The sequence below is a fragment of the Pseudomonas sp. ENNP23 genome, from assembly GCF_001728945.1.
Lineage (GTDB): Bacteria > Pseudomonadota > Gammaproteobacteria > Pseudomonadales > Pseudomonadaceae > Metapseudomonas > Metapseudomonas otitidis.
Window position 1 is genome coordinate 1 of the sequence record NZ_LYSP01000033.1, and the last position, 57671, is coordinate 57671.

The window sequence follows — 57671 nt, forward strand, 5'->3', positions numbered from 1 at the left end:
CACCCCCTTTCAGCAATCAACCTGACCAGCAGATCAAACGCCGCGAATCCGCAACCACTCCGGAACCGCACCCCATTTCAAACACTTAACTCATTGATTTTCAAGGAGTTTTCGTTGTCCGCCGTGGGAGTGGTGCGCATTATAGAGACCTCAGCCACGGCGTCAACACCTATTTTCAATCTGCAGTTGAACCATGCTTTTGAGACGGGTTCCGCGTTCCCGAAACTCCACGCCTCACCGGTTGAACCTGGGGCTCTGCGGGGAATCAGATTCTGCTCAAGCCCGTGGCAGACAACCCCGCCACCCGCTGTCCAATTACAAGAGGAAGAGCCGTGCAGGAACTGAACATCAAGGTTGGTGACCATCTCGACCTGGGCGAAGGTGTCGTAGTCCGTGTTGTCGCAGCACAGGGATCGCAGATCAAACTGGGCATCGTCGCGCCCAAGCATGTAGCCGTCCACCGTGAAGAGATCTACAAGCGCATCAACCCGGACCACCGGGTAGCACGCGCCTGCTGAAGCATTACCCCCTCAGCCGCAGCGGATCGACCATCCCTGCGGCGATCGCCATCCCAACCAGGTCCGGCAGGCACTCTGCCCGCATCCGCTTCATCACCCTGGCGCGATAGAGATCGACAGTCTTCACACTAATAGAGAGCTGCTCGGCCACCTCCCGATTGGTGTAGCCCTTCACCAACGGCAGGAACACATCCCGCTCCCGAGGCGTCAGGCTGTCCAAGCGCTCCTGCAGATCCCCCTGACCAAGATTGCGAGCCCGCGCCGAGCGATTCAACGCCTCCTGCACGCTGTCCAGCAGCAACTGCTCGTTGTAGGGCTTCTCGATGAAGTCCTGCGCCCCCGCCTTGAAAGCCCGCACCAAAATCGGCACATCCGCGTGACCACTGACAAAAATCACCGGCAGATCGATCCCCCGCGCCAGCAACTCCTCCTGCACGTTCAGCCCGCCCATCCCTGGCATGCGCACGTCCAGCAACACACAGGCATCCGCCGTTGGGTCGCACGCCTCCAGGAAGGCCTTGCCACTGGTGAACGGCAGCGCCGCCAACCCCACCGACTCCAGCAGCCAGACCGTGGAATCGAGCATCCCCTGGTCGTCATCCACTACATAGACCACCTGGCGGGCGCTTGTCGTCATCCTTACTACTCCATTCTTGTGATTGTCAGTGCAGCGGCAGGCGGCAACGCATGCGCAACCCGCCCTCCTCCATCGGCTCGCCTTCCAGCGAGCCCCCGAACCCCTCGATGATGCTGCGACTCATCGACAGCCCCAGCCCCAGCCCTTCCGGCTGGCTGGTATAGAAAGGCGTGAAGATGCGCTCCAGCGCCACGGCATCGAGCCCCGGCCCCTCGTCGAGCACCTCCACATCAATACCGGCGCCCGGCATCAACCGAGCGCTGATCACCACCCATGAAGCCGCCTGAGGATTCGCCTCATGATTGGCCTCGATGGCATTGCGCAACAGGTTCAACAGCACCTGCTCCAGCAGCACCCGATCCGCGAAGACTGATGGCAGCCCCACGGGCAATCGCTCCTCGATCACCACCTGCGCCGCCCCCGCCTCCCAGGCGCAGAGCCGGACTGCCTCTCGCGCCACCTCCGCCACATCCAGCGCCTGCATGCGACGCTGCCCCTTGCGCAAGAATGCACGCAGCCGCTTGATCACCTCCGACGCGTGCTCCGCATGCTCGGCAATGCGCTCCAGTCCCTGGGCCACCCGCTCAGCCGCCTGGGGGTTGCTGCCCAGGCTTTGCAGATAGCGCTGGCTGGCGCCCACGTAATTCATCACTGCCGCCAACGGCTGGTTGATCTCATGGGCGATACCCGAGGCCAACTCGCCCAGGGTCACCAGGCGTGCCGTATGGGCCAGCTCATCCTGATGGCGACGCTGCTGGGCTTCGCGCAGCTCCCGCTCGCTCATGTCCCGCGCCACCAGCGAGTAATAACGCTCGCCCCCGGCCGCCCGATGCGCCAACAGCACCAGCGAGACCGGCAACGACCCACTGCCATCCAGCGCACAAAGACGCGCCTCTGCGCTCCACACCCCCACGCGCTCGGCCTGTGCCTGCCCCGCCTGCAACCGCGCCAGATCGTCAGTCGAGAACAACGCCGCCAGCGACGGCAACCCCAGCCCTTCCCCCAACCCCAGCGCACGACAGGCAGCCGGATTGAGGTCCGTGACCTGCCCCAACGCATCGAAGAACAGCACCGGATCGGTATTGGCCTCCACCACCTCGGCCAGGCGGCGCTTGTGCTCCTCGGCCTGTACCCGCGCCGTGATATCCCTGGACACGCTCACCACCTCCACCACCGCCCCCGTATAGGTCTCACGGATCGCCCGGCACGCCGTCTCGAACCACAGGTAATGCCCTGCGCGGTGACGGATTCGGTAGGTCATGGTGTGGTAGCCATCGGTCTCCAATGCATCCCGCGCACGCTGGATCAACGGCATCAGGTCCTGCGCATGGAACAGCCCCTGCGCCAACACCCCGCGCAACTCCTCCGGCCAGAAACCCAACAGCGTCCAGGATGCCGGCGATGCATCAAGGAAGCGCCCTTCCGGCGTGTGCCGGGAAATCAGATCCGTGGTGTTCTCCGTGATCAGCCGATACAGACGCCGCGCCTGCGCCGCCTCGCGCTCGGCCAGCAGCGGCCGGGTCGCATCGCGACAGCGCCCCAGCACCCGCTGGTTCTCGGGGTCGGGCACGAAGGTCCAGAGCAGGATGCGCCCATCACACTGCGCCTCCACCTCCTCAATGGCCCTGCACTGCGCCAGGCACGCCCGCACCAGCGCCACATGATTGACCGGCAGGAAGCGCAGCACCGCACCCGGCGGCTGCTCCGCCAGCACGGCCAACAGCGCCGCGTTCAGTTCCAGCGGAACCCCCTCCGCGTCCAGCAGCAGGCTCGGCTGAGGATCGTGGCCCAGCAATGGCGAAGCCCGCATCAGGCCTGCCGACTGCGCCAGCACCGTCGACAGCAGCTCCTCCACCGTCCCCAGCCACTCCAGCCCCACCCCCGGATGTACCTCCACCAGCAGCAGGCCCGGCTGATCGGCCTCCAGCGCCACGTCGAACACCTGGCCATGGCTGCCCCCCGCACGTCGCAGGCGCCCCGCCAACCAGCAGTCCACGCTGCGCACCGCCGACAGGCTCAGGCGCCCCAGCGCCTTCACTCGCTCGAACAGACGGGCATCGCTTGCCCCCAGCGGGTCCCCCTGCCCTGGCGGCAAGTGCTGCCCGCTCCCCTCGTGGGTGTAGATCCCGGCACCCGCCTGCCACACCAGGTAATAGGCCTGGCGCACCTCCGGGTAACCACGTAGCGCCCGGCATAACGCATCCGCCCGCGCAGACACCGCCACACCCTCGCGTTGCAGGCGCAGCCAAGTGTGCAGACGGACAGGGTTGCGGCTCATGGGACGACAGGCTCCAGGGCAAAAACGGCGACAGCCTAGCAGCGCTCGAAGCCTTGGCCTCTACGCCTTAGGTATAAAACGAAACAATATAGTAGATACACGATACTACTCAGGTATTAATTCCATACCCAATAGGAAACGATATATAAATGACCCCGAACGATCCCGGACCCAGGTCAAAAACGACACGCCCGGGGCACAAGAGCTAACAATCAGCCACCGGGTAATCCGCATGTCGATCTATGAACAGGGCCTCGCCCCTGCTGCCGTGAACCATATCGCCCTCAGCCCGCTGAGCTTCATCGAGCGGACTGCCAGCATCTACCCCCACTACCCCGCCGTCGTCCATGGCGCCATCCGCCGCAACTGGGCAGAGACCTACGCTCGCTGCCGCCGACTGGCCTCGGCGCTGGCCGGGCGCGGCATCGGCAAGGGCGACACCGTCGCCGTGATGCTGCCCAACATCCCGCAGATGCTCGAAGCGCATTTCGGCGTTCCCATGATCGGCGCCGTCCTCAACACCCTCAACGTGCGCCTCGACGCCGAAGCCATCGCCTTCATGCTGCAGCACGGTGAAGCCAAGGTCCTGATCACCGACCGCGAATTCTTCGACGTCATCCACGCCGCCGTCGGCATGCTCGACCACCCGCCTCTGCTGGTGGACGTCAACGACCCCGAATACGGCGAAGGCCAGGCCATCAGCGAACTGGACTACGAAGCACTGCTGGCCGAAGGCGACCCCGAGTTCGCCTGGCAATGGCCGGAAGGTGAATGGCAAGCCATCTCCCTCAACTACACCTCCGGCACCACCGGCAACCCCAAGGGCGTCGTCTACCACCACCGCGGCGCGTTCCTCAACGCCCTCGGCAACCAGATGACCTGGGGCCTCGGCCACCACCCCGTCTACCTCTGGACCCTGCCGATGTTCCACTGCAACGGCTGGTGCTACCCCTGGACCATCACCGCCCTCGCCGGCGTCCACGTCTTCCTGCGTCGGGTCGACCCGCAACGCATCCTCACCCTCATCCGCGACGAGCAGGTCACCCACCTGTGCGGCGCCCCCATCGTCCTCAACGCCCTGGTGAACATGCCGCCGGAAGCCAAGGCCGCCATCGACCACCCGGTGCACGCCATGGTCGCCGGCGCCGCCCCGCCGGCCAAGGTCATCGGCGCCGTCGAGGAGATGGGCATCCGCGTCACCCATGTCTATGGCCTTACCGAGGTCTATGGCCCGGTCACCGTCTGTGCCTGGCACGGCGAATGGGACGAACTGCCCCTGGAGGAACGTGCCCGCATCAAGGCCCGCCAGGGCGTGCGCTACCCCACCCTCGAAGGCGTCATGGTCGCCGACCCCAAGACCCTCGAACCGACCCCGCGCGACGGCGAAACCATTGGCGAGATCTTCCTGCGCGGCAACACCGTCATGAAGGGCTACCTGAAGAACCCCACCGCCACCACCGAAGCCTTCAGCGGCGGCTGGTTCCACACCGGCGACCTCGGCGTCTGGCACCCCGACGGCTACGTCGAGATCAAGGACCGCCTCAAGGACATCATCATCTCCGGCGGCGAGAACATCTCCACCATCGAACTGGAAGGCGTCCTCTACCGCCACCCCGCCGTACTGGAAGCCGCCGTGGTCGCCCGCCCGGACGAGAAGTGGGGCGAAACCCCCTGTGCCTTCGTCACCCTCAAGGCCGACCACCAGTCCGTCCGCGAGAGCGACATCATCGCCTTCTGCCGCGACCACCTCGCCGGCTTCAAGGTCCCGCGCACCGTGGTCTTCACCACCCTGCCGAAAACCTCCACCGGCAAGATCCAGAAGTACGTCCTGCGCGACATGGCCAAGGCCCTCTGAGCCAAACCCCGCGCCCCCCCCGAGAAAGGCCGCCCACCCGGGCGGCCCCGTCACGCCGAGAGAACACCGATGCCCGAGTACAACGCCCCCCTGCGCGACCTGCGCTTCGTCCTGCATGAACTGTTCGAAGCGCCGCGCCTCTGGGCCCGCCTGCCGGCCCTGGCCGAAACCGTGGATAGCGATACCGCCGACGCCATCCTCGAAGAGGCCACCAAAGTCACCGGCGGCCTGATCGCACCGCTCAACCGCAGCGGCGACGAAGAAGGCGCACAGTGGATCGACGGCCAGGTCATCACCCCAGCCGGTTTCAAGGCCGCCTACGCCACCTATATAGAAGGAGGCTGGGTCGGCCTCTCCGGCAACCCGCAATACGGCGGCATGGGCATGCCCAAGATGCTCGCCGTGCAGTTCGAGGAAATGCTCTACGCCGCCAACTCCAGCTTCGCCCTCTACTCCGCCCTCAGCGCCGGCGCCTGCCTCGCCATCGACGCCCACGCCAGCACCGAACTCAAGCAGGCCTACCTGCCCAACCTGTACGCCGGCACCTGGGCCGGCTCCATGTGCCTCACCGAGCCACACGCCGGCACCGACCTCGGCATCATCCGCACCAAGGCCGAACCCCAGGCGGACGGCAGCTACCGCATCACCGGCACCAAGATCTTCATCACTGGCGGCGAGCAGGACCTCACCGAGAACATCATCCACCTCGTCCTCGCCAAACTCCCCGACGCCCCCGCCGGCCCCAAGGGCATCTCCCTGTTCCTCGTGCCCAAGGTCCTGGTGAACGCAGACGGCAGCCTCGTCCAGCCCAACGCACTCTCCTGCGGCTCCATCGAACACAAGATGGGCATCAAGGCCTCCGCCACCTGCGTGATGAACTTCGACGGCGCCACCGGCTACCTCATCGGCGACGCCAACAAAGGCCTCGCTGCCATGTTCACGATGATGAACTACGAGCGCCTCTCCATCGGCATCCAGGGCATCGGCTGCGCCGACGCCTCCTACCAGAGCGCCGTCGCCTACGCCCGCGAACGCCTGCAGAGCCGCGCCCCCACCGGCCCCCAGGCCCAGCACAAGGTGGCCGACCCGATCCTCGTCCACCCCGACGTGCGCCGCATGCTGCTCACCATGAAAGCCCTCACCGAAGGCGGCCGCGCCTTCGCCTGCTACGTCGGCCAGCAACTCGACCTCGCCAAGTTCAGTGACGACGCCGACGAACGCCAAGCAGCCGAAGCCCTGGTCGCCCTGCTCACCCCTGTCGCCAAGGCCTTCTTCACCGACACCGGCCTGGAAAGCACCGTCCACGGCCAGCAGATATTCGGCGGCCACGGCTACATCCGCGAATGGGGCCAGGAGCAACGGGTACGCGACGTCCGCATCGCCCAGATCTACGAAGGCACCAACGGCATCCAGGCCCTCGACCTGCTCGGCCGCAAGGTCGTCGCCAATGGCGGCACCAGCCTGCGCCGCTTCACTGCCGAGATCCGCCGCTACGCCGCGGAAGACGTCCCCCACCGCGCCGCCCTGCTCGACGCCGTCGACCGCCTGGAGCGCACCACCACCCGCGTGCTGGAACAGGCCGCCAGCGACCCCAACGCCATCGGCGCCGCCTCCGTCGACTACCTGCACCTGTTCGGCTACGTCGCCTATGCCTGGCTCTGGTCCCGCATGGCCCGCATCGCCAGCGAGCGCCAACCCCAGGACCCGGCCTTCTACAGCGCCAAGCAGGCCACCGCCACCTTCTACTTCGAACGCCTGCTGCCCCGCACCCTCAGCCTCGAAGCCAGCATCCTCGCCGGCAGCCGCACCCTCTACGGCATCACCGCCGAGCAGTTCTGACCCCTTAGCGTGACGCGGCCCCGTCCTGGGTGTCCGCGTTTTTTATTCAGGCCAGACGCCACCATCGGACTGGTCAGCTGAAAATGGAAACGGGCCCCAAGGGCCCGTCTCCCATTACTCGTTACACGCCGCTTCAGTCTCGAGTGGCACCTCTGAGGTCTTCCAGCACCTCCCTGCTGGATATCGGGATACCTCTCACCGGCAGAGGCTCTTGAAAACGAGCCGATCGCCAGATGCGTCGCTCTCCGCTCCAGGTATGAAGGACCTCGCCACTGTCCCAGTACAGGCGCTCCAGCAACGCCTCAAACTCCTGCAACCATTCCGGATCGTAGATGTAGAACTCCTTGTAGAAAGCTGCGAAATGGATCAGATGTCCGTAATAGCAATGACCGCGGGAGTTCGGCAGAAAACTGAACATGGAGCGGATCAGATAAGCGCCACATTCCGGCAACTGTGAAAGCACTTCACGATTGTGTTGAACCGCTTCGAGCTCACGCGCGAAGCAATGGATGTAGCCCGAAAGAATGCTCGACATACCTTCCCCCCAGATGCTTGAGCGGGAAAAGATACCAACACCCCCTCCGAATAGTCAGCGCGCGTTGAACTGGATTCCCTGGTAGCAACCCGCGCCAAACGAGCAACACCTTTCCCCTCCCCGTGCATGGTTTGGCCATTTCACGACTTCAAACCGAACAAGCTGACGTGCGGCACCCGGCGCAATGGCAGCCGATGGCAAGAATCCGAGGCGCCAGATCACAAGACGCGGACGTATCCAGCAGCCACCCTCCACACCAGGCTTACCTCATAACAACAACGGAGCGGTCATGACTGACACTAGCACTTCCCCGGGCCAATTGCGCCCAAACGCCGTGGGCATCTGGAGCATCGTTTTCTTCGTCATCGCCACCAACGGGCCACTGACAGGCCTGGTCGGCGTGGTGCCCACAGCAATTCTCATGGGCAATGGCATCGGGTTGCCAAATGCCTTTCTTCTCGCAGGGCTGGTCTACCTGCTGTTCAGCGTGGGGTTCGTGGCCATGGGGCGCTACGTAAGGAATGCCGGGGCCTTCTATGCCTATGTTTCCCACGGGCTCGGGCGCCCGGTGGGCTGTGCAGCTGCCTTCCTGGCACTCGCGGGTTACACCGGCCTGCAAATCGCCTGCTACGGGCTGATCGGGTTCTTCGCTGCTGAATCGCTCAATGCCCTTCAAGTGATCACGGTGCAATGGTGGCAGGTTGCGTTGGGTGTCACCCTGCTCGCCCATGTTGCCGGCCAGCGCAACATCGCCTTCAACGGCAAGTTGCTGGGCGGCCTCATGCTCGCCGAGATGGCCGTCATCGCCCTCCTGGACATGGCCATCGTGCTCATGGCGGACAAACCCGAGGGCTTCACGATGGCGCCCTTCACGCCTGAGCAGGTCTTTACCCCGGGCCTGGGGGCAGCATTCGTATTCGTCGCCGGCGCCTTCATGGGCTTCGAGACCACGGCGATCTACGCCGAGGAGGCACGCAACCCGCAGCGCTCCGTGCCCATAGCCACCTACGTTTCCGTCTCGCTGATCATGCTGTTCTTCGTGGTCTCCAGCTGGCTGCTGATCGTCACGAACGGGCCGGAAAGGACATTGCAGTTGCTTGCGCAGAACCCTGGCGGAATCTGGCTAGACCTGGCCGACCAATTGGTCGGCGCCTGGCTGAGCCACCTCATCACCCTGCTGCTGATCACCAGTCTGTTCGCCGTCATCCTCAGCTTCCACAACACGCTATCCCGCTACCTGTTCGCTCTCGGCAGGGAGGGCGTCCTCTGGCGTGCATTCGCCAAGACCCACCCTCATCAGGACACGCCCTACGTCGCCAGCACCGTGCAGACCGGCTCCGCCATCGCCATCCTGCTGCTCTGCGCGCTCGCCGATGCAGATCCGATGACACAGGTGCTGCCACTGGGCAGCGCACCAGCCTCCATTGGCGTGCTGGCCTTACAGGTACTGACCTGCGTTGCCGTGGTCGCCTTCTTCGCGCGAGCCAAGCGCCATACCTCGCCCTGGCAGCGCCTTGTCGCTCCATTGGCATCTATTGCCGGCCTGCTCACCGGACTGGTGGTGATCATCCAGCACATGGAGATGCTTACCGGCAGTTCGTCACCAGCCCTCAACGCCGCTATTCCCTGTGGGATGCTGCTGGTCGGTCTGGCCGGGCTGGCCGTGGCCTATCGCCTGCGCTGGCGATTCCCTGAGCGCTACGCCAATCTCACCCGGCTACTGGACGAAGCCTGAGCCTCCAGCCCCTCCCGAGGAGCTTGCCTCGATGACAAACTCACCCGACCGCGCCTGGGAGCAGGCGCTCCAGGATTCCTGCGGCCCCTTCCAGGTGGCCTGGCGTAGGCCGTATGCCCGAGGCATCGGGTACATACGCGGGCGTGCTACCCAGGGCATCGGCGTTCATGACATCCACACCGACGCCGGCTCCATTCACAAGCAGCGGCAGTCAGTGGACTGGGCCGACGACCCGCACTGCTTCCTCGTGCTGCAGCAACGCGGCGGCTGCCACATGAACCTCCAGGCCCAACGGCTGGAGCTCCAGCCCGGCAGCCTGGTGCTGATGGACCCAGCCGGTGACTGCAGCATCGAACCTGCTGGGCTCATCCAGCACCTGTCCACAACCCTGGATCGCCAGTTGGTCACCCAAGCATTGCGACACACACGGCATTACTCCGGCCGCCTCTACACCGAAAGCACCACAGGCCGGGCACTACTGAGATGGATACAACTGCTCGCCACCCCAGAGCACAACGGGTTCGGACAGGAAGAAGGCCTTGCTATCCAGGAGTCGCTCATCGCCCTTCTGACCCCGTGCCTGAAGGGCGATACGACGGATACGAAGGGCGCCGTGCTGCTGGCTGAACCCACACTCCGACTCCATGCCGAATCCCTGGTCAAAGAGTTCATCCAGCTCCCCGAGCTCTGCCCGGCCTTCATCGCCCAGCGACTCGGTGTTTCCCAGCGCAGCCTCTATCGCACCTTTGAACAGGGCGGCAGCAGCCTCTGCGAGATGATCAAGGCCACCCGCATCGCACGGAGTGCTGATGACCTAGCCAACCCACGGCAAGCCCACCAGAGCATCACCAGCATTTCGATGCGCTGGGGCTTTTCCGACGCGGCCTACTTCTGCCGCGTCTTCAAGCAGCACTTCGGCATGAGTCCCAGTGAATACCGCCGCAATGCCATCGCCCCGTCAGTACCCTGAGGCCGTGCCTGGCCAGTCCCACTAGCCAACTGCGTCCCCCTATCACCCCCTCGGCCACACCACCGGAAACAACCGGTGCACCATCGGCGCGCCGGGCGGTAGTTCGTCGGCGAGGCCGGGGAACTCCGGGGAGGTTTTCCAGGGTCGGGGGGCATGGACCATGTCTTCGCCGAGAAAACGCAGGGAAAAGGCGCGGCGCCGATGCGGGCCGTCGACGCCGCCGGAGGCGTGCAGGGTGAGCATGTGGAAGAACACCGCATCGCCCGGTTCCAGGGCCCAGCCGATGATGGGCCAGCGGCTGCGATCGGCCTCGATGTCCGGCAGGTCCGCCAGGCTGCCCTCGGGGAACCAGCGGGCCTGGTTGTCGAGGAAGGTGCGCGGCATCAGCCAGGGGCCCAGGTGGGAGCCGGCGATGAACTCCAGGGTGGAGGCCCGCGCCACCGGGTCCACCGGCATCCACATGCTGCAGTTCTGCCGGCCTTCGACGTTGTAGTAGGGCTGGTCCTGGTGCCAGGGGGTGGGCTGGCGGGTGTTGGGCTCCTTCACCAGCAGGTGGTCGTGATAGAGCCGGGCCGTGGAGCTGCCCATCAACTGCGCGACGACCGAGCCCACGCGGCTCTCGAAGATGAACTGGCAGTAGGCATCGAATTCCCGCCAGTTGCAGAAGTCCTCGAAGAACCATCCGGGGTCGTCAGGCCGGCTGGCCACCTTGGCCCGCGCGCTGGGGTTGGCGAGGTTGTGCTCGATGCCCAGCTCCAGCAGCGCCACCTCGTCCGGGGTGAACAACTGGCGGATGCAGACCGCACCGTCGCGCTGGAAATCCTCGATCAGTTCGGCAGTCAGTTCGAATTCGTAGGCGTGTCGGCTCATGGCGTTCTCCTTTGCATTGATCCGTTCAGGAAGGCTCGGGCTCGCCCGGTACGTCCTCGCCCGGCCGCACCCACAAACCGTAGGCGAGGCTGAGCAGCACGAGCCAGGCGGCGCCGATGCCGAGGGCGGTGCGGGTGTCGGGGAAGCTCGCCATCACGGCGAAGATGAACAGCATGAAGGCGATCGCCAGGTACTGGCCCCAGGGCCAGAACGGCACCGGGAAGTGCAGCGCCACCACCTCTTCGGCATCCAGTGTGCGGCGCATGGCCACTTGGGCCATGAGAATCATCAGCCACACCCAGACCACGGCAAAGGTGACCAGGGAGGCGAACAGCAGGAACAGCTCATGGGGCAGCAGGTAGTTGAGCAGCACGCCCAGCAGCAGCGCCAGGGTCATCACCAGCACCGTCATCCAGGGCACTCCGGCCGCCGAGAGCCGTGCAAAGGCCGCCGGTGCCTGGCCATTGCCCGCCATGCCGTAGAGCATGCGGCCGGTGCAGAAGATGTCGCTGTTGATGGCGGAGATGGCGGCCGAGATCACAACCAGGTTGAGCAGGCTGGCAGCCGAGTTGATGCCCAGCCCGCTGAATATCTGCACGAAGGGGCTGCCCTGGGTGCCAATTCGCGACCAGGGCCAGATGACCATGAGGATGAGCAAGGTGAGCACGTAGAACAGCAGGATGCGCAGAGGCACTGAGTTGATGGCCTTGGGAATCATCCGCTGCGGGTCCCTGGCTTCGCCGGCGGTGATACCGATCACCTCGATGCCGCCGAAGGCGAAGATGACGATGGTGAAGGAAGCCACCATGCCACTGAGCCCATTGGGGAAGAAACCACCATGGTTCCAGAGGTTGGCCAAGCCCATTACCTCACCATCGCCGCCCAGGCGGTAGCCGGTCGCCAACACACCAACACCGGCGAGGATCATGGCGACGATGGCCACCACCTTGAGCAACGACAGCCAGAACTCCAGTTCGCCGAAAAACCGCACGCGGCAGAGGTTGAGGCCGGCGATGACGAAGACGATGCCAAGCACCCAGATCCAGCGCGGCGTATCCGGGAACCACAGGCCCATGTAGATCCCGAAGGCGGTCACGTCCGCCAGGCACACCATCAGCATCGAGAAAGCATAGGTCCACCCGGTGAGAAAGCCCCAGTAACGCCCCAGGTACCGGCTGGCGTAGTGGCCGAAGGAGCCGGCCACCGGGGTGCGCACTGCCATCTCGCCCAGGGCGCGCATCATCAGATAGATGGCCGCCCCGGCGATGAGGTAGGCCAGCAGCACCGATGGACCGGCGCGCTGGATAGCGGCGGCCGAGCCGTAGAACAGGCCGGTACCGATGGCCGAACCCAGTGCCATGAAACGAATGTGCCGGGCGGTCAGGCCACGGCGCAGGGTGGAGTGCTCCATTTGCGTCGCCTCTCTTGTTGTTGTGATCGCTACACACCCGGGCCGCCATTGACGACTCCGTGCACGCAGGGCGTGCCGGCTCCCGACCGGCCTAGGACTGGCGCCACCTCCAGGGCTGCGCCCCCACGAAACGGGTCACCTGCTTGGGTGCCAGGTAGTTCTGCAGGCCCCAGGGGCCGCGCTGGCGACCATTGCCACTGAGCCGGTTACCGCCCCAGGGCGCCTGGATGAAGCCGGCATGGGCGCAGTTGAGCCAGACCACCCCGGCCCGCAGCCGCTGGCTCATCCAGTCCGCGCGAGCGGGGTCACCCGTGACGACCGCCGCCGCCAGCCCGTAGATGGTGTCGTTGGCCAGGGCCAGTGCCTCCTCCTCGTTGCGGAAGCGCTTCACACTCAACACCGGCCCCAGGCATTCGTGCCGCCACAGCGGGCTGGCCACATCCGGCTCGGCGAACACCGCCGGCTGGATGAAATAGCCACGCCCCAGGAGCGAGGGGCGCAGGCCGCCGTAGAGCAGGCGAGCGTCCTGCTGGCCCTGGGCAATGAGGCTGATCATCCGGTGCAGATGACGAAGCCCGGCCAAGGGCCCGATCTGCACGCCCGGCTCCATCCCCGGCCCCACACGCAGGGCCTGGGTGCGGGCCACCAGGCATTCCAGCAGCGGCTCGAACAGCGCCTCCTGCACCAGCAGCCGCGACAGTGCGCTGCTGGTCTGCCCCTGGTTCCAGAACGCGCCGTACAGGGCCCACTCCACGGCCGTCTCGATGTCGGCGTCGTCGAACACGATGAGCGAGGACTTGCCGCCCAGCTCCAGGCTCACCGGCTTGATGTCCGGCGCCGCACTGGCCATCACCTGGGCGCCGTTGGCCAGGCTGCCCGCGAATGTCACCTTGTCCACTTCCGGGTGCTGCACCAGTACGGGTCCCAACTCCGCGCCGTAACCCAGCAGTACGTTGAGCACGCCGGAAGGCAGCCCGGCCAGATCGGCTGAACGCGCCAGCTCCAGGGTGGAGAGCGGCGTCAGCGAGGACGGCTTGATCACGCAGGTTGCCCCTGCCGCCAGCGCCGGTGCCACGCACCAGGCCGCTGCCAACAGCGGGAAGGTGAAGGGGGTGAACAGCGCCACGACGCCTACCGGTTCGTGCATCACGCGGCACTCGAAACGTGGGTCGTCGATCTCCAGCGCCAAGCCCTGGCGCTCATCCAGCGCCCGCGCCAGGCCCGCGTAATAGCGGAAGCAGGCGGTGGCATCGACCACGTCCTGCAAGGCATCCGGGTAGGGCTTGCCGTGGTCCTGCACCTCCAGCAGGGCCAAGGCCTCGGCACGGGCAGCCAGGTCGTCGGCAATGCCGTCCAGCAGGGCGCCACGCTCGCGCCCGCTGGTGAAACGCCAGCGGCTGTCGAAGGCCCGCCGTGCGGCACATACGGCCTGGTCCACTTCTCGCGGGCCAGCCATCACCAGCGTCTGGATCGGTGCCTCCGTGGCCGGGTCCACGCTGGTGAAACGGCGGCAGGCAGCCGGAGCCAGCCAGCGGCCATCGATGTAGAGCATTCCCGTACCCATGGTTCTCCCTCGTCAATGCCGCCCATCCAGGGTGGCATACAAACCGCTGCACATATGCCACACCAGACCTGCACCTCTGGCGACGCTACCCCGCCGGCCCTATCGCCACCGTGCCGAGCGGCGAGGCGCAACACATCAAGGTCGCACCATTGCCAATGCCGCCGCGCGACGCGAGCCCATCACCCCGAGCGCCAGGCTGGCCACCAGCACCGGCACGACAATTCACAGGAAGAACCCCTGCAGGCTGCCCGTCCAGACGAACAGCCAAGCCCCCAGCATCGACCCGACGATGGACCCGGCCCGGCAGGCGGACAGCGCCCAGCTCACCCCCGTCACCCGCGCGCTGACCGAGTACAGGGGGGCGGCGACGATGCTCAGGTTGGCCAGCAGCCCGCTGAGCCCGAAGCCGGCGATGAACACCATCGCCATCAATTGCGTCGCGCTGCCCAGTTGGGTGCCGATCAGCCCCAGCGCCACGGCCGAGAACGCTGCCTGCAGCGGCAGCACCCAGCGTGGTCCTACCCGGTCCAGCAGCAGTGCCATGACGATGCTGCCCAGCACCCCGCCCATGGGAATCATCGACGCCACGTGAGCCGACTCGCTCGGTCCGTAGCCGCTGGAGCGCAGGATGGTGGGAAGCCAGTTGGTCAGCAGGTAGAACACGAACAAGCCGCAGAAGAAGGTCAGCCACAGCATCAATGTGCGCAGCGCCTGGCCCTCCTCGAACAAGGTGGAGACCGGCGAGCTCGGTTGTTCGGGCAGATCTCCTATCAGGTGAGCCGGGCACGGCAAGGGACACACTAACAACGCACGCGCACACAGCGGTACGACTTGGACAGTAGCCAGCTTCGGGCACCGCTGTAAGCCTTGCCTCGGCAGACCACACCGCGTTTCGCGCTAAGGCCACCAAAGGCGCACAGCAAGGCGCCGCCCCGTGCAAAGTGGGAATGGGGAGGACAATCGGAGCTGTAGAACCCGGTGCTGCCATGGCGCGGTAGGCACTGCATAGGTGTCGGGGCCGCAGGGCCGGATACCGGGAGTCGCCAACCCCTCCATCAGCCCATTGAGGAACAACCCCAGCAGTTGCACCTGGCTGGTGACTCTCAGGCTCTCGTGCTCGTGCAGGAACACCAACTGCTGATCCGGCGGCACCACTTCCATAAGCTACGTAGCCCAGCACGCAGCTGCGGCTCGTCAGCGGGGCGGGTGAGATCGATCACTTCCGCTAACAAGGGAAAGGACGGAACGGCTGCCTTCGTGCTTGAAATGCTGAGGCTCCGCGCCGACAAGAGCCTCATGTGGAAAGCACCCTCAACGAAGGCGATGCAGTCATCGTGGATTGCAGCATGAAAGTTTTTGCTGGAGACGGTGTCTACCTCGTCGCCTGGACCAACCGCACCGTCATGCGTCGTCTGCTTTTGGCAGGGAGTGAGTAACTGAAGCGCATCGCAGACAACACCAGGCACACGCCGAGGGCCAGGGCACTCGGGGACGTGATGGTGCACACCAAAGCCCTGGTGAACATGCGGCTGTAAGCGCTCTGAGCAAGACAACCTGGCCGGTAGGGTGGGCTTCAGCCCACCGGCAGCCATCGAACATCCGCCCGTGCCCCTCCAGCACCAGTACTCAGCTCAAAAACGTCCGTCCTCGATTGCCGGCAAGATCAGTTCCCGCACGAAGGAAGCCGCTGACAGCCGCAGCAGCGCGTTGACCATGGTGACCACATCGTGCACAGGCACTAGTTGCCCCTCCCCTCGCGCGGCCGCCTCTTCCATTGGCACAACCAGTGGGTCGTCAGTGTTCAGGTAACCCAACTGCAGCACCGTCACCGCCAGCCGCTGGTCGCGAAAGCCCTCGCGCAACGCATCGGCCATCCCGTTCAACGCGAACTTGGAGGCACCGAACGCTACCTCGGGCCGCCCGCTGCGGTGCAGGGCGGAGGTGGAGCCGGTGAGGATAAGCTGTGGCCTGGCAGAGCCGAGCAACCTTGGCACCAGGCGCTTGAGCAACAACAGCGTGGCGGTGATGTTCACTTCCACCAACCTCGCGAGCGTCTCATCGCTGTCGCTTAGAAAGTCGTACCCCTCGCTGAAGGCCTGTGGCTCCCAGATGCCGACGTTGCAGATCAACACATCGAGCTCCGCCGGTGCCTGAGCCTCAATAGGCACTACAGCAACCTTCGGCTCGGCCAGATCAGCCTCGATCCACTGGATGTCGACACCCGCGGCGACCGCCAGCCGCTCTGGCCGACTGCGCGACACGCCCACTATCCGGTCCCCCGCCTTGCCCAGCCCCTCCACCAATGCACGACCCAGGCCCCTGCTAGCGCCTATCACCATCATCTTCATAAGGTCAGCTCCAGCGCAGATTGAGCACGAGGAAGTTCAGCAATACCCAGATCACCAGCATCAGGTGCGTCAATTGCAGGCCCTCCTGGCGTATCCAGTAGGCGAACCAAAGCCCACCCAGCAGCATGGCGAAGAGCGACGCCAAGGCCATGCTCAGCGCCAGGTTCAACCAGGGTCGAGCGGCCTCCAGGCCACCGCCGAGCAATAGGAGATAGCACCCCAACCACACGGCGAGAACGGCTACCCCCTGCAGCCCCACAATCACCCCCAGCGCTAGGCGATGCAGCTTCGGCGAAACCAACGCCCGACTGAGCAAGGGGGTGTCGACCACCGGCGGCTGCCTCAAGGGCACCATCGACAGCGTCGCCCCGACCGCCTTCACCGAGCAGGCGAAACCGTGCAGGTTGTTGATCAGGGCAATGCTCAACCACAGCGCAACCCCAAGGAAGCACGTGGTTTGAAAGATCATCAATGAAGTCTGGGTGTCCATTCCGGGTCCTTGTAGGTTGCAAAAGACGCTTGCCGCACTCTGGGTGGCAGGCAAGAACAGGCAGGACGATAAAACCTCAAGTTAAGTTGAGGTCAAGAGCGAGCGAACAGGGAAAGTAGACCCGCCGGAGGTCCGACGAGCTATACGGCACATGGGGTGGGCTTCAGCCCAACAACAGCCATCAAACAGCCGCATACGCTCCTCAAGCACAAGCACCCAGCTCAAAGCGAACACCCCCAGGTTGCCCAACAGGACCCGTTCCCACACGAAGGACGCCGCCGACAGCCGTAGCAACGCGTCACCCCATCGCCCGGTATCAATCCCCCTCGCCTCGCATCCGAATGTGCAGGCCTTGCTTCCCAGAAAACCTTGCTTAAGCCCGTAGCCTGGTCGACATTCCCTAGTCTGCAATCAAGAGCGGCTCCCTGACGAGCCTCGGAACACGTACGGACAGCTCCTGCTCAAAGCCAGGGCAACAGGAAGAATGAATGGCAGCGACTCCATCGATGTATGTGCTGCATGTTCAGTTGGCTCCCCTGATGGTGCTTCCACCCGTCTGGCGGCGGCTGGCGGTAACGGGGGATTGTTCGCTGCGACGGCTGCACCACTTCATCCAGGCAGCATTCGGCTGGGAGAGCCGCCATCTGCATGAGTTCGCCAATGGCATCGACCACTACCTGCCACCTGACCCAGACATAGGACTGCCGGAAGCCGGAACAGCGGACGATCGCCGAGTGAAGGTGCGGCGTGCGCTTAAACCAGGGGACCGGATGCAGTACATCTACGACTTCGGGGATGAATGGCTGCATGTGATCGCAGTGGAATCTGTCCGGCCGTGCAAGGATACGGGGGCCTGGTGCGAGCTGCTGGACGGAGCCGGCGCATGTCCGCCGGAGGACGTAGGCGGGCCACATGGGTACATGGCGTTCTTGCAGAGCATCCACTCCCCCACCAGCCCTGCTGGTCGGGAGGCACTGGAGTGGGCGGGTGGCTCGTTCGATCCGGAGCTGTTCGATCTCCGGGCTGCGAAAGCAGCCGTGCAGCGGGTTTGTAATAATTAGTGGGGGTGATATTCGATCAAGCCGATGCAGCTGGGCTTGGGCTTATCTACAGAAGGCCATATAGATCCATCCACAGCGAAGACACAGGAGTCGTCGTGGCCGGCCGTATTAACCGGCCCCTGTACTTGATCTACCACACATGGGCTTACTTATCGTTAGCAGCGGACTTCACTAGCGCGAAGAGTTCTGCAGCGCTACCTGTAATGCAAAGCTCCCTTGGTACAACAGACCAAACAAACGAAAAAGGCCCAAGTCTTTCGACTTGGGCCTTTCTCTAAATATGGTCGGGACGGAGTGATTCGAACACTCGACCCCTTGCACCCCATGCAAGTGCGCTACCAGGCTGCGCTACGCCCCGACATTTGTTGCTAGCTCCGTTACCGGAACGACGCGAACTATACTTTAAGCTTTTGAATTGTGGAAGGTTTTTTTTGGATTTTTTTCACTTGCGCAGTACGACGAGGACGTCTTCAAGCTCGGCAATCATCTGCCGTATCAGCTGCTTGTACTGGGTAGTGTCATCCTTGGCTTCGTCACCGGAGAGACGCTGACGCGCTCCGCCGATGGTAAAGCCCTGATCGTACAACAGCGCCCGAATCTGCCGAATCATCAGCACATCCTGGCGCTGGTAGTAGCGGCGGTTACCCCGCCGCTTGACTGGGTTGAGCTGGGGGAATTCCTGCTCCCAGTAACGCAGCACATGGGGCTTGACTGCACAGAGCTCGCTGACCTCGCCAATGGTGAAATAACGCTTGCCAGGAATAGGTGGCAGTTCGTCGTTATGACTTGGTTCCAGCATAAGCTTCAACTCTGGCTTTCAGTTTTTGGCCCGGACGGAACGTCACGACACGGCGTGCCGTGATCGGAATTTCCTCGCCTGTCTTCGGATTGCGTCCGGGGCGCTGGCGTTTGTCGCGCAGGTCAAAGTTGCCGAAACCGGACAACTTCACCTGTTCGTTCTGCTCCAGCGCCTGACGGATTTCCTCGAAAAACAGTTCGACCAGTTCCTTGGCTTCCCGTTTGTTCAGGCCAAGCTCTTCATACAGACGTTCAGCCATCTCAGCTTTCGTCAGAGCCCCCATACGCTACTTCCTTAACGTGGCGTTGAACCTACCTTCCAGCGAGGTGACGATGTTCTGGGTTGTGGTGTTCACCTCATCGTCGTTAAGAGTGCGCGATGGATGTTGCCAGGTCAAGCCGACGGCCAGGCTTTTTCTAAGCGGATCAATACCTTTACCGTGATAGACGTCAAATAGCCTGAGGTCCGTCAACCACTCCCCAGCGGCTTCGCGAATCGTATTGAGGACGGCTTCAGCGGCAACTTCACGATCAACCAGAACGGCCAGATCACGACGCACTTCGGGGAAGCGCGACAGCTCGCTGAACGTCGGCAGGCGTCCACTCATGACCTCAGCCAGCACGAGTTCGAAGAGGTAGACGGGCTGGTCAAGATCAAGGCTCTTGGCCAGTTCGGGGTGAATGGCGCCGAGGTAGCCAACCAGCTTGCCATCTCGTTCGATGCGAGCGGTTTGCCCCGGATGCAGCGCCGGGTGCTCGCCCGGCACGAAGCTGAATGCGCCCAACGCGCCCGCCGCCCCCAGCAGCGCCTCGACGTCGGCCTTGACGTCATAGAAATCCACACCTTCACGGCCATGGGCCCAGGCTTCCGGCAGGCGTTTGCCACAGACGACACCGGCAATCATCGCTTCCTGCTTCAGCCCTTCGAGCTGGCCGACGAAGCGAAGGCCACTTTCAAACAGGCGAACACGGCTCTGCTGACGGTTGAGGTTATGCTGCAGCGCCTTGACCAAACCTGGCCACAGCGACGAGCGCATGGCAGCCATGTCATTGGAGATGGGGTTGGCCAGCATGAGCGGCTTGGCACCAGGATTGAACAGCTCGAACAATTTGGGATCGATGAAGCTGTAGGTGATCGCTTCCTGGTAGCCACGGGCAACCAGCAGGCGACGCAAGGCCGGCAGCTCGATTGCAGATTCGGCACGAGCGCGAGGCGCGAGGCGCGCTTGCGGGTAGCGAACCGGCAGGCGGTTGTAGCCATAGAGGCGACCAAGCTCTTCGATCAGGTCCACTTCCAGGCTGATGTCGAAGCGGTGACTGGGCACCGCGACCTTCCACTGACCCGGCGCAACGGAGGTGACGCCCAGACCCAGTGCGGTAAGCAAGCGCTCGACCTCGGCGGCATCCATCTCCATGCCCAGCATCTGGGCAATACGCTCGGCGCGCAGGATGACAGGGGCAACGCTCGGGAGATCTGCCTGACTTACAGCCTCGATGATCGGGCCAGCTTCGCCACCCACAATCTCCAGCAGCAGTGCTGTGGCGCGCTCCATGGCCTGGCGGGCAAGCTGCCAGTCCACACCACGCTCGAAGCGATGCGAGGAGTCGGTGTGCAGGCCATAGGAGCGGGCCTTGCCAGCAACGGCGATGGTGTCGAAGAAAGCAGCCTCGAGGAACAGGTCGCGGGTCTTGTCGCTGACGCCGCTGTGCTCGCCCCCCATTACCCCTGCGATAGCCAGGGCACGGCTGTGGTCGGCGATGACGAGGGTGTCACCACGCAGGCTGACCTCCTGGCCATCGAGCAGGACGAGCTTCTCTCCCTCCTCCGCCATGCGCACGCGGATGCCGCCATTGATTTCGGCAAGATCGAACGCGTGCATCGGCTGACCGAGCTCGAGCATCACGTAGTTGGTGATATCGACGGCTGCATCAATGCTGCGCACGTCCGCCCGGCGAAGGCGCTCTATCATCCACAACGGAGTGGGCTTGGAGAGGTCGACATTGCGCACCACCCGACCGAGATAGCGAGGGCAAGCCTTCGGTGCCAGCACGTCCACCGGGCGAACTTCGTCGTGAGTCGGTGCGACCGGGCTGACCGCGACAGGAGTGACAGGTGCCGCGTACAGCGCGCCCACTTCACGGGCCAGACCCGACATGTTGAGGCAATCGCCACGGTTAGGCGTGAGGCCCAGTTCGATGACGACATCATCCAGACCGAGGTAGACCCGGATGTCTTGCCCAACCGGCGCATCGGCAGCCAGTTCCATCAGGCCGGCGTTCTCGTCGCTGATCTGCAGCTCACTGGCAGAGCAGAGCATGCCGAAGGATTCGACGCCGCGAAGCTTGGCTTTCTTGATCTTGAAGTCACCTGGAAGCTCGGCACCGATCATGGCGAAGGGGATCTTCAGGCCGGGACGCACGTTGGGCGCACCGCACACCACCTGGAAGGTCTCGCTGCCATTGCTGACCTGGCATACACGCAGCTTGTCGGCATCAGGATGTTGCTCGGTGCTGAGCACCTCGCCCACCACAACGCCACTGAACGCACCGGCAACAGGTGTGACGCTGTCCACTTCCAGGCCGGCCATCGACAGACGAGCCACCAGCTCGTCGCGGGATACCTGCGGGCTTACCCAGCTCCGCAGCCACTGTTCACTGAATTTCATCCTGCTCTCCTGAGGAATTCGTTACGTGGACTACGACCTAGCGGAATTGCGCGAGGAAGCGCAGGTCGTTGTCGAAGAACAGGCGCAAATCGTTGACGCCATAACGCAGCATGGCCAAACGCTCGACGCCCATGCCGAAGGCAAAACCCTGATATTTCTCGGGATCGATTCCAGACATGCGCAGAACATTGGGGTGGACCATGCCGCAACCCATCACTTCCAGCCAGCCGGTCTGCTTGCAGACGCGGCAGCCCTTGCCGGAACACATGACGCACTGCATGTCGACTTCAGCGGACGGCTCGGTGAAGGGGAAGAACGAGGGGCGGAAACGCACGCCCAGGTCCTTCTCGAAGAAGACACGGAGGAACTCCTCGATGGTGCCTTTCAAGTCAGCGAAGCTGATGCCTTCATCGACCAGCAGGCCTTCGACCTGGTGGAACATCGGCGAATGCGTGATATCCGAGTCACAGCGGTATACGCGGCCGGGGCAGACGATGCGGATCGGCGGCTGCTGGGACTCCATGGTGCGCACCTGGACCGGGGAGGTGTGGGTGCGCAGCAACATATTGGCGTTGAAATAGAAGGTGTCGTGCATCGCCCGGGCAGGATGGTGGCCGGGAATGTTGAGCGCTTCGAAGTTGTGATAGTCGTCTTCGACCTCCGGGCCTTCGGCAATGCCGTAGCCGATGCGGGTGAAGAATTGCTCGACGCGCTCGAGAGTACGGGTAACCGGATGCAGGCCGCCAGATACCTGGCCGCGCCCCGGAAGGGTGACATCGATCCGCTCGGCCGCGAGCTTGGCTGCCAATACAGCTTGCTCAAGCGAGTCCTTGCGGGCATTGAGGGCGTCCTGGACGCGCTCTTTGGCGGCATTGATCAGCGCACCGACCTTGGGCCGCTCGTCTGCAGGCAGGTCACCCAGGGTCTTCATCACCTGGGTCAGCTCGCCTTTCTTGCCGAGGTACTGAACGCGAATCTGTTCGAGAGCATTCACGTCTTCGGTTTGTTGCACGGCCTCAAGCGCTTGAGAGACCAGCGCATCCAGATTTTCCATTTACTGACTCCAGATACGAAATAGGGGAAGAGCCAAGGCCCTTCCCCTATTGGTGACGTTCAGCACCGGGATGGCCCGGTGATTGTCGGGGACTTAAGCCAGAACGGCCTTAGCTTTCTCGACAATCGCAGCAAACGCCGCTTTTTCGTTCACTGCCAGATCGGCCAGAACCTTGCGGTCGATCTCGATGGCCGCTTTTTTCAGGCCAGCGATCAGACGGCTGTAGGACAGACCGTTCTGACGAGCACCAGCGTTGATACGAGCGATCCACAGAGCGCGGAACTGACGCTTGCGCTGACGGCGGTCACGGTAGGCGTACTGGCCTGCCTTGATTACCGCTTGCTTGGCAACGCGGAACACGCGAGAGCGAGCACCGTAGTAGCCTTTGGCGAGTTTCAGAATTTTTTTGTGACGAGCACGAGCGATAACGCCACGCTTAACACGAGCCATGAGTGTATTCCTCTAGTCTTGACCGATTAACGAACGCGCAGCATGCGCTCGACTTTTGCTTTGTCCGACGGATGCATCAGTTCGCTACCGCGAAGTTGACGCTTACGCTTGGTGGACATCTTGGTCAGGATGTGGCTCTTGAAAGCGTGCTTGTGCTTGTAGCCGGAAGCGGTCTTGAGGAAACGCTTGGCTGCACCGCTCTTGGTTTTCATCTTTGGCATGTTCGGATACTCCGCATTGAGTGATTACGCATAACCGCAAGGCCTGCCAGTGCCCTGGTGGTTACTTTTTCTTTTTGGGAGCGATGACCATCATCAGCTGGCGTCCTTCCAGCTTGGGATGCTGTTCGACGGTTCCGATTTCAGCGAGGTCGGTTTCGACCCGCTTCAGCAGTTCCATACCCAGCTCCTGGTGAGCCATCTCACGGCCGCGGAATCGAAGCGATACCTTGGCCTTGTCCCCATCATTAAGGAAACGTACCAGGTTGCGTAGTTTTACCTGGTAATCCCCTTCTTCCGTCCCTGGACGAAACTTGATCTCTTTGATCTGTTGCTGGTGCTGATTCTTCTTGGCTGCAGCGGCCTGCTTCTTCTTCTCGAAGAGGTGCTTGCCGTAGTCCATGATCCGGCAGACAGGCGGTACCGCATCTGCCGAGATCTCTACGAGGTCCAGCTTTGCTTCATCAGCAGCGCGAAGCGCTTCATCGATCGAGACGACGCCAATTTGCTGGCCGTCTGCACCAATAAGTCGCACCTCTCGAGCCGTGATGTTCTCGTTGATCGGGGCCTTGGGTGCAGCTCGTTTATCTTGTCTCATTTCACGCTTAATAGTGATTACTCCGATTCTTGGCGACCACGCCGGGAAACCGTCTGCGCGAGCGTGGTGACGAATTGCTCGAGGGGCATGGAGCCCAGATCGACGCCTTCACGGGTGCGCACAGCAACGGATCGTGTCTCAACTTCCCTATCTCCGATAACCAGGAGGTAGGGAACCTTGAGCAAAGTATGCTCGCGGATTTTAAAGCCGATTTTTTCGTTTCTCAAGTCGGACTTGGCACGGAACCCGCTTTGGTTGAGAGTCTTTTCGACCTCAAGGGCAAAATCCGCCTGTTTGTCGGTGATATTCATGATCACCGCCTGAGTCGGCGCCAGCCAGGCCGGGAACGACCCTGCATAGTGTTCGATGAGCATGCCGATGAAGCGCTCGAAGGACCCCAGGATCGCGCGATGCAGCATGACCGGGCGTTTGCGGTTGTTATCTTCGGCGATATAGCTGGCATCCAGGCGCTCGGGCAGGTTCGGATCATACTGCAGGGTACCGCACTGCCAGTTACGACCCAGGCAGTCCTTGAGGGTGAACTCGATCTTCGGACCGTAGAAGGCCCCCTCGCCCGGCTGGTACTCCCAAGCCAGGCCCGACTCGTTCAGCGCGTCAGCCAGAGCCCCCTCAGCCCGATCCCACAACTCCTCGGACCCCACGCGCTTGGCCGGGCGAGTCGAGAGCTTCATGGAAATATCACTGAAGCCGAAATCGGAATAGACCTGCAAGGTGAGCCTGATGAAGTCCGCAGCCTCTTTCTTCACCTGCTCTTCGGTGCAGAAGATGTGCGCATCGTCCTGAGTGAAGCCGCGCACACGCATGATGCCGTGCAACGCACCCGACGGCTCGTTGCGGTGGCAGGCGCCGAACTCGGCCAGGCGCAGAGGGAGATCGCGGTAGGACTTCAGCCCCTGATTGAAGATCTGCACGTGGCACGGGCAGTTCATCGGCTTCACGGCGTAATCGCGACTCTCGGACGCCGTGGTGAACATGTTCTCGGCGTAGTTGGACCAGTGACCGGAGCGCTCCCACAGGATGCGATCGACCACCTGGGGCGTCCGCACCTCGACATAGCCGTGCTCACGCTGAACCTGACGCATGTACTGCTCAAGCACCTGATAGACGGTCCAGCCATTGGGGTGCCAGAACACCATGCCCGGCGCTTCTTCCTGGAGATGGAAGAGATCCAGCTGCTTGCCGATACGGCGGTGATCCCGCTTCTCGGCCTCTTCGATGCGCTGGACATAAGCAGCCAGCTGCTTCTTGTCGGCCCAGGCAGTGCCATAGACACGCTGCAGCTGCTCGTTCTTGGAGTCGCCGCGCCAGTAGGCACCCGAAATCTTGGTGAGTTTGAAGGCCTTGAGGAAACGCGTGTTCGGCACGTGCGGGCCACGGCACATGTCCACGTACTCCTCATGGAAGTAGAGGCCCATGGCCTTCTCGTCTGGCATGTCATCGACCAGGCGCAGCTTGTACTCCTCGCCTCGTGCCTTGAAGGTCTCGATCACCTCCGCACGCGGCGTCAACTTCTTGATGACGTCGTAATCCTTGTCGATCAGCTCGGCCATGCGCTTCTCGATGGCCGCCATGTCGTCCGGCGTGAAGGGACGCTCGAACGCGATGTCGTAATAGAAGCCCTCGTCAATCACCGGCCCAATGACCATCTTGGCACTGGGATAGAGCTGCTTAACCGCATGCCCGACCAGGTGAGCACAGGAGTGACGGATGATCTCCACCCCCTCCTCGTCCTTCGGCGTGATGATTTGCAGGGTGGCGTCGGCTTCGATCAGGTCACAAGCATCGACCAATTTGCCGTTGACCCGACCCGCCAGCGTGGCCTTGGCCAGACCAGCACCGATGGACTGAGCCACCTCGAGCACGGAAACGGGTTTATCGAACGAACGCTGACTGCCGTCGGGAAGAGTAATGATGGGCATGGCGCCTCCTCTCCTAGTGGTGACCTCTACCAAAGGCCACATGGGTTGGGATGAGCCAGTAAATGATCCGGCGGTATGCCTGCCACACGATGGCAGAGCCCTTTCAGGCCAACCTGACCGAACCAGGGTCACTGGAGGTGTTTCGGGGAACGCGAATGCTTCCAGAAACACAGCACAGTGACAAGCAGGAATTGGTCCTCACAGAGCATTTACCCAGCGGCACCTCATGCAGACCCGCCGCCCATCCGCAACTCACACCAGAACGAGACACAGATCACACAAATCCCGCACCACGACCTGACAGGCCACACGCCCACCATATGCTCAATCAAGTCATCCGCCACTCTCGGGAGGGCGCACAATGAAAGAGCAACGGAGATACCTCGCACTGCGTGCGCATATTGACGAACTGATCCAGAGCGGTGGCCGAATCCTCAGCCGAGAGCCACTTACCCTCAAGGCGAACGGCAATCTTTATACGATTGCCCACGGCATGCTGATCAGCCATATCGCGGCAGCCTGAAGCGTGACCACAAAGCCAAAGACAAAAAGGGCGATCCTTTCGGATCGCCCTTTTTGCTAAGCCTCTCGGCTGTATTTGGTAGGCACAATTGGACTCGAACCAACGACCCCCACCATGTCAAGGTGGTGCTCTAACCAACTGAGCTATGTGCCTTCGATGGGTGCGCATTCTACGGGGTTAAATTTTGGTGTCAACAACTTTTTTAGCTAACTGACTGAAAAAGTGGAGCTTTTACTGTTCAGCCCCTCGTCAATTATCTTGCACGGAGGCTAGCCGGCCATTTTCAACTCGGGTAGCATCCCGCCATCCGTAAAAAATAAAAAACAGAGATTCAAGATGACGCACACTCCCTACCCTCAATCCTATTACGCCGCCTCCGCCAACCCGGTTCCAGCCCGTCCGGAACTGGAAGGCGAGACGCAGACAGACGTCTGCATCATCGGCGCGGGCTATACCGGCCTTTCCACCGCCCTCTTCCTGCTGGAGAACGGCTTCAAGGTCACCGTCGTGGAAGCGGCCAAGGTCGGCTTCGGCGCATCGGGACGCAACGGCGGCCAGATCGTCAACAGCTACAGCCGTGACATCGATGTCATCGAACGCACCGTCGGCCCCAAGCAGGCCCAACTGCTTGGCCAGATGGCGTTTGAAGGCGGACGCATCATTCGCGAGCGCATCGCCAAGTACGACATCAAATGTGACCTGAAGGACGGTGGCGTGTTCGCCGCCTTTACCGCCAAGCAGATGGGCCACCTGGAATCCCAGAAGAAGCTCTGGGAGCGCTACGGCCACACCCAGCTGGAACTGCTGGACGCCAAGCGCATCCGCGAAGTGGTGGCGAGTGAGAACTATATTGGCGGCATGCTCGACATGAGCGGCGGCCACATCCACCCGCTGAACCTGGCCCTCGGCGAGGCGGCGGCGGTGGAGTCCCTGGGCGGCGTGATCCACGAGCAAAGCCCCGCGATCCGCGTCGAGCGTGGCGACAACCCGGTGGTCTATACCCCCAAGGGGTCGGTAAAGGCCAAGTTCGTCGTCGTCGCCGGCAACGCCTACCTGGGCAACCTGTTGCCGGAACTGATGGCCAAATCGATGCCGTGCGGCACCCAGGTGATCACCACCGAGCCGCTTTCGGACGAAATGGCCCGCAGCCTGCTACCCCAGGATTACTGTGTGGAAGACTGCAACTACCTGCTGGACTACTTCCGCCTCTCTGGCGACAACCGCCTGATCTACGGCGGTGGCGTGGTCTACGGTGCGCGCGATCCGTCGAACATCGAAGCCATCATCCGCCCGAAGATGCTCAAGACCTTCCCGCAACTGAAGAACGTGAAGATCGACTTCGCCTGGACCGGCAACTTCCTGCTGACCCTGTCCCGCCTGCCCCAGGTGGGTCGTCTTGGCGACAACATCTACTACTCCCAGGGCTGCAGTGGCCACGGCGTCACCTACACCCACCTCGCCGGCAAGGTGCTGGCCGAGGCGCTGCGCGGCCAGGCCGAGCGTTTCGACGCCTTCGCCAGCCTGCCGCACTACCCGTTCCCCGGCGGCCACCTGTTCCAGGTACCGTTCAGCGCCCTCGGCGCCTGGTACTACAGCCTGCGCGACAAGCTGGGCTTCTGATGCTCCATCCTTGAATGAAAACGGCGCCACAGGGCGCCGTTTTCATTGGGACGATGCATATTCAGCGCACCTGTTTCCTCGCCATGTCCGCCGCATCCACCTGACCCGCAGCCTCCAGCGCATCCGCCGCCTCCCGCCAGCGAGCCACGTCGGCAGCCACCGGCAGCACGTTGGGCGCCTGCAGCAGCACGGCCCACTGCCCAGCCGCCGCCCAGTCTGCCGCGAACTCGGCAAACCCGACCTGGGCCCGACGATCACCGGCCAACCGCAACAGCACCACCTCACGCTCCCGGTCGAACCCGACCAGCACCGCATAACGCCACGACGGCAGCCAACCATAGCCCTGGCGCACATGCACCAGCACCGGATTGCCGGCCGCCACCTGGACCAGCAGGTCCTCCAGACGCTTATCGAGCGGGTACACCAACAGACCATGCTGGTGGGCGACGACAGGAATCCTCTGGGCAAGCGACGCCTCGGCTTCAGGCAACTGCAACGCCTTCTCCACCATCCCTGGCGTCACCGTTTCTCCCTGAAAACCAAACAGCGCAGCCAGGGAAGCCGGCGCACTCTGGAAGGTCTGCTGGGGGAAGAACGGCACGCTGCTCAGCTCCACCACCATCGGCAGCGCTCGAACGCGTGGATCATCGGCGGGATCATGTCCCGCACAGGCTGCCAGCAGGACGGGGACGAAACAGGCCATCACGACCTGGCGGGAACAGACAACGAATCGGGAACGGAGCAAGGAACCCACCTTGAAAGCAACCGGGACAAGGCCCGCATCATAGCGCCCCGTGCCCGCCGGAAACCCATGCTTTCCAATCCCTCCCCCTCTGCCAGATGACAGAAATGCGACGCGCGCACAGCGCACCATTCATCCTGGCGACAAATTCTTTCCAAAGCGCGACTGGCTGTGACTTATAGCGGGGAATCAGCCATCCATATCCACGACAGCGCCCAGCCACACTGGCAGCGGGCAAGTCAACCCTTGGGCACAATATGGAGAGAATCCCCCAATGAACGCTCCGCTCCGCGTCAACGAAGCCTTGATCATCGCCGGCCGCGCCTTTCAACCCTTCCAGTGCGTCGCCTGGGCACCCCAGGATGGCAATGGCGAACTCAGCATCAGCGTGATCGACCGCACCAGCACCCGCCTGCTGGGCCGCTCGAAGCTCAGCACCAGCACCTACACCGACCCGGCCCAACTGGCCAGCGTCCTCAAGCAGTCCCGCGAGGAGCTGTCGCGCCAGGGCTACCGCCTCGACCCGTGGAATATGCCGGAGTAACCCTCTTCCGCGCCGTGCCCACTGCGCCGGCGAGCCGCCCACACGGCTCGCCGCTGACCTGATTCCCCCTCTACCTCCCCCCCTCTTTCCCAAGCAGCGGATTGGCAAGATCCGTGGGCTTGTTGTCGTTGTCGCCAAGACCTCCGACCTCCACACTGATGGCGTCCCCCTCTGAAGCGAACGCCATGGACACCCCACTGACCATCGCCTGCCTGGCTTTCCCCGATGTGATGAGCCTCGACGTGACCGGCCCTCTGCAGGTGTTCGCGTCCGCCAATGTCGAGCGAGAGCGCCAGGGCCTGCCCGCGCTCTACCGCATCCTCCTGCTCGGCCTGGAGGCTGGGCCGGTGCGCACCTCAGCCGGATTTGCCCTGCTGGCGGAGCAGGCCTGCAGCAACTGCCCGGCGGAAACCCTCGACACCTTGCTCATCCCGGGCGGTTTCGGCGTTGAGCCGCTGCGCAGCCACACGCCCCTCCTTGACTGGCTGCGTGATGCCGAACCCAAGGTCCGCCGCCTCGGCTCGATCTGCTCCGGTGCACTCATTCTTGCGGCCGCCGGCCTGCTGGACGGCCGGGCCGCCACCACCCACTGGTCCGACGTCGACACACTGCGCTGCCATACAGCCGTGGACGTGCAGGGCGACCGCCTGCACACCTTCGACGCCAGCGGCCGCGACGGCGATCCCCATGTTTTCACCTCGGCCGGGGTCACCGCCGGCATCGACCTGGCCCTCGCCCTGGTGGAAGCCGACCTCGGCCGCTCCATCGCACTGGCAGTCGCCCGGCGCCTGGTGCTCTTCCTGCGGCGCCCCGGCGGCCAGGCGCAGTTCAGCCCGCTGCTGGCACCGGACCCGCACCGCACATCACGCCTCGCCGCCCTGCTGGAATGGATCCCCCTCCACCTCGGCGAGGACCTCAGCCTCGACACCCTCGCCAGCCAGGCGAACCTGTCGCCACGCACCCTCTCCCGACTCTTCAGCCAGGAGCTGGGCATGGGGCCCGGCCAGTACGTCGAGCGTGTGCGCCTGGAGGCTGCACGCACCCTGCTGCAGGACGCCCAGGCATCCATCTCGACCGTCTCCCGCCTCACCGGCTTCGGTCACCCCGAGAACCTGCGCCGCACCTTCCACAAACACCTGTCCATCAGCCCCCAGGAATACGCCGAGCGCTTCGGCCGCTCCTGACCCGGAGAACCGCGATGCTCGAACTGCGCCCCAACGACAAGGACCTGCCGCCAGCCGCCAGCCGCCAGCCGCCACCGACGCCATGATCTGCTCCTTCGAATGCACCTTCTGCCGTGACTGCGCCGAAGGCCACCTGGACGGGCGCTGCCCCAACTGCGCCGGCACGCTGGTGAACCGCCCCATACGGCCCAACGCGAAGCTGGCGGCCAATCCACCGTCCACCCAACGCATCCACCACCCCGATGGCTGCCTGAAGCGCGCCTAAGCTGGAGTCACCATGCTCGAATTCGCCAAGAAACTCCGGGGCGACGCCGCCGCCCTGCCCCCTCGCCCCGCCTCGCGCCAGGTGATCCTCGCCTGGCTCGGCGGCGTGCTGGCCATTGCCGGCATCGCCGGCCTGGGCGACGCCCTCACCCTCAGCCTGCTGCTGGGCTCCTTCGGCGCCTCCTGCGTACTGGTCTTCGGCTTCCCCGACGTCCCCTTCTCGCAGCCACGCAACGTGGTGCTCGGCCACGTCCTCAGCAGCCTGGTAGGCCTGGGATTCCTGGCCCTCTGCGGGCCCCACTGGTGGGCCATTGCCCTGGCCGTCGGCAGTGCCATCGCCCTGATGATGGTGACCCGCACCGTGCACCCACCGGCCGGCTCCAACCCGGTGATCATCTTCCTGCTTCAACCCGGCTGGGACTTTCTGCTCTACCCCACTCTCAGCGGCGCGCTGCTTCTGGTCCTCGTCGCCCTGCTCTACAACAACGTGAGCCGCGAGGCCCGCTACCCCAAATACTGGTAGGCCATCGCATGCCCCTTCTGCTGAGCAACCCCGGAATCCGCCTGCTGTTCGCCTGCCAAGCGCTGTACTGGAGCTGCTCGCTGATCGGCATCACCCTCACCGCGCTGATCGGCCTCCAACTCGCGCCGGCCAACGCCCTCGCCACCCTGCCGCTGGCACTGCTGGTGCTGGGCAACTTGCTCGCCGTGCAGCCGCTGTCGGTGTTCATGCAACGCCACGGCCGCCGCCCGGGCCTGATGCTTGGAGCGGCCGGGGGCATCCTCGGCGGCCTGGTCAGCGCCCTGGGGGTCTGGCTCGGCGACTTCAGCCTGCTGTGCCTGGGCGCCCTGCCCATCGGTGCCTACCAGGCCTCGGCGATGTACTACCGCTTCGCCGCTCAGGAAGCGGTCCTGCCGGAGCAGAAGAGCCGTGCCACCGCCTACGTGATCGGCGGCGGCATCTGCGCCGCCCTGCTGGCACCCAGCCTGGCGCTGTGGTCGCGCAACGCCCTGCCGACACCCTTCGTCGGCGCCTACCTCGCCATCGCGGCACTGGCCGCGCTCGCCCTGCTGCTGCTTCATCGCCTGCGTGAAGGCGATGCACCCCCTGCCCCACGAACCGGCTGGGCCTCGACACGCGCACTGCTGGCCCGCCCCTTGGTGCGCGCAGCCATCGCCACCACCGCCATCGGGCACGGCTTGATGATCCTGGTGATGAACGCCACGCCCCTGGCCATGAGCCTGTGCGGGCTGTCGATCGAAGAAGGCTCGGAAGTGATCCGCTGGCACGTCCTGGGCATGTTCCTCCCGGCGTTCGCCGCCGGCCCTCTGGTGGACCGCTTCGGCAGCCGCCAGGTGGCACGGCTCGGCATCCTGCTGCTGGCGATCAGCGCAACCACCGCCCTCACGGGCCTGGCACGCAGCCATTTCCTGGTCAGCTCGATGTGCCTCGGCCTGGGGTGGAACCTCATGCTAGTCGCCGGCACCACCCTGCTTGCGGAAGGCCACGACAGTGCCGAGCGGGGCCAGGCCCAGGCCCTGATGGAGCTGAGCAACAGCCTGGTGGCAGCCTGCGCGTCCTTCGCCTCCGGCGCCCTCATCACCGGCCTGGGTTGGGCCGCCGTGAACCTCGGCATGCTGCCGCTGCTGGTCATCGCCTTGCTGGCAGCCGGCGTTCGCCCGCACAAGGCGCACTGAGCACCGCCGTCTTGCTCGCCGGCCGGCCTGCCAGCGGCTAGAGTTGCCCGCTACCGGCCCACCCCAACCACAAGGCCCAGCACGATGTCGAAGCCGATACCCAACCCGCCCGATGCCTCCAGCGCCACCGAAACGGCGGCGCATGAACCCCCACTGCTGGGCATCGACCTGTCCAGCCCCGTCTCGGGCGAGCCGGTCTGGGGGACGATCAGCGCGCCGGTGGCTGTGCCATCGCCTGATGTCAAAGGCAACGACACAAGCCGCACGTACAGCGTCGAATACAGCATGGATGTGCGCACTCACCGGACACCGACGCCCGAAGGCCTGCAGCGCGTTCTGGACATCCTCGGCCAGGCCATCGCCCCGCGCGCCGACTCACGCGCTGGCGACAACCACGCCGGGCCCAACGAGGCAGCAGCCTCGACTGCAATTGCCCCCAATCCCGAGAACGAAAAAGGCAGCCCGTAGGCTGCCTCTCTCTGCTTCACGCAACGCCTTAGTAGTAGGCGTTCTCGCGGTTGCTGTGGTCAGTGACGTCACGCACGCCCTTAAGCTCGGGGATGCGCTCCATCAGCGTCTTCTCGACACCGTCCTTCAGCGTCATGTCGACCATGCCGCAGCCCTGGCAGCCGCCGCCGAAACGCAGCACGGCGATGCCTTCCTCGACCACATCCACCAGGCTCACCTGGCCGCCGTGGCTGGCCAGGCCGGGGTTGATCTCGGTCTGCAGGTAGTAGTCGATGCGTTCGTTGAGCGGGCTGTCCTCGTTGACCATCGGCACCTTGGCGTTCGGCGCCTTGATGGTCAGTTGACCCCCCATGCGGTCGGTCGCGTAGTCCACTACCGCGTCTTCGAGGAAGGGCTCGCTGACAGCATCGATCCACGCCGTGAAGGACGCCAGGGCCAGGGGCATATCCTCGGGCTTCTGCTCGCTGGGCTTGCAGTAGGCGATGCACGTCTCGGCGTACTGGGTGCCGGGCTGGGTGATGAAGATACGGATACCGATGCCGGGGGTGTTCTGCTTCGACAGCAGGTCAGCCAGATAATCCTGGGCTGCCTGGGTAATGGTGATGGCGCTCATGGCAACTCCTCGCGAACATGGCGCGCAGTGTACGCCAATCCGGTCCGACGGATAAAGTCCCAGTAATTTAGTAGGAATTATTCCCGATTAGCTCAGCCCGGGCTCCAGACAGCGCTCTTCCCGGTGGAAAGAGCGCTGCAGCGCGCCTCAGAGGTTCTGGTAGCGGTTCATGTCCAGCACGCCCGCCTCCACCGGCTCGGTCTCGCGGATGTAGGCCGACAGGTCATGGAAGTAGAACCAGAACTGCGGATGACTACGGCGGATGCCCCAGCGCTCCACCACCTTGTCGAAGGCTGCCGTGTCCTTCACCCGCCCCAGGGCGGTGACGAAGTCCGGCACCTCGTCGGCGCGCAGAGCGAAGATGAAGTTCGGGTAGCTGGTGAGCACGCCCGGGTAGATGGTCAGGGTGTCCAGGCCGGGCTGGTAACGGAGCTGCTCGCCCATCATGAAGGCCACGTTGCTGTGGGCGCGGTTGCGCAGCACGCTGTAGACCTCGCGCTTGCCGTTGGGCAGCTCCACCCTCAGCAAGGTCGCCTCGGGCAACTGCTCGATCACCCGCAGCCCTGCCGCCGGGCGACTGACCAATTGGCTCAGCGTCTGCTCGGCGTTCTGTAACGCCGGGTCAATGCCCGGGCGGTAGCAGTTCGCGGTGCAGCGGTTGATCGGGTCCGGCCGGGCGTTGAGCCCCTCGAAGCGCTTGACCAGCTCAGCGGCAAAGGCGCCCTTGGCACCCTCCACCGGCAGGAACAGCCCGGTCGGGGTGTCGTTGTCGATGGACTCGTAGTCCAGCCACATCTTCAGTTTGCCGCTGTTCTGGTACCAGTCATCCAGCAGCCCATCCCGCGATGCTGCCGGCATCAGGCGCAGGAAGTTAACCTCCGCGCCGTTGCGGATCAGGTCGAAATAGAGCCGGGTCTGCGCCTGGTGGGAGACATTGCCGAACACGTCGAAGTTGACCACCAACTGGTAGTAGGTGCGCTCCAGCAGCGGGTAGTCCATCAGCCACATCGTCTGCGGCACCTGTCCGATCAGCCCCTTGCGCACCGACGCGCTGTCGAACTGGCGGTAGATCGACAGCAGCGCATTGTCGTTGCCCGCCCATATGTCGTTCCAGGTGGGTGGCGGAGCCGCCGCATAGGCTTCCTGGCGCAGGCTCTCGTAGGCGTTGCGCTTGTCCCGGTAGCTCAACCACAGGCCCAGCAGACTGCCGATGTCGTCGAACTGCCCCGGCATCGCCAACAGCGGCGTGGCCTGGCCCCGGTAAGCGGCATCGGTGACGTACAGGTCGTGCGCCGGGTCCTGGAACATCGCCCAGAAGTTGTCACGGATCACGTCCGTGGCGATCTGCCCCCGGCACACCGGGCCGCGGATGAAGGTGCGAACGAAGTACTCCGCGTCATCCAGCATGAACTGGTAGCGAGCCCGTGCCGGAATCGCCTCGAAGGTCTCGAACGGATTGGCACGGCGCTGAGCCCCGTAGCCCGGCACCTTGTCGGTGTTCCAGTTGCTGGAGAAAAACAGCTCGCGGACCCGCTTCATCTTCTCCGCGCTCAGCGGGTAGGTGATGTGGGTCTTGTGGACGATGGCCCCCTGGATCGGCCACATCCGGTAGTAGAAGGTGGTGCCGGGGTCATCGTTCGGCCGGCGGGTGGCAATGGGGTCGATGGGCTGGCCACTGGGCGTGCGCGAGCGCACCAACTGGAAGAAGTGGCCACTGCGCCCACCATCGAAATACAGGTGCGCCAGGAACAGGTGCTCGAACAACCAGCGCCCCACCAGCACCTCACGGGCGCCTGGGGCATTGAGCAGCGCCTCCCACTGTGCCACCTGGGCCGCCTCGCTCGGCGTCGGCAGCGGTGCCAGCTCCTCCACCGGTGCCCCGGCGCCCAACCAGCGCTGGAGGGTCTGGTACTCCTGCACATCCAGCCCGGTCACCGCGAAGGGCATGCCGGCATGGGCGTAACGCCGCACATAGTCGTCGAACTCGGCAGGCGTCGGGCACTGGTTCTGCCGGTTGATACCGATATCCAGGTCCTCCGGCAGCTTCGCATTGGGTGTGGGCGGGTTGTTCTGGCCCAGCTCCAGCATGCGGGCCATCAGGGCGGCCTGGCTCCCCTGGCCGTTGAGCACCGAGTAAAAATCCTTCTGCCGCCAGGCCGCCTCACCGTGCGCGTCGAAATAGAGGCGCGTGGTGGGCTGGGCTCTTGTCCGCGTGCCGTCATAGACAGGCTGCTTGGTGGCCCCGCGGACGGCACCTTCTGCACTGCCCAGGTTCAACTGGCAGGGCGAGTCATAGCAGGCATGGCAGGCCACACACTTCTTCTCGAAGATGGGCTGCACATCACGGGTGTAGGACACCGATGCAGCCTGCACCCCAGAGCCTGCGCAGAGCAGGAACACGAACGACAACAGGCGATGGCGCATGACCTCATCCTTGAACGAAGCGAAACGGAAAGCGGGGATTCTACCGGCCCCGCCCCCGTCGCGCAGCGACAAAGGCCCGCTCAGACGGGTTGCAGCACCAGCGCCTGCAGCTCCTGATCCAGCAGCACACGCGCCTCATCGGCGTCGAACTGGAGGGCCAGCAGCGGCACGGCAAACCCGTAGGCCCCCGCCTCGCGCTGCAGCACATAAGCCAGCAACAGGCGCGAAAGTGAACGCTGCAATTCATCCGCCTCGATCCGAACGCCACGCCCCCGGAAGAGTTCCACCAGGTCAGCCAGACGAACCGCACCGCTGCTGGCCACCCGGTAGACCAGAATCCGGTCCAGACGGCAGGCGCGCTCGTCGTGGCTGAGCTGCCCCCAACCTGCCAGCGCCTCACGAACAGCCTGGGAGGCGAAGGCCGCCTGCAGGTGCCGGCGTTCGATGGCCCGCTCACCCGGCTGCAAGCCTTCCAGGCATTCCTGGCAGAGAATCGCCACCAGGTTGGCCCGGCGCCCACTGGCTTCCACCAGGTCCTCGATGAGCGAATCGCTGGCAAACCCCAGCCGTAACAGCTCCAGCGGCACCCGAGCCAGCTCCCGGCACGCCTCCACTTCCAGCGCCCCCACCGTCAGCACCTCGCCGAAGTTGCGCAGCGGCGACTGGTAGTCCAGCACGGCCGTGGCGTAGAGGTCCCAGAAGCCGGCGAGCATGAACCAGCAGCGCCCCTCCTCGCTCAGCGCCCGCAGGGTGGAAAGCTGCCCATAACCGCGCTGCGCCTCGTCCCGGAAGAACAGGTCCGCCTCGTCGATCAGCAGGAACAGCCGCTTGCCCACGCACTGCGCAGCCAGGTGCTCCACCACCTGCTCCAGCGCCGTTTCGGCAGGCAGCTCGAACTGCAGGGCCAGGCGCGGCGCCAGGCGGTGATCACGCAATGAAACATAATGGCAGGCCAGGTGAGGATGGTCCTGCAAGCGGCGCTGCACGGCCTTCAGCAGGCTGCTCTTGCCCAGTTGCCGGCCGCCCACCACCAGGTAGTTGGCCGGCTCCCGGTTGAGCACGCGGGCCAGCATCTGTGCCCGCCCGAAGAACGAGCCCTGACGCACCACGCCCCCACGGGTCTGGTAGGGCGAGATGCGCGTCACCCGCAGTTGGGCCGCCAGCAAGCGCAGCAGCACCTCGATGGGCCGCGCCGCCAGCAACAGCTCGGTCTGCGCGGCCCCATCCACCAGCACCAGCAGGTTGGCGGGATCGGCGCAATGGTCCCGCAGGGCCTCGCCTGCCTCCTCGCGCACCACCAGCATCACGTCGAGCCCGGTCTGCTGGGCGCGCAGGTGCTGCAGCAGCAACTCTTCGGCCAGCCCCGGCTCCGGCAGGTAGACCAGGCAGCGGTCCATGGACACCGGCAACTCGCCCTTGAACAGCCACTCCCCCATCACCCCCGGGAGGCTCCAGCCGCTGCTCGGCCGGTACTCCGCTCCCAGGCGCAAGGCCAGGGCACCCAGGCGCTGCGAGGCCGTGCCCCGCGCATAGGTCAGGGCCTGCCGCCAGCGACCGGCATTGGTTCCGGCTGCCATCAGCGTCGACTCTCGGCGCCCCAGCAGGCCCAGCAGACGGTCCAACCGAAGCAGTTGCCCCACCGGCAGGCGCAGCAGCCGGGACGGCTGCATCTGCACCGGCATCAACAGCGGGTGGCGGAGCAGCAACAACAGCGTCGCAATAGCGAACAGCACACCGCAGGCGATCACCACCGCATGCAGGGTATCGATGATGGGGACCCGCGCCTTGTCCGCCTCCTGGCAGTTCAGGGGCAGATAGCCCTGGGGGAACGGCGGGTTGCCCGGTCGGCAACTGGACATGTTCAGTTGCCGGTCGAAGTCGAGAATCATCTGCGTGCCCGCCAGGGTGCCCAGCTCGTCCTGATCCACCACCGTCACCACCAGGCGATAGGGCGCAGGCGACTCGATACGCACGCTGCTGCGGTTCGCCGGGAGCAGGTAGGGCGTGATGTCTGCCGGCCAGTCCCCTTCGATCTGCTGGACATCCATCAGCTTGCGGCGCACGTCCATCACATCGCCCCAGACCCGGTCCATGGCATTGATCGCCAGCACACGGCCCCGACTGAACGGATTGAGGTGAGGGGTCAGCACCAGACTGCCCAGGAACAGCGTGGCCAAGGCCACCAGTACCAGCCGAACGGCACCCGGGCGACGGATCAGCGCCCGGAGCATGCGTCGATCACCTTCAGCCCGGCCTCGCGGATCACACTGGAGCGCCACTGCAGGCGCGCCCCCGCCTCGGTTTCCCGGGCCGTGATCAGGTTGTTCCAGAACAGCCGACGCAACTCAGCATCGGCCAGGTATGGATGAGCCCGCCCCAGGTCATCAGCCTGCAGGCGCTCCTGCAGGCGAGCGCGCGCCGATGGCTCCTCTGCCAACGGCAGGAAGGCCTGCCAGAGCCGCTCGCTGCCCATCAACTGGTGGTTAAGGGTTTCAGCCGAGGGGCCCTCTCCGGGATCGGCCAGGGCCTGCAACCCCTCCTCCACCAGCGCCGGGTGCCCACCGGTGGTTTCCAGCAGCACACCCAGCGCAGCCGGATCGAAGGGGCGGCCCGGCCAGCGCTGCAGGGCCAGGGCTTCCAGGTCGCCAGGGCCGATTTCCGGCCAATGCACCACTTGGGCAATGTTCAGCAACGACAGGTCGCCGCTGCGGTACTTCAGGTCCGCCAGGGCCTCGCCACCACAGAGCAGCAGGTGCAACTGACCGCCATGCATCTCGCTGAGGCTGCGCAGGATGCCGGCGAGGGTCTCGCGCAGGGCCTCAGTGCCCTGCTCGAAACGACTGACCAGACAGAACAGCCGCTCGCCATTGAGCAGGCGGCGTTCCAGCGCAGCCTCGAACTCATAGTCGGAGCCCACCTCGGCAAACCCGCACTGCCGACCGATGGCCGAGAAATAGTCGGCACTGGCCGTGCTGGTGCTGAATGGCGGCTGTACGTGCAGCACCGCCGCCTCGCCGTACAGGGCCCGTGCCCGCGCCAGCAGGGCCTGGCGGAACGGCGGCTGCCCCCAGTGGGCCTGGGACAGGAGCATGAGAATGGGGAACGGCGCCAGCCGCCCCAGCCGCTCGAAAAGCCCCTCGATGAAACCCGCAAAAGGGCCACCACCGGACACTTCCTGCTGCAAAGGAAACTCCTGCTCGAAACCCGCCGCTTCGAACAGGCGATTGGTCTCGGCCTCGGTCAAACGCAGGTAGCGGGCGCAGGCCAGCAGACGGTCACGGGACTTGGGGTTGGGCAGAGACAGCCCGTTGCGCCAGTTGTTGACCGCCTCGCGGCTGAGGCCGATCTCGGTGGCGACACCGGCCGCGCTGGCACGAATGCGCCGCATGTAGAGGGTGAGCAACTGGGAAAACAGCGGGTTCTGCATCGGTCGATCCAGGCGAAACGCCCCGCATGGCGGAGCAGGAAAAGGCCCGCCAAAGGGCGGGCCAGAGGAATCCAGGGGGACGGCAGGGGGCATGAGCCGCCCCCTGCGCTCAGGCTCAGCTGTAGCTGACACCCAGGTTGAAGGCGATGTGCTCGAGTGCAGCCTTTTCCTGCTTGCTGATCTTGCTACCAAAGCCCAGGAAGCCGCCGGCCGACGCGGCCACGGCCTTGCCCAGCGCCACCAGGGTCTCGCAGTAGATTCGCGCATCGTCAGCCGCCACACGGGCCTGGAGGATCGCACGGACGCGCCCCAGCTCTGCCGAATAGTCCATCGACGTGCTCACCAGTTCCTGCAACAGAGCAGGGGCGTTGCCGACGACGTTGGTGGCCACCCGCGAGAACAAGGGGCTGCCCGAACCGGCCAGGGCCACCAGTTGCTTCATGAAGGCCTCCACCTCCTTCTTGTCGAACTTGCCATCGGAGGCCGCCACCAGCAGGAACACCAGCACCGGTGAACGGCACAGGGCATGGAACTCCTCGGCACTGAAGTCGGTATTTTCCTGCCCTGCGGAGCCGGAACTCTCGCCAGCCTGTTCAACGTAGTGGGCGTTCCACAGCGCCCAGCCCTGCTCGTGGCGCTCCATGCCACTGAAGAACACCTGGCCCAGTGTCTTGATCTCATCCGCGGAAAAGCCCGCCTCCTCCAGGACCTCGGGTTTGTGCACGGCGAAACCCGAGGCGTGGCTGGCATTGCGATAAGGCAGCAACCACTGGAAGCGCCGCCCACGGTCGGAGGCAAAGCGCACATCGGCGATCAGGCAATCGGTCTTGCCCGTGGGCAGGGTCACCATGCCGTCGCGGATGAACACCGCGCCCAGGGTGTCGCCGTCCAGTTCGCTGATACGGGCCTCGCCGGCCTGCATGGCTTCTGCCGAGCTGCCCATCGCCAGACGCACCATCCGGGAGCTCTGGTCCACCCCGAGGTAACCGACGATGGGGATGAGCATCTCCCCGTCCGAAACGCTCTGCACTGCATGACCGGCGAAGAATCCAGCCATCTCCATCACTTTTCTTGCGTGTTCCATCCGTTGGCGTCCTTGTTCGAGTCGGCGGCCCTGCGGCCACCTGAGGGGGTCATTGAAGAGGAAAGACACAGAGGCCCAGGGCCTCGGGCAGGATGTCCCGCACATCCTGCAGCACCTTGTCGTCCAGTGCGTGAAGCAGTAGCGAGGTGCCAGCATCAATCTGCAGTACCAGCGCCCGCTTTGTGAAGAGCAGGAAAAGGCTTTCGTGATCCATGTCGATAATCGAGGATGCCAGGCGCTCCTCATCCGTCAGCGGCGGGTTGATGTAGCCCATGCCCAGGCTGGTGTAGGTCCCCACCAGGTTGTTCCAGACCAGCTTGGCCAGCGCCGGGTGTCCAGCCAGCCCGAAGTACTCGGTGCCCTCGAAGGTCGGGTTGGCAAGGACGATTTCGCCGCCATCGGCCAGCGCTGCGATCAGCTCCAGATCCTGAGTCGCCCGCTCCTCGATCATCCGCACGATGGGCGTACCCTGGTAGCTGGCTGCCTCCGCAGCGGCGGGACTGCTGAGGTAGGCCCGCTGGTAGAAGTCCACCAGCATCGACACCTGGGCGTCATCGGCACGGGCCAGGCGGCAGGAACTGAGCGTGGCATCCCGTCCCTTGCAGGCCAGGCCCGCAAAATCCACTCCACACCAGGATCGGATCGAATGGGGCAGGTCCCTGGACTCCAGACCGACCAGTTCGGCCTCGTGCAGGCGGCGGGCCGGCATGCGGTCCGAGACGTAGTCGAAGTCAGCGTTGACGATCACCAGCAGTTGGCGGATCAGTTCGTTGCGCAGGCTCATGGAGGCTCCCGTTTCCCTGGATTGATGAAAAGACGGGCCCAGTATTCCGCGCCCCGCACGACGAGGCAGTCCCGGAGTTGTCAGGCCTGCCGGGCGCCGGTTGACACGCCGTCAAGTGGAGCCCGGGAGGCCCTCGCATCCGTGAACCGCGTCATTTTCCGTACATGGCGTCAGGCGTATCCTTCGCGCCACGCCGGACCATCAGGGACAGTCGGCGCAGCCACAGGGACGTCGACAGGCACAGCGCCCGCTCGCCACCCGGCCGCACCCCGAGGGTCGCCCCCATCGCATGCTCCACAGGAGATCGTCATGAAAGCCCTCGCCGGTGGCCTTGCCGCCCTGTTCCTCTGTGCCTGCACCCAGGCCGCCGACTGCGGTTTCGCGCCGCTCCCCCTCAGTGCCAATGCTGAAGCGCCGAACGTGTTCGTCGGCAAGGGCCAGCGCCTGGAAGTCAGCTTCACCAACGAAAACCCTGAGATCAAAGAGCCGGACGCCTTCCCCGAGCCCCCCGTGGTACTGCATGACACCGCCAGCGGCAAGCGCTGCAACATCGAGGATGGCGGCATCTGGGCCCGTGAGCCGCTGTACCTGAGCCGCGACGAGAAGCGCCTGGTGACCTTCGAGTACAGCGGCTCCAACGCCGACCTGGTGGCCTACGACACCGCCACCTGCAAGGTGGTCCACCGCCTGGAGATCTCCGGCAAGCGCGCCGCCGTGGTGGGCGAGCAGTTGGTGCTGGGCAGCCAGTGCGACGGTGACTCGCTCGGCAGTTGCAAGAAACAGGCGCGCCAACCCGTCCAACCGTTCTGCAAACCCTGATAGGGAACGTCAATGAGCCTCGACACCTGCATCGTCAACGCCTGCAAGGCCGCCTGGGATGAAAGCTTCATCGCCGGTACCAAGAACAAGGACAACTGCTCCGGCTTCCTCCAGTCGGTTGCCGCTGCCCTCAACGTGCCGATCCCCGCCGGCAACGCCAACGACATCATGACCGGCCTGCCCCAGGCCAGCGGCTGGAAGGAGCTGAAGAGCGGTGCGGAAGCGGCCCAGAAGGCCTCCCAGGGCTGGCTCGTGATCGCCGGTCTGAAAGGCAGCGACCACAGCCCAGCACGCTTCAGCGGTCACGTCGCCGTGGTCATCGGCGGCACCCTGTACCACGGGAAGTACCCGCGCTGCTGGTGCGGCAGCACCGCAGGCCCGGTGGGCCAGAGCCAGGGCGTGCGCTCGGTCGGCGAGGTGTGGAACCGCACCGACCGCGACCTGGTGAAGTACTTCGTGTACGAAACCGCCAGCTGCGCCAAGTAAGCCCGCCACGCCGTGGATGATCCCCCCTCATCCACGGCGCCCGCCTTCCGGGCCGTTTCCGGCTCTCCCCCGCTGTACCCCGCACACCTCGCCAGTCGCCAGCGCACAGCCCGGCTCGAACATGAGCCACATTCATGTTCCCGGCGGCACAGGCCGTAAACACCTCATCTTTGCTATGATCGGCGCCCTTTTTTCGCCCAGCCAGACAGGTCACTCATGTCCAGCACGCTCACCGATCGTGGCGCACGCCTCAACGCCCTCCAGCAAGCCCTCAAGGAACGCATCCTGATCCTCGATGGCGGCATGGGCACCATGATCCAGGGCTACAAGCTGCAGGAGGAGGACTACCGCGGCGCGCGCTTCGCCGACTGGCCCAGCGACGTGAAGGGCAACAACGACCTGCTGCTGCTGAGCCAGCCGCAGGTGATCGCCGAGATCGAACGCGCCTATCTGGATGCCGGCGCCGACATCCTCGAGACCAACACCTTCAACGCCACCCGCGTGTCCCAGGCCGACTACGGCATGGAAGCGCTGGTATACGAGCTGAACGTCGCCGGTGCCCGCGTGGCCCGCCAGGTGGCCGATGCCAAGACCCTGGAGACCCCGGACCGCCCGCGCTTCGTCGCCGGCGTCCTCGGCCCCACCAGCCGCACCTGCTCCATATCCCCGGACGTGAACAACCCCGGCTACCGCAACGTCACCTTCGACGAGCTGGTGGAGAACTACACCGAGGCGACCCGTGGGCTGATCGAGGGCGGCGCCGACCTGATCCTGATCGAGACCATCTTCGACACCCTCAACGCCAAGGCGGCGATATTCGCCGTGCAGCAGGTGTTCGAGGAGGACGGCGTCGAACTGCCGATCATGATCTCCGGCACCATCACCGATGCCTCCGGCCGCACCCTCTCCGGGCAGACCACCGAAGCGTTCTGGAACTCGGTGCGCCACGCCAGGCCGATCTCCGTGGGCCTGAACTGCGCCCTCGGCGCCAAGGAACTGCGCCCCTACCTGGCGGAGCTGGCAGCCAAGGCCGAGACCCACGTCTCCGCCCACCCCAACGCCGGCCTGCCCAACGCCTTCGGCGAATACGACGAAACCCCGGCGGAAATGGCCGCCGTGGTGGAAGAGTTCGCCGCCAGCGGCCTGCTGAACATCGTCGGCGGCTGCTGCGGCACCACCCCGCCGCACATCCAGGCCATCGCCGAAGCCGTGGCCAAGCACAAGCCCCGCGCCCTGCCGGACATTCCCAAAGCCTGCCGCCTGTCAGGCCTGGAGCCCTTCACCATCGATCGCAACTCGCTGTTCGTGAACGTCGGCGAGCGCACCAACATCACCGGCAGTGCCAAGTTCGCCCGCCTGATCCGCGAGGAGAACTACACCGAAGCCCTCGAAGTCGCCCTGCAGCAGGTGGAAGCCGGCGCCCAGGTGATCGACATCAACATGGACGAGGGCATGCTCGACTCGAAGGCGGCCATGGTCACCTTCCTCAACCTGATCGCCGGCGAGCCCGACATCTCCCGCGTGCCGATCATGATCGACTCCTCCAAGTGGGAAGTGATCGAAGCCGGCCTCAAGTGCATCCAGGGCAAAGGCATCGTCAACTCCATCTCCATGAAGGAAGGCGTCGAGCAATTCAAGCACCACGCCCGCCTGTGCAAGCGCTACGGCGCCGCCGTGGTGGTGATGGCCTTCGACGAGGTCGGCCAGGCCGACACCGCCGCACGCAAGAAGGAAATCTGCAAGCGCAGCTACGACATCCTCGTCAATGAAGTGGGCTTCCCCCCGGAAGACATCATCTTCGACCCGAATATCTTCGCCGTCGCCACCGGCATCGAAGAGCACAACAACTACGCCGTCGACTTCATCGAGGCCTGCGCCTACATCCGCGACGAGTTGCCCCATGCACTCTCCTCCGGCGGCGTCTCCAACGTCTCGTTCTCCTTCCGTGGCAACAACCCGGTGCGCGAGGCCATCCACTCGGTCTTCCTCTACCACGCCATCCGCAATGGCCTGAGCATGGGCATCGTCAACGCCGGCCAGTTGGAGATCTACGACGAGATCCCTGCAGAGCTGCGCGAGAAGGTCGAAGACGTGGTGCTCAACCGCCACGAAGGCAGCACCGAGGCCCTGCTGGCCATCGCCGAGAACTACCGGGGCGGCGGCGCCGTCAAGGAAGCCGAAGACGAGGAATGGCGCAGCTACCCGGTGACCAAGCGCCTGGAGCACGCCCTGGTCAAGGGCATCACCGCCTTCATCGTCGAAGACACCGAGGAGTGCCGCCAGCAGTGCGCGCGCCCCATCGAAGTGATCGAAGGCCCGCTGATGGCCGGCATGAACGTGGTCGGTGACCTGTTCGGCGCCGGCAAGATGTTCCTGCCCCAGGTGGTCAAGTCCGCCCGCGTGATGAAGCAGGCCGTGGCCCACCTGATTCCCTTCATCGAAGCCGAAAAGGGCGACAAGCCGGAGGCCAAGGGCAAGATCCTCATGGCCACGGTCAAGGGCGACGTCCACGACATCGGCAAGAACATCGTCGGCGTGGTGCTCGGCTGCAACGGCTACGACATCGTCGACCTCGGCGTGATGGTCCCGGCAGAGAAGATCCTGCAGACCGCCATCGCCGAGAAGTGCGACATCATCGGCCTCTCCGGGCTGATCACCCCCTCCCTCGACGAGATGGTCCATGTCGCCCGGGAAATGCAGCGCCAGGGCTTCCAGCTGCCGCTGATGATCGGCGGCGCCACCACCTCCAAGGCCCACACGGCGGTGAAGATTGAGCCGCAGTACAGCAACGACGCCGTGGTCTACGTCACCGACGCCTCCCGCGCCGTGGGCGTGGCCACCAGCCTGCTGTCCAAGGAGCTCAAGCCTGAGTTCGTCGAGAAGACCCGCGTCGACTACGCCGAAGTCCGCGAACGCACCGCCAACCGCGCTGCCCGCACCGAGCGCCTGGCCTACGCCGACGCCATCGCCAACAAGCCGGCCTTCGACTGGACCGACTACCGCGCACCCAAGCCCAGCTTCACCGGGGTGCGCGTGCTGGAAGACATCGACCTGGCGGTACTGGCCGAGTACATCGACTGGACGCCCTTCTTCATCTCCTGGGACCTGGCCGGCAAATACCCGCGCATCCTCACCGACGACGTGGTGGGCGAAGCCGCCACCGCGCTGTTCGCCGACGCCCAGGCCATGCTGAAGTCGCTGATCGAGCAGAAACTGATCAAGGCCCGCGCGGTGTTCGGCTTCTGGCCCGCCAACCAGATCAACCACGACGACATCGAAGTGCGCAACGAACACGGCAAGCCGCTGGCCGTCCTGCACCACCTGCGCCAGCAGACCATCAAGCCCGATGGCAAGCCGAACCTCAGCCTGGCCGACTTCGTCGCACCGAAGGAGAGCGGCGTCACCGACTACGTCGGCGGCTTCATCACCACCGCCGGCATCGGCGCCGAGGAGCTGGCCAAGCAGTACGAAGCCAAGGGCGACGACTACAACGCCATCATGGTCAAGGCCCTCGCCGACCGCCTGGCCGAAGCCTGCGCCGAGTGGCTGCACGAGCGCGTGCGCAAGGAACACTGGGGCTACGCCGCCGATGAGCAACTGGACAACGAAGCCCTGATCAAGGAGCAGTACAAGGGCATCCGCCCTGCCCCCGGCTACCCGGCCTGCCCGGACCACACCGAGAAGGCCACCCTGTTCCGCCTGCTGGACCCGACCGCCGAGTTCGGCAAGCCCGGCCAGAGCGGCGTGTTCCTCACCGAGCACTTCGCCATGTTCCCGGCTGCCGCCGTGTCCGGCTGGTACTTCGCCCACCCCGATGCACAGTATTTCGCCGTCGGCAAGGTCGAGCGCGACCAGATCGAGCAGTACAGCAAGCGCAAGGGCCAGGAGCAGACAGTCAGCGAACGCTGGCTCGCGCCCAACCTGGGCTACGACAGCTGAGCCTCCGGCAGGGCGCCCAGCGGCGCCCTGCCTTCATTCTGTCCTCCTCTCTGCTCCACCCTGCCTCGCCTCCTCGCGACCGTCCGTCCCTTCGGACTGGAGGAGTTTCCGAAAACGCCGATAGTCAGAGCAGGCGGGCCTGCTGGCCAGGCATTGCGTTTGCATGCTGATCTGAGCGGCCCCGGGAGCCCTACAGCTCCCCTTCGAGACCGGGAAACGAGGAGTACCTGCATGTCGCTGTTGCCTGATCGTATTTCCACCCGCCTGACCCTGGGCGCCATCCTCCTGCTGCTGTTGACCGCCCTCGCGGTGTTCGCCGTGATGGTGCTGCGTGGCCAGCCCCGCGTCGTCGCCGAGAGCAACGCCCTGATCGAACAGACCGGCAGCGCCATCGTGCGCCAGCTCGGCCTGCAGCTCGCCGGCATCCAGGGCCTCACGGTGAGCATGGCCCACCTGGCCCAGACCCTGCCCCGTGACGAGGCGCTCTACCGCACCACCTACCCCCCCCTGATCGACAACAGTGGCGACGCCGCCATCGCCGGCGGCGGTGTCTGGCCGGAACCCAATGCCTTCACCAGCGGCACCGAGCGCCGCAGCTTCTTCTGGGCCCGCAACGCCAACGGAGCCCTGGACTACTCCGACGACTACAACAAGCCCGACGGCCCCGGCTACCACAACGACGCCTGGTACACCGGCGCCCGTAATGCGGCCGGCGACGCCTGTGTCTGGTCCGAGGCCTACCAGGACCCGGTCAGCAAGGTGCCGATGGTCACCTGCAGCGTGCCCTACCAGTTGCAGGGCCGCTTTGCCGGGGTCAGCACCATCGACCTGCGCCTGGACGACCTCGCTCGCTTCCTCAAGGAACAGGGCACTGTCACCGGCGGCTACGCCTTCGCCCTGGACCAGTCCGGCAACGTCCTGTTCTTCCCCCTCGGCCAGGATGTGACCATGCAGAAGTTCGACGACCTGGTCGCCCGCGAGGCCTGGCTCGCGCCGCTGCTGGAGACCCGCCGCAAGGCCGCCGCCGACGGCCATGCCAGCGTCCGACTGGACGAGGACACCGTGCTCGACACCGCCGTCCAGGCCAACCTGTTCCGCATGCCGCAAACCGGCTGGATAGTCGGGCTGGTCACTCCCCAGGCCCGTGTCACCGGCCTGGCCCACGCACTGACCTATGAGTTGTTGGCCTTCCTCCTGCCGCTGCTCAGCCTGCTGCTGCTGTTCGTCTGGCTGGCCGGGCGCAAGCTGCTGGAACAGATCGGCGAGACCACCGCGCAGATCCAGGCCCTCGGCAATGGCCAGTCCGGCCAGGGCGGTGCCCTCAGCGTGCTGCGCAACGACGAGATCGGCCAACTGCGCCAGGCGGTCAACCAGTACGCCGGACGCCTGCAGGGCATGCTGCAGAGCATCGCCAGCGAGTCCCAGCGCCTGCGTGACGAGGCCAGCAGCCTCGGCCGCCTGAGCAGCGCCCTGCTGCAACGGGCCGAACAGCAGCGCCAGGAGAACACCCAACTGGCCACCGCCATCACCCAGATGTCGTCCAGCGCCCATGAAGTGGCACAGAACACCAACGACTGCGCCGACACTGCCCAACGTTCCCAGAGCGTGGTGCGCCAGGGCCAGGACAAGGTGGCCGCCAACAGCCGCGCCATCCAGGCCCTGGCCGGCGAGATGGCCAGTGCTGCTGCCGTGATCGCTCAACTGGAGCAGGACAGCCAGCAGGTCGGCGCCGTTCTGGACGTGATCAAGGCCATCTCCGAACAGACCAACCTGCTGGCACTCAACGCCGCCATCGAGGCTGCCCGGGCCGGCGAGCAGGGCCGGGGCTTCGCCGTGGTGGCCGACGAAGTGCGCTCCCTGGCTGGCAAGACCCAGAGCTCGGCCAACGAGATCAGCGGCATGATCGCCAACCTCCAGCAGGCCTCACGCCAGGCGGTGCAGGCCATGCAGGCCGGCGAAGCCCGCACCCGCCACGCCGTAGAGGAGGCAGAGGGCGCCGCCAGCAGCCTGTCGGCCACGGTGCAGAGCTTCGACGACATCTCCCAGCGCGCCCAGCAGATTGCCGTCGCCGCGCAACAGCAGAGCCACGTCACCCAGGAAATCAACGAACTGGCCGTGCGCATCCACTCTGCCAGCGAGGAGAACGCCCGCGACGCCGTGGACCTCGACGCCCTCGGGCACTCCGTGCAGGATGCCGCCAGTCGCCTGGCCGAGCTGAGTCGCGGTCGCTGAAACCGCGACGCCGCTCACCGAAGGAAACGGGAGCCTGCCTGCTCCCGCTTCCCTCTCCACCGCCGGGCGTCGAGATCCCGGCGCCCCTACTTAAGCGCCCACACCGGTGGTAGGATGCGCGCCCCATGCGTATCCACGACCTCGACCAACAGCTCGCCGCCCTCGGCGCCAAGCCCATCCACCGGGATCGGATGCTGCGCGCCTGGCTGCAGGGCAAACCCCTGGACAGCGGCCGCCCGCGCCAGCAGGCCGACGACTTCCTGCCGCTGCGGGTGCGCGAAGCCCTGCCTGCCCTCACCGAGACCCTCGACGGCCTGGTACGTCTGCGCTCCGAGCACCCCGGTGGCGACGGCTCGGCCCGCCTGCTGGTGGGCCTGGGCGACGGGCAGATGGTGGAGAGCGTATTGCTGCCCCGAGACGGCCTGTGCGTCTCCAGCCAAGTGGGGTGCGCCGTGGGCTGCGTGTTCTGCATGACCGGCAAGAGCGGCCTGCTGCGCCAGGTCTCCAGCCTGGAGATCGTCGCCCAGGTGGTGCTCGCGCGGCGCTATCGCCGGGTCAAGAAAGTCGTGTTCATGGGCATGGGCGAGCCGGCCCACAACCTCGACAACGTGCTGGAAGCCATCGATCTGCTCGGCACCCTCGGCGACATCGGCCACAAGAACCTGGTGTTCTCCACCGTCGGTGATCCCCGCGTGTTCGAGCGCCTGCCGCACCTGCGGGTCAAGCCCGCCCTCGCCTTGTCACTGCACAGCAGCAAGGCCGACGTGCGCGAACGGTTGCTGCCGAAAGCCCCGCGCATCACCCCGGGCGAACTGGTGGAACTGGGCGAGGCCTACGCCCGCCAGGTCGGCTACCCCATCCAGTACCAGTGGACCCTGCTCGAAGGCATCAACGACAGCCTGGAAGAGGCCGAAGGCATCCTGCGCCTGCTCAAGGGCAAGTACGCGGTGATGAACCTGATCCCCTACAACAGCCTGGAAGTTGACGACTACAGCCGTCCCAGCGGCGAGCGCATCGTCGAACTGGTGCACTACCTGCACCGCAACGGTGTACTGACCAAGGTACGCAACTCCGCTGGCCAGGACGTGGAAGGCGGTTGCGGCCAACTGCGCGCCCGTGCCGTAGAGCGGGTCAACACCCGGCGGCTGCACTCACCCGCCTCCTGAAGCAAATCCACGGAAAGCACCTACGCTTGCAGCAGGAGGTGCCCCATGGACGACCCACAGCAAGACCGCCCACTGACCTTCCGCGAAATGCTCCACAGCGTCGCGGCAGCCGCATTCGGCGTACAAAGCGGCAAGAACCGGAGCCGTGACTTCAGCCGGGGCAAGCCCAGCCACTTCATCCTGCTGGGCGTGCTGTTCACCCTGGTGTTCGCGCTGATGCTGTTCGGCGTGGTGAAGCTGGTGCTGCACCTCGCCGGGCTCTGAGGCTCAGTCGAGCAATGGCTTCATGGTGAACCGGTAGACCCGCAGCCCGGGGTTGTAGAGGGCGCTGTAAGTGCGGAAATCCAGGCCCAGTTCCTTGCTCGACATGCGCGCCAGCAGGCGCCGGGCGTGCTCGACGTCCAACTGCATGTAGACGTTGGCTTGCAGGTCCTTGCCGCCACGCAGGACGAAATCCTGCCCGGCATCGTAATCGTGCAGCAGCACCATGGCCCAGCCACCAAGGGTGAAATGGCCGCCCACCAGGTCATCGATGTAACCATCGATGGTCGCCTGGAGCACCTCGGGCGAGCTGTTGAGCACAGCGAAGCGCAGGTCGTGCCCCGGCTTTCGTCCCAGCTCCCGCGCCGCCTGCATGGTGCCCAGGGCCATCTGGTCATCCGCCACCCACACCGCATGGGTCTGCGGGTAGCGCCGCAGCAACTGCAACGCCTGCTGGTAGGCGCGATCGCGGCTCCACTGGGCGTACACAAGCTGGCGCAGGCGCACCTTGGGGTACTCCTCCAGCGCCCGCTGCAGACCTTCCTCGCGGCGCTGCGCCGCCGGGGTCTGCTTGATACCGGAGAAGGCGAGCATCTCCAAGGGCTGGTCCGGCTCACGGCTGCGCTGGCCATCGATCAGCGCACGGGCCAACAGGTAGCCGGCCACTTCCTCGTTGGCCACCAGGCTGCCAATCCAGTTCGAGTAACGCTCGCGGGGGCCGCCGACCATCCTCTGCTGGTCGTCGGTCAGGCTGCTGTTGATGGCGAACAGCTTCACCGGGCTGCCCTGGAACAGGCGCAGGATCTCCGGCCCCATGTACTGCTCGTTGGTGAACACCAGGTAATCAGGCGGCGCGGCCTCTTCCCTTATCTGCCGGGCCTGCTCCAGGGTGCGGCTGGAGTCATAGTCCCCATAGAGCACCTTCAGCGGCATGCCCAGGCCCTGGGCGGCGGCGTTCATGAAGGCGACATGAGACTGCCAGAAGGGCTCGGCGCTGTTGCCGGGGCAAAGGAAAACCACCGAAGCGCCATGGGCCAGCGCGCTGCAGCAGAGGCAAAGCCCAATCAGGAGAATACGCAGGAGAGGCATCGGGACATGGACTCGATTCGAAGCCCGCGCAGTATAACGACGCCCTGCGCAGGGCCCCGGTTCCGCACGTCCAATGGCCGACGGGGGATTACTGGTGGCTGACCCAGAACACCGCCGTGGCGACCACGATCAGGATGAGACAGAAAATCGCGACAGCATCGATACCGCTGTCCGGGCTGGAGTCTTCGGTGTGGTCGTTCATGGCAACCCCTTCTGGTGGTGATGGACAGGCACGCATCAGCAGTTAAGACCAGGCCCGGCACGGCCTCAAGGCAGGCCGTCGGAAGGAAAACTTGCGCCAACCAGCAAACCCTGCGCACGAGCAGGCGAGCGACCGGCCCGATGTTTTAACATCGGCGCCTCGCATCCCAAGGACAGGCCCCTCCCATGCTGCAGACATTGCTGGAAAAGCTCGGCATCACCGCCCCCACCACCCCCTTCGCCAAGCACGTCGCCGAAAGCCTCGAAGTGCTGGACATCCTGGCGCCGGGCCTGGCCGCACGGGCCGCAGCCTTCGTCCTCAGCGGCCGGGAGGAACAGGTCCTCGCCGAACTGTCACGGCTCAATGGCGAAGAGGCCGCCGTCCTCCTCGACCAGCCCGCCACCGTCGGCTGGTGGCACCCCTCGGGCAACCTGCGCAACGACGCCCAGAAGCACAAGAAGCGCATCAACGCCGCGACCCATGCACGTACCCGCCTCTACGTGATCGGCGCCGAACCCGATGTCGTCGCCCTGGCCCGCTTCGGCAAGGTGCTGGCCGCCGCCTGCCAGGGCGTCAACATCACCCGCATTGCCCAGGTGCCCGACTGGTTCATCTACCTGGTGGTCGACGCCCTGCACACCACCCGCAAGGACTTCGGCAGCAAGATCAGCAGCGACCTGCGCCAGCACTGGACCCTCGACCTGCTCACGCGCCTGCTGGCGGTGGACGACCTGCCCGGCGACGACGCCCTGCTGCTGGTGCTGGACCGCCGCGACCTCGGCGACTACCACTGGCGCGACCTCAACGCCCTGCTGCGCCTGCCCGACCTGGCCGACCACCTGCTGCAGCACCCCGACGCCACCCGCGCCCTGCCTGCCCGCCTCTCGGCCAGCGGCAACCTGTCCCTGGTGGGCCTGATCGGCCCCCACCCGCGCCTGGCCGCGGCCTACGCCGACATCCTCGTGCGTCTCGCGGTGAACAGCGCCAAGACCGTGCGTGGCGCCGCCGGCCCGCATGTGGAGACCCTGCCCCAGGACGTCAAGCTGGAACAGCTCGGCCTCCTGCTGGCAACCGGCAGCAGCAGCGAACGCACCCTGGCCGCCGACCTCCTCGCCCGCAGCGGTGAGGGCGCACGGGCGATTCTCCAGGCGCGCCTGGCCGAGGAAACCTCCAAGCCCGTGCAGCAGGCCCTGGCCAGCGCCATGGCCCGTCTGGACAGCCAGTCCAGCGCCGAGGAACAGGTGCTGCCGGAGGCCGGTGACTACGAGCGCTGCCCCGACGTGGAACTGGGAGCCGCCACCCTCGACCTGCTGCGCCGCAACCTCACCGAACTGCTGGAGGAGAGCCGCCTCGCCGCCGAGGAAGAGATCCGCAGCAACCTGGAGCACAAGCGCAAGTGGGACTGGCAGCAGAAGGCCTACAAGAAGCTCAAGGCCCTGACCGACAAGGACCTGCAGGCCGCCCTCGACTTCCTCAACGGCCAGGGCCGCAAGCTCTCCGACGGCCTTGAGGACGTGCTCGCCTACCGTGGCCGCCTGGCCGCCAGCGCCGACGTCAACCTGCTTCACGCCCTGCGGGTGACCCGCCGCCGCTACTTCAACGCCTACCAACTCATGCAATGGCTCAAGGGCGACGCCCTGCGCCGTCTCGACCTGCGCACCCTGGCCGACGCCCTGCGCCGCTGCGGCAGCGAAGAGCCGGAGCGCGAGACCGCCGGCCTGTGCTTCGGCTGGAACTCGCCGCTGGCCCAGCTCGACCCCGATCGCGTCTGGCCGTTCTTCGCCGAGCACCCGCAGTTCCTCGAAGAGGCCTTCGGCCTGCGCCCCAACCATGGCCGCACCGAGTTCGACGTGCCCACCGCCCTCAGCCTGCTGGAGCGCTTCCCGGTGCTGCCGAAACGGCTGATCCCGGTGCTGCTGGAACTGGCCCTGGGCGCCAGCAAGACCAACCGCAGCGAAGCCCAGCGCCTGCTGGAAACCCTGCCCGACATCGCCGAGCGCGCCATCGAGGCCCTGGGCTCCAGCAAGCAGGAGATCCGCACCCTCGCCGCCGAATGGCTGCAACGCCTGGGCCGCCCCGAAGCCGTCCCCGCGCTCAAGACCGCCCTGGCCAAGGAGAAGCGCGAGACCGTGCGCGCCGCCCTGCTCACCGCCCTGGAAGCCTTGGGCGACGACATCAGCGGTCACCTCGCACCCGCCGTACTGCTCGCTGAAGCGCGCAAGGGCCTGCAGGGCAAGGCCCCGGCCAGCCTGGCCTGGCTCGACCTGGACCGGCTGCCCGCCTGCCAGTGGCTGGACGGCAGCGCAGTGGAGCCGGAGATCGTGCGCTGGTGGGTGGTGCTCGCCTGCAAGCTCAAGGAGCCGGCTGGCAACGCCCTGCTCAACCGCTACCTGGAGCTGCTGGCCCCGGCCAGCCGGGCAGCGTTGGGCAAGGCCCTGCTGCTGTGCTTCATCGCCCAGGACACCCGCCACCCGAGCCAGGAGGAGGCCATCGCCCACGCCCAGGCCAACCTCGCCCAGCGCATGCAGAGCTACCAGGCCTGGGCCAAGTGGTCCCCCGAGTACGCCGACATCACCCAGGAGCAGGCCTTCGAGATCCTCAAGCGCGAGCACCTGTCCATCTACCTGGGCAGCGCCATCGCCGACAAGGGCATCCTCGCCCTCACCTGGGCCATGGCCGGCCACGAACTGGTCAGCCTGCTGCAGGCCTACATGCGCGACCACTACCAGCGCCGCGCCCAGGTCGAGGCCCTGCTCAGCGCCGCCGCCAACAGCAACGACCCGCTGGTGATCCAGCTGCTGCTGGCCGTCGCCCGCCGCCACCGCACCGCCTCGGTCCAGGCCCTGGCCCGCGTGCTGGTGGAGCAGATCGCCCAGCGCAATGGCTGGAGCGCCGACGAACTGGCCGACCGCACCATCCCCAGCGCCGGCTTCGACGAACAGGGCGTGCTCAACCTGCAGTACGGCGAGCGCCTGTTCACCGCGCGCCTGGACGGTGCCCTCAAGCTGGAGCTGCGCAACCCCGACGACAAGGTGGTCAAGGCCCTGCCCGAGCCGCGCAAGAGCGACGACCCGGCGCTGATCAAGGAAGCCAAGACCCAGCTCTCCACCAGCAAGAAGGAGCTCAAGCAGGTCATCGAACTGCAGACCCAGCGCCTCTACGAAGCCATGTGCGCCGAGCGCCTGTGGCCTGCCGGCGAGTGGCGTGAATACCTGCAGCGCCACCCGGTGGTCACCCACCTGGTGCAGCGCCTGGTCTGGGCCGAAGTGGCCGAGGACGGCGCCCTGCGCCTGTTCCGCCCCACCGAGGACGGCAGCCTGATCGACCTCGACGACGACGAGGTCGAGCTGGACGAAACCCGCCGCGTGCGCCTGGCCCACGCCGCCCTGGTGGACGCCGACACCGCCAAGGCCTGGACCGCCCACTTCAAGGACTACAAGGTCAAGCCGCTGTTCGCCCAGATGAGCCGCATGCTGCCCGAGCCCACCGCCAGCGGGGCGTCGGAGCAGGACGAAGGCAGCGGCAAACGCATCGCCGACCGCCTCGGCTGGCTCAGCGACACCTTCACCCTGCGCGGCACCCTCACCAAGCTCGGCTACCAGCGCGCCGCCGCCGAGGACGGGGGCTTCTTCGACCACTACTTCAAGGAGTTCTCCAGCCTGGGCCTGCGGGTGTGCATCGGCTTCACCGGCAACTGCCTGCCCGAGGAGAACGTCCCCGCCGCGCTCACCCACCTCAGCTACGAACGCATGGCCCAGCGCTGGTCCACCGGCGATAGCCTGCCCCTGGCGGAGATCCCGCCCGTGCTGCTGGCCGAGACCTATGCCGACTACCGCGCCGCCGCCGACGCCTGCGTCGGCTTCGATCCCCAGTGGAAGAAGAAGACACCATGGTAAGCACCGCCCTGCGCCACAGCGCCGAACACCTGCATGCCGACGAACTGGCGCGCCTGAGCGAAGCCGACCAGCAGGCCGGCGCCGACCTGCCCCCGGGCTGGCTGCGCTCGCCGCGTTCGGTGCGCCGCTTCATCCTCGGTGACGACGCCCTGGGCATCAGCCGCAAGTTCTACGGCGACGACGCCCTGGTGGACCGCGCCATCGTCACCCTGCTCGGCCGCCAGGGGCTGATGCTGGTGGGCGAGCCGGGCACCGCCAAGTCGATGCTCTCCGAGCTGCTGGCCGCCGCCATCAGCGGCGACTCCACCCTCACCATCCAGGGCACCGCCGGCACCACCGAGGACCACATCAAGTACTCCTGGAACTACGCCCTGCTGCTGGCCGAGGGGCCAACCCCACGCGCCCTGGTGCCCTCCCCGCTGCACCAGGGCATGCAGGCCGGCAAGCTGGTGCGCTTCGAGGAGATCACCCGCTGCCCGCCGGAGATCCAGGACGTGCTCGTCTCCCTGCTCTCCGAGAAGCAGATGATGATCCCCGAGCTGGGCGAAGGTGGTCGCCTGCTGGCCCGCCCCGGCTTCAACCTGATCGCCACCGCCAACCTGCGTGACCGCGGCGTGCACGAGATGTCCGCCGCCCTCAAGCGCCGTTTCAACTTCGAGACGGTGCGCCCCATCGCCGACAGCGAATTCGAAGTGGAGCTGGTGATGCGCCAGCTGCAGCGCGAGCTGGGCGAGCAGGCCGGCAAGGTCGCCGTCGAGCGGGACGTCATCACCCTGCTGGTCACCGTGTTCCAGGAGCTGCGCCAGGGCAGCACCCGCGAAGGCACGGCGATCAAGGCCCCGGAAGCGGTGATGTCCACCGCCGAAGCGGTCAGCGTCGCCTACGCCGCCGCCCTGGAGGCCCGCTACCTGGGCGACGGCCGCCTGACCGCCGCCGAGCTGGCGCGCCAACTGCTCGGCGTGGTGTTCAAGGACAGCCAGGACGACGCCCGCCGCCTGCGCCACTACCTGGACAGCGTGGTGCGCGAGCGCGCCCGCCGCGACGACCACTGGAAGCGTTTCTTCGATGCCAGCAAGGGCCTGTGGGACTGAACCATGGCAGAGGCCTTCGCCAGCGACCCGCGCCTGCCCGAACGGCTGCAGGCCGCCGCCCGTGAGCGCGCGGCCCTGGCCCAGGCCGGCATTCACCTGGTGCCGGTGCGCCACCACAGCCCGGCCTGCGCCTTCGCCCTGCGCCAGCAACTCCAGGCCCTGCAGCCGGCGGCCATCCTGATCGAGGGGCCGGCGGACTTCGACCGGCTCATCCCCGACCTGCTGGACTCCCGCAGCCGGCCGCCCCTGGCGATCCTCTCCCAGCACCGCCGGCCCGACGCCGAGGGCGAGCCGGCGCTGCGCTCGGCCTTCTTCCCCTTCTGCGACTACTCGCCGGAATGGCAGGCCCTGCAGGACGGCCAGCGCCTGGGGGCGCAACTGGCCTTCATCGACCTGCCCTGGGCCCGCCAGCACGACGAGGAGCAGGCCGCCGACCAGCAGCGCAGCCTGATGGCCGAGCGCTACCTGGCCCACAGCCGCTACCTCGCCGCCCTGGCCCGCGAGGCCCACTGCCGGGACCACGACGAACTCTGGGAGCACCTGTTCGAGCTGCGCCCCCGCGCGGCGCTGGCCGACTGGCAGCGGCTGTTCGACGACGCCTTCGCCTGGTGCGCCATGGCGCGGCTGGACTACGAGGACGACGTGCTCGCCGCCGAGGGCTCCCTGGCCCGCGAAGCCCACATGCTCGGCTGCATCCGCGACTGGCGTGGCCGGGTGGACGGCCCGCTGGTGGTGGTCACCGGCGGCTTCCACACCCTGGCGCTGGTGGAGGCCCTGGCCGCCGGCACCCCGGCACCGGCCAGACCCGCCGCCCCGGAGGACAGCCAGGCCTGGCTGATCCGCTACAGCTTCGACCGCCTCGACGCCCTCAACGGCTACGCCTCCGGCATGCCCTCCCCGGCCTATTACCAGCAGGTCTGGGACGCGCTGCAGGGCGAAGAGGACGACGCCCTCGCCCGCCAGCGCGTCGCCACCCGCCTGCTCAGCGGCATCGCCGCCGAAACCCGCGAACAGCGCCTGGCCGATGCCCTGACCTTCGCCAGCGTGAGCAACGCCGCCGAACAGGCCGCCGGCCTCGCCCGGCTGCGCCAGCACCCCGGCCCGGGGCGCTACGACCTGCTCGACGCCGTGCACGCCTGCTTCGTCAAGGGCAGCCTGGACGAAGGCCAGGACGGCCTGCTGCGGGCCGTGCAGCGCCACCTGGGCGGCAACCGCCTGGGCGACGTAGCGCCCTCGACCCAGGCCCCGCCCCTGGTGGAAGAAGCCCGTCGGCTGGCCCT

General features: G+C 65.4%; 48 protein-coding genes, 2 tRNA genes and 2 pseudogenes (1 of these 52 running past the window's edge). 25 read left to right on the forward strand and 27 right to left on the reverse strand.

Going from position 1 to position 57671, the window contains the following annotated elements:
- Positions 1-332: 332 nt before the first annotated feature.
- Positions 333-518, forward strand: a complete 186-nt coding sequence (locus tag A9G05_RS18220) for a carbon storage regulator (protein ID WP_044401837.1) — start codon at positions 333-335, stop codon at positions 516-518.
- 4 nt (positions 519-522) lie between these two features.
- Here the strand turns inward: A9G05_RS18220 and A9G05_RS18225 are convergent, their stop codons facing one another.
- Together A9G05_RS18225 and A9G05_RS18230 are read right to left on the reverse strand one after the other, a co-directional pair.
- Complete coding sequence (locus tag A9G05_RS18225) at positions 523-1155, reverse strand: response regulator transcription factor (RefSeq protein WP_069562317.1); 633 nt, start codon at positions 1153-1155, stop codon at positions 523-525.
- Between the two features lie 25 nt (positions 1156-1180).
- Positions 1181-3433 (reverse strand): PAS domain S-box protein, encoded by a 2253-nt coding sequence (locus tag A9G05_RS18230; RefSeq protein WP_069562318.1) that lies wholly within the window; start codon positions 3431-3433, stop codon positions 1181-1183.
- A 232-nt stretch (positions 3434-3665) separates the two neighbouring features.
- Between A9G05_RS18230 and A9G05_RS18235 the strand changes: the two genes are divergently transcribed.
- Together A9G05_RS18235 and A9G05_RS18240 are read left to right on the forward strand one after the other, a co-directional pair.
- Positions 3666-5288: an acyl-CoA synthetase gene (locus A9G05_RS18235; protein ID WP_069562319.1), complete on the forward strand. Its 1623-nt coding sequence runs from the start codon at positions 3666-3668 to the stop codon at positions 5286-5288.
- 69 nt (positions 5289-5357) lie between these two features.
- Positions 5358-7127, forward strand: a complete 1770-nt coding sequence (locus tag A9G05_RS18240; RefSeq protein ID WP_069562320.1) for an acyl-CoA dehydrogenase C-terminal domain-containing protein — start codon at positions 5358-5360, stop codon at positions 7125-7127.
- Between the two features lie 133 nt (positions 7128-7260).
- Here the strand turns inward: A9G05_RS18240 and A9G05_RS18245 are convergent, their stop codons facing one another.
- Positions 7261-7662 carry a hypothetical protein gene (locus A9G05_RS18245; protein WP_069562321.1) on the reverse strand — a complete coding sequence of 134 codons (402 nt, stop codon included), beginning with the start codon at positions 7660-7662 and terminating at the stop codon, positions 7261-7263.
- A 334-nt stretch (positions 7663-7996) separates the two neighbouring features.
- Between A9G05_RS18245 and A9G05_RS18250 the strand changes: the two genes are divergently transcribed.
- Both A9G05_RS18250 and feaR read left to right on the forward strand, forming a co-directional pair.
- On the forward strand, positions 7997-9397 hold the full coding sequence (locus A9G05_RS18250; protein WP_218187202.1) for an APC family permease: 1401 nt from the start codon (positions 7997-7999) through the stop codon (positions 9395-9397).
- A 31-nt stretch (positions 9398-9428) separates the two neighbouring features.
- Positions 9429-10367 (forward strand): transcriptional regulator FeaR, encoded by a 939-nt coding sequence (feaR, locus tag A9G05_RS18255; protein WP_069562323.1) that lies wholly within the window; start codon positions 9429-9431, stop codon positions 10365-10367.
- A 42-nt stretch (positions 10368-10409) separates the two neighbouring features.
- On the opposite strand, the gene A9G05_RS18260 is transcribed toward feaR, so the two are convergent.
- The 4 genes from A9G05_RS18260 to A9G05_RS18275 form a co-directional block, all read right to left on the reverse strand.
- Positions 10410-11237 (reverse strand): phytanoyl-CoA dioxygenase family protein, encoded by an 828-nt coding sequence (locus A9G05_RS18260; RefSeq protein ID WP_069562324.1) that lies wholly within the window; start codon positions 11235-11237, stop codon positions 10410-10412.
- A 25-nt stretch (positions 11238-11262) separates the two neighbouring features.
- Positions 11263-12648 carry an amino acid permease gene (locus A9G05_RS18265; RefSeq protein WP_069562325.1) on the reverse strand — a complete coding sequence of 462 codons (1386 nt, stop codon included), beginning with the start codon at positions 12646-12648 and terminating at the stop codon, positions 11263-11265.
- A gap of 91 nt (positions 12649-12739) precedes the next feature.
- Entirely contained in the window at positions 12740-14212 is a 1473-nt protein-coding gene (locus tag A9G05_RS18270; RefSeq protein ID WP_069562326.1) for an aldehyde dehydrogenase family protein, read from the reverse strand.
- Between the two features lie 222 nt (positions 14213-14434).
- Complete coding sequence (locus A9G05_RS18275) at positions 14435-14941, reverse strand: MFS transporter (RefSeq protein WP_139131182.1); 507 nt, start codon at positions 14939-14941, stop codon at positions 14435-14437.
- A gap of 569 nt (positions 14942-15510) precedes the next feature.
- Between A9G05_RS18275 and A9G05_RS27690 the strand changes: the two genes are divergently transcribed.
- Positions 15511-15648 carry a hypothetical protein gene (locus A9G05_RS27690; protein ID WP_165676019.1) on the forward strand — a complete coding sequence of 46 codons (138 nt, stop codon included), beginning with the start codon at positions 15511-15513 and terminating at the stop codon, positions 15646-15648.
- A gap of 195 nt (positions 15649-15843) precedes the next feature.
- Here the strand turns inward: A9G05_RS27690 and A9G05_RS18285 are convergent, their stop codons facing one another.
- Both A9G05_RS18285 and A9G05_RS18290 read right to left on the reverse strand, forming a co-directional pair.
- Entirely contained in the window at positions 15844-16560 is a 717-nt protein-coding gene (locus A9G05_RS18285; RefSeq protein WP_069562329.1) for an SDR family oxidoreductase, read from the reverse strand.
- Positions 16561-16564: 4 nt separating this feature from the next.
- Positions 16565-17050 (reverse strand): DUF2165 family protein, encoded by a 486-nt coding sequence (locus A9G05_RS18290; RefSeq protein WP_069562330.1) that lies wholly within the window; start codon positions 17048-17050, stop codon positions 16565-16567.
- Positions 17051-17538: 488 nt separating this feature from the next.
- Here A9G05_RS18290 and A9G05_RS18295 point away from each other — a divergent pair, with 488 nt between their 5' ends.
- Entirely contained in the window at positions 17539-18111 is a 573-nt protein-coding gene (locus tag A9G05_RS18295) for a plasmid pRiA4b ORF-3 family protein (RefSeq protein ID WP_069562331.1), read from the forward strand.
- A 281-nt stretch (positions 18112-18392) separates the two neighbouring features.
- Here A9G05_RS18295 and A9G05_RS18300 read toward each other — a convergent pair.
- From A9G05_RS18300 to thrS, 9 genes are all read right to left on the reverse strand, one after another.
- Positions 18393-18469 (reverse strand) — tRNA-Pro (locus A9G05_RS18300).
- An 84-nt stretch (positions 18470-18553) separates the two neighbouring features.
- Positions 18554-18910, reverse strand: coding sequence for a MerR family transcriptional regulator (locus tag A9G05_RS18305; protein ID WP_044401789.1), 357 nt, complete (start codon positions 18908-18910; stop codon positions 18554-18556).
- Entirely contained in the window at positions 18891-19193 is a 303-nt protein-coding gene (gene ihfA, locus A9G05_RS18310) for an integration host factor subunit alpha (RefSeq protein WP_044401787.1), read from the reverse strand. The genes A9G05_RS18305 and ihfA overlap by 20 nt, the downstream gene beginning before the upstream one ends.
- 3 nt (positions 19194-19196) lie before the next feature.
- Positions 19197-21575: a phenylalanine--tRNA ligase subunit beta gene (pheT, locus tag A9G05_RS18315; RefSeq protein WP_069562332.1), complete on the reverse strand. Its 2379-nt coding sequence runs from the start codon at positions 21573-21575 to the stop codon at positions 19197-19199.
- A 37-nt stretch (positions 21576-21612) separates the two neighbouring features.
- Positions 21613-22629 (reverse strand): phenylalanine--tRNA ligase subunit alpha, encoded by a 1017-nt coding sequence (gene pheS, locus A9G05_RS18320; protein ID WP_069562333.1) that lies wholly within the window; start codon positions 22627-22629, stop codon positions 21613-21615.
- Between the two features lie 93 nt (positions 22630-22722).
- Positions 22723-23079: a 50S ribosomal protein L20 gene (gene rplT, locus A9G05_RS26730; protein WP_044874620.1), complete on the reverse strand. Its 357-nt coding sequence runs from the start codon at positions 23077-23079 to the stop codon at positions 22723-22725.
- A gap of 26 nt (positions 23080-23105) precedes the next feature.
- Entirely contained in the window at positions 23106-23300 is a 195-nt protein-coding gene (gene rpmI, locus A9G05_RS18330; RefSeq protein WP_044401775.1) for a 50S ribosomal protein L35, read from the reverse strand.
- 61 nt (positions 23301-23361) lie between these two features.
- Positions 23362-23913, reverse strand: a complete 552-nt coding sequence (gene infC / locus A9G05_RS18335; protein WP_170832300.1) for a translation initiation factor IF-3 — start codon at positions 23911-23913, stop codon at positions 23362-23364.
- Positions 23913-25835 (reverse strand): threonine--tRNA ligase, encoded by a 1923-nt coding sequence (gene thrS / locus A9G05_RS18340; RefSeq protein ID WP_069562335.1) that lies wholly within the window; start codon positions 25833-25835, stop codon positions 23913-23915. Before thrS ends, infC begins: the two co-directional genes overlap by 1 nt.
- 361 nt (positions 25836-26196) lie before the next feature.
- Here thrS and A9G05_RS27695 point away from each other — a divergent pair, with 361 nt between their 5' ends.
- Positions 26197-26358, forward strand: coding sequence for a hypothetical protein (locus tag A9G05_RS27695; protein WP_165665163.1), 162 nt, complete (start codon positions 26197-26199; stop codon positions 26356-26358).
- Between the two features lie 76 nt (positions 26359-26434).
- Here A9G05_RS27695 and A9G05_RS18345 read toward each other — a convergent pair.
- A tRNA-Val gene (locus tag A9G05_RS18345) sits at positions 26435-26511 on the reverse strand.
- Positions 26512-26694: 183 nt separating this feature from the next.
- On the opposite strand from A9G05_RS18345, the gene A9G05_RS18350 reads away from it, so the two are divergent.
- Entirely contained in the window at positions 26695-27978 is a 1284-nt protein-coding gene (locus tag A9G05_RS18350; protein WP_069562336.1) for an FAD-binding oxidoreductase, read from the forward strand.
- Between the two features lie 61 nt (positions 27979-28039).
- Here the strand turns inward: A9G05_RS18350 and A9G05_RS18355 are convergent, their stop codons facing one another.
- The gene (locus A9G05_RS18355; RefSeq protein ID WP_240924554.1) at positions 28040-28723 is read right to left on the reverse strand and encodes a PA2778 family cysteine peptidase; all 684 of its coding nucleotides are present in this window, start codon (positions 28721-28723) and stop codon (positions 28040-28042) included.
- A gap of 271 nt (positions 28724-28994) precedes the next feature.
- On the opposite strand from A9G05_RS18355, the gene A9G05_RS18360 reads away from it, so the two are divergent.
- The 6 genes from A9G05_RS18360 (at position 28995) to A9G05_RS27345 (ending at position 32878) form a co-directional block, all read left to right on the forward strand.
- Positions 28995-29264 carry a hypothetical protein gene (locus A9G05_RS18360; protein WP_069562337.1) on the forward strand — a complete coding sequence of 90 codons (270 nt, stop codon included), beginning with the start codon at positions 28995-28997 and terminating at the stop codon, positions 29262-29264.
- Positions 29265-29449: 185 nt separating this feature from the next.
- Positions 29450-30448, forward strand: coding sequence for a GlxA family transcriptional regulator (locus A9G05_RS18365; RefSeq protein WP_069562338.1), 999 nt, complete (start codon positions 29450-29452; stop codon positions 30446-30448).
- An 82-nt stretch (positions 30449-30530) separates the two neighbouring features.
- Positions 30531-30713, forward strand: coding sequence for a DUF1272 domain-containing protein (locus tag A9G05_RS18370; protein WP_256548466.1), 183 nt, complete (start codon positions 30531-30533; stop codon positions 30711-30713).
- A gap of 12 nt (positions 30714-30725) precedes the next feature.
- Positions 30726-31235 (forward strand): HPP family protein, encoded by a 510-nt coding sequence (locus A9G05_RS18375; RefSeq protein ID WP_069562339.1) that lies wholly within the window; start codon positions 30726-30728, stop codon positions 31233-31235.
- An 8-nt stretch (positions 31236-31243) separates the two neighbouring features.
- Complete coding sequence (locus tag A9G05_RS18380) at positions 31244-32410, forward strand: MFS transporter (protein ID WP_069562340.1); 1167 nt, start codon at positions 31244-31246, stop codon at positions 32408-32410.
- Between the two features lie 84 nt (positions 32411-32494).
- Entirely contained in the window at positions 32495-32878 is a 384-nt protein-coding gene (locus A9G05_RS27345; RefSeq protein WP_139131184.1) for a hypothetical protein, read from the forward strand.
- Between the two features lie 28 nt (positions 32879-32906).
- Here A9G05_RS27345 and nfuA read toward each other — a convergent pair whose 3' ends face one another.
- From nfuA to A9G05_RS18415, 6 genes are all read right to left on the reverse strand, one after another.
- Entirely contained in the window at positions 32907-33491 is a 585-nt protein-coding gene (nfuA, locus tag A9G05_RS18390) for a Fe-S biogenesis protein NfuA (RefSeq protein WP_069562342.1), read from the reverse strand.
- A gap of 147 nt (positions 33492-33638) precedes the next feature.
- The gene (locus tag A9G05_RS18395) at positions 33639-35915 is read right to left on the reverse strand and encodes a fatty acid cis/trans isomerase (protein ID WP_069562343.1); all 2277 of its coding nucleotides are present in this window, start codon (positions 35913-35915) and stop codon (positions 33639-33641) included.
- Between the two features lie 80 nt (positions 35916-35995).
- The gene (locus tag A9G05_RS18400; RefSeq protein WP_069562344.1) at positions 35996-38146 is read right to left on the reverse strand and encodes an AAA family ATPase; all 2151 of its coding nucleotides are present in this window, start codon (positions 38144-38146) and stop codon (positions 35996-35998) included.
- Positions 38131-39342, reverse strand: a complete 1212-nt coding sequence (locus A9G05_RS18405) for a transcriptional regulator (RefSeq protein WP_069562345.1) — start codon at positions 39340-39342, stop codon at positions 38131-38133. The genes A9G05_RS18400 and A9G05_RS18405 overlap by 16 nt, the downstream gene beginning before the upstream one ends.
- A 115-nt stretch (positions 39343-39457) precedes the next feature.
- The gene (locus A9G05_RS18410) at positions 39458-40426 is read right to left on the reverse strand and encodes a hypothetical protein (protein WP_139131185.1); all 969 of its coding nucleotides are present in this window, start codon (positions 40424-40426) and stop codon (positions 39458-39460) included.
- 49 nt (positions 40427-40475) lie between these two features.
- A complete protein-coding gene (locus A9G05_RS18415) occupies positions 40476-41210 on the reverse strand; it encodes a hypothetical protein (RefSeq protein ID WP_069562347.1) in 735 nt (244 codons plus the stop codon).
- Positions 41211-41519: 309 nt separating this feature from the next.
- On the opposite strand from A9G05_RS18415, the gene A9G05_RS18420 reads away from it, so the two are divergent.
- The 7 genes and pseudogenes from A9G05_RS18420 to A9G05_RS18445 all read left to right on the forward strand — a co-directional run bounded on the left by A9G05_RS18420 (position 41520) and on the right by A9G05_RS18445 (position 50116).
- Positions 41520-42029, forward strand: a complete 510-nt coding sequence (locus A9G05_RS18420; RefSeq protein WP_069562348.1) for a hypothetical protein — start codon at positions 41520-41522, stop codon at positions 42027-42029.
- A 12-nt stretch (positions 42030-42041) separates the two neighbouring features.
- Complete coding sequence (locus A9G05_RS18425; RefSeq protein WP_069562349.1) at positions 42042-42515, forward strand: hypothetical protein; 474 nt, start codon at positions 42042-42044, stop codon at positions 42513-42515.
- Between the two features lie 216 nt (positions 42516-42731).
- Positions 42732-46454 carry a methionine synthase gene (gene metH / locus A9G05_RS18430; protein WP_069562350.1) on the forward strand — a complete coding sequence of 1241 codons (3723 nt, stop codon included), beginning with the start codon at positions 42732-42734 and terminating at the stop codon, positions 46452-46454.
- 444 nt (positions 46455-46898) lie between these two features.
- Positions 46899-47564 (forward strand): annotated as a pseudogene (locus A9G05_RS28530) (cache domain-containing protein); the annotation flags it as partial.
- A gap of 612 nt (positions 47565-48176) precedes the next feature.
- Positions 48177-48686, forward strand: a pseudogene (locus tag A9G05_RS28535) (methyl-accepting chemotaxis protein); the annotation flags it as partial.
- Positions 48687-48811: 125 nt separating this feature from the next.
- Positions 48812-49852 (forward strand): RNA methyltransferase, encoded by a 1041-nt coding sequence (locus A9G05_RS18440; protein ID WP_069562352.1) that lies wholly within the window; start codon positions 48812-48814, stop codon positions 49850-49852.
- 45 nt (positions 49853-49897) lie between these two features.
- The gene (locus tag A9G05_RS18445) at positions 49898-50116 is read left to right on the forward strand and encodes a DUF2970 domain-containing protein (protein WP_069562353.1); all 219 of its coding nucleotides are present in this window, start codon (positions 49898-49900) and stop codon (positions 50114-50116) included.
- Positions 50117-50119: 3 nt separating this feature from the next.
- On the opposite strand, the gene A9G05_RS18450 is transcribed toward A9G05_RS18445, so the two are convergent.
- Complete coding sequence (locus A9G05_RS18450; RefSeq protein ID WP_069562354.1) at positions 50120-51202, reverse strand: ABC transporter substrate-binding protein; 1083 nt, start codon at positions 51200-51202, stop codon at positions 50120-50122.
- Between the two features lie 387 nt (positions 51203-51589).
- On the opposite strand from A9G05_RS18450, the gene A9G05_RS18455 reads away from it, so the two are divergent.
- The 3 genes in view from A9G05_RS18455 to A9G05_RS18465 are tightly spaced (at most 3 nt apart) and all read left to right on the forward strand, a layout consistent with a single transcriptional unit that may run on beyond the window.
- The gene (locus A9G05_RS18455) at positions 51590-55300 is read left to right on the forward strand and encodes a DUF4132 domain-containing protein (RefSeq protein WP_069562355.1); all 3711 of its coding nucleotides are present in this window, start codon (positions 51590-51592) and stop codon (positions 55298-55300) included.
- Positions 55294-56391: an AAA family ATPase gene (locus A9G05_RS18460; RefSeq protein WP_069562356.1), complete on the forward strand. Its 1098-nt coding sequence runs from the start codon at positions 55294-55296 to the stop codon at positions 56389-56391. The genes A9G05_RS18455 and A9G05_RS18460 overlap by 7 nt, the downstream gene beginning before the upstream one ends.
- 3 nt (positions 56392-56394) lie before the next feature.
- Positions 56395-57671: the 5' portion of a DUF5682 family protein gene (locus A9G05_RS18465; RefSeq protein WP_083272611.1), read on the forward strand. 1189 nt of this gene lie beyond the right edge of the window; 1277 of the gene's 2466 nt are visible here — the first part of the coding sequence; the start codon lies at positions 56395-56397; the stop codon falls past the right edge of the window.

Excerpts from the sequence above, each read along its gene's own strand:
- A9G05_RS18225 (WP_069562317.1), bottom strand. The coding sequence starts at position 1,155 with ATGACGACAAGCGCCCGCCAGGTGGTCTATGTAGTGGATGACGACCAG.
- A9G05_RS18230 (WP_069562318.1), bottom strand. The coding sequence starts at position 3,433 with ATGAGCCGCAACCCTGTCCGTCTGCACACTTGGCTGCGCCTGCAACGC.
- A9G05_RS18235 (WP_069562319.1), top strand. The coding sequence starts at position 3,666 with ATGTCGATCTATGAACAGGGCCTCGCCCCTGCTGCCGTGAACCATATC.
- A9G05_RS18240 (WP_069562320.1), top strand. The coding sequence starts at position 5,358 with ATGCCCGAGTACAACGCCCCCCTGCGCGACCTGCGCTTCGTCCTGCAT.
- A9G05_RS18245 (WP_069562321.1), bottom strand. The coding sequence starts at position 7,662 with ATGTCGAGCATTCTTTCGGGCTACATCCATTGCTTCGCGCGTGAGCTC.
- feaR (WP_069562323.1), top strand. The coding sequence starts at position 9,429 with ATGACAAACTCACCCGACCGCGCCTGGGAGCAGGCGCTCCAGGATTCC.
- A9G05_RS18260 (WP_069562324.1), bottom strand. The coding sequence starts at position 11,237 with ATGAGCCGACACGCCTACGAATTCGAACTGACTGCCGAACTGATCGAG.
- A9G05_RS18265 (WP_069562325.1), bottom strand. The coding sequence starts at position 12,648 with ATGGAGCACTCCACCCTGCGCCGTGGCCTGACCGCCCGGCACATTCGT.
- A9G05_RS18270 (WP_069562326.1), bottom strand. The coding sequence starts at position 14,212 with ATGGGTACGGGAATGCTCTACATCGATGGCCGCTGGCTGGCTCCGGCT.
- A9G05_RS18285 (WP_069562329.1), bottom strand. The coding sequence starts at position 16,560 with ATGAAGATGATGGTGATAGGCGCTAGCAGGGGCCTGGGTCGTGCATTG.
- A9G05_RS18290 (WP_069562330.1), bottom strand. The coding sequence starts at position 17,050 with ATGGACACCCAGACTTCATTGATGATCTTTCAAACCACGTGCTTCCTT.
- A9G05_RS18295 (WP_069562331.1), top strand. The coding sequence starts at position 17,539 with ATGGCAGCGACTCCATCGATGTATGTGCTGCATGTTCAGTTGGCTCCC.
- A9G05_RS18305 (WP_044401789.1), bottom strand. The coding sequence starts at position 18,910 with ATGCTGGAACCAAGTCATAACGACGAACTGCCACCTATTCCTGGCAAG.
- ihfA (WP_044401787.1), bottom strand. The coding sequence starts at position 19,193 with ATGGGGGCTCTGACGAAAGCTGAGATGGCTGAACGTCTGTATGAAGAG.
- pheT (WP_069562332.1), bottom strand. The coding sequence starts at position 21,575 with ATGAAATTCAGTGAACAGTGGCTGCGGAGCTGGGTAAGCCCGCAGGTA.
- pheS (WP_069562333.1), bottom strand. The coding sequence starts at position 22,629 with ATGGAAAATCTGGATGCGCTGGTCTCTCAAGCGCTTGAGGCCGTGCAA.
- rplT (WP_044874620.1), bottom strand. The coding sequence starts at position 23,079 with ATGGCTCGTGTTAAGCGTGGCGTTATCGCTCGTGCTCGTCACAAAAAA.
- rpmI (WP_044401775.1), bottom strand. The coding sequence starts at position 23,300 with ATGCCAAAGATGAAAACCAAGAGCGGTGCAGCCAAGCGTTTCCTCAAG.
- thrS (WP_069562335.1), bottom strand. The coding sequence starts at position 25,835 with ATGCCCATCATTACTCTTCCCGACGGCAGTCAGCGTTCGTTCGATAAA.
- A9G05_RS27695 (WP_165665163.1), top strand. The coding sequence starts at position 26,197 with ATGAAAGAGCAACGGAGATACCTCGCACTGCGTGCGCATATTGACGAA.
- A9G05_RS18350 (WP_069562336.1), top strand. The coding sequence starts at position 26,695 with ATGACGCACACTCCCTACCCTCAATCCTATTACGCCGCCTCCGCCAAC.
- A9G05_RS18360 (WP_069562337.1), top strand. The coding sequence starts at position 28,995 with ATGAACGCTCCGCTCCGCGTCAACGAAGCCTTGATCATCGCCGGCCGC.
- A9G05_RS18365 (WP_069562338.1), top strand. The coding sequence starts at position 29,450 with ATGGACACCCCACTGACCATCGCCTGCCTGGCTTTCCCCGATGTGATG.
- A9G05_RS18370 (WP_256548466.1), top strand. The coding sequence starts at position 30,531 with ATGATCTGCTCCTTCGAATGCACCTTCTGCCGTGACTGCGCCGAAGGC.
- A9G05_RS18375 (WP_069562339.1), top strand. The coding sequence starts at position 30,726 with ATGCTCGAATTCGCCAAGAAACTCCGGGGCGACGCCGCCGCCCTGCCC.
- A9G05_RS18380 (WP_069562340.1), top strand. The coding sequence starts at position 31,244 with ATGCCCCTTCTGCTGAGCAACCCCGGAATCCGCCTGCTGTTCGCCTGC.
- A9G05_RS27345 (WP_139131184.1), top strand. The coding sequence starts at position 32,495 with ATGTCGAAGCCGATACCCAACCCGCCCGATGCCTCCAGCGCCACCGAA.
- nfuA (WP_069562342.1), bottom strand. The coding sequence starts at position 33,491 with ATGAGCGCCATCACCATTACCCAGGCAGCCCAGGATTATCTGGCTGAC.
- A9G05_RS18395 (WP_069562343.1), bottom strand. The coding sequence starts at position 35,915 with ATGCGCCATCGCCTGTTGTCGTTCGTGTTCCTGCTCTGCGCAGGCTCT.
- A9G05_RS18400 (WP_069562344.1), bottom strand. The coding sequence starts at position 38,146 with ATGCTCCGGGCGCTGATCCGTCGCCCGGGTGCCGTTCGGCTGGTACTG.
- A9G05_RS18405 (WP_069562345.1), bottom strand. The coding sequence starts at position 39,342 with ATGCAGAACCCGCTGTTTTCCCAGTTGCTCACCCTCTACATGCGGCGC.
- A9G05_RS18410 (WP_139131185.1), bottom strand. The coding sequence starts at position 40,426 with ATGGAACACGCAAGAAAAGTGATGGAGATGGCTGGATTCTTCGCCGGT.
- A9G05_RS18415 (WP_069562347.1), bottom strand. The coding sequence starts at position 41,210 with ATGAGCCTGCGCAACGAACTGATCCGCCAACTGCTGGTGATCGTCAAC.
- A9G05_RS18420 (WP_069562348.1), top strand. The coding sequence starts at position 41,520 with ATGAAAGCCCTCGCCGGTGGCCTTGCCGCCCTGTTCCTCTGTGCCTGC.
- A9G05_RS18425 (WP_069562349.1), top strand. The coding sequence starts at position 42,042 with ATGAGCCTCGACACCTGCATCGTCAACGCCTGCAAGGCCGCCTGGGAT.
- metH (WP_069562350.1), top strand. The coding sequence starts at position 42,732 with ATGTCCAGCACGCTCACCGATCGTGGCGCACGCCTCAACGCCCTCCAG.
- A9G05_RS18440 (WP_069562352.1), top strand. The coding sequence starts at position 48,812 with ATGCGTATCCACGACCTCGACCAACAGCTCGCCGCCCTCGGCGCCAAG.
- A9G05_RS18445 (WP_069562353.1), top strand. The coding sequence starts at position 49,898 with ATGGACGACCCACAGCAAGACCGCCCACTGACCTTCCGCGAAATGCTC.
- A9G05_RS18450 (WP_069562354.1), bottom strand. The coding sequence starts at position 51,202 with ATGCCTCTCCTGCGTATTCTCCTGATTGGGCTTTGCCTCTGCTGCAGC.
- A9G05_RS18455 (WP_069562355.1), top strand. The coding sequence starts at position 51,590 with ATGCTGCAGACATTGCTGGAAAAGCTCGGCATCACCGCCCCCACCACC.
- A9G05_RS18460 (WP_069562356.1), top strand. The coding sequence starts at position 55,294 with ATGGTAAGCACCGCCCTGCGCCACAGCGCCGAACACCTGCATGCCGAC.